This window comes from Streptomyces sp. NPDC046122 (genome assembly GCF_056429965.1).
Genome location: NZ_JBWKLQ010000005.1, coordinates 171470 through 229140, shown reverse-complemented (window position 1 = coordinate 229140; position 57671 = coordinate 171470). Strand labels below are relative to the sequence as shown.

Here is a 57671-nt window from a genome sequence, read left to right as displayed (position 1 = left end):
GCTCTTCCGGCTGGAGGAGCGGGCGGGCCCCTGAAATGCCGCAGCGGCGGACCGCTGAGGGTGCCGCCGCTGCGTAGACAGGACTGGCGTGGACGGGCGGGGGAGGCGCCGGCTACTTCGTCGGCTTCTTGCCCGTGATGCCGAGGTGCACCAACAGGGCGAGGTTGGGCCGCAGTTCGTTCTGCTTCACGCCCCAGGTCTGGAAGCCCTTCTGGTGCGAGGCGACCGCCGCGAGCATCGCGACGAGCGAGCCGGCCATCGCGGCGGGGCTGACGTCCTTGTCGACCTTGCCCTTGGCCTGGAGCTCCTTCACCGTGTCCGTGAGGGAGTTGGTGACCGAGTTCAGGATCTTCATGCGGATCTTGTAGAACCGTTTGTCGCCCTCCGCCGCGCCGAGGTCGACGACCCGGAGGATGGCGTCGTTTTTGCGCCAGAAGTCGAGGAAGCCCTCGACAAGTTCTTCGGAGGTCGCCCAGCCCGCCTTGCCGACCCAGGAGCGGCCGGAGACGAGTTCCGTCAACCCCGCGCCCTCCTTGGCCATTTCTTCCGCGATCTCGAGGACGGCGCCCTCCACATCAGGGAAGTACTGGTAGAACGTCGCGGGTGAAGTGCCCGCCTTCCGGGCCACATCGATGACTTTGACGTCGCGGTAGGGCGAGGAGCTGAGCATCTCGCTGAGGCAGTCGAGCAGCTTCTGCCGCGTCGCCTGACCGCGTCGTCCGGCCACGCGGCCGTCGACGGTGCGTACTTGTCCTGTCATGCCGTCAGCTTACCGAGGGGTGATCGGAGCGCGATTCGGCCGACTGCAAATGGGGAACCGGCCAGCCGCCGGGCCCGCCCGCGACCGCGCCGCCGTCCCGCCTTGTCCCGCTCCGTCCCCTGCGGACCGGGCCCTACCCGAATAGTCTTATCAACAGCCTGTGGACAACTTTGGTGGACAACCCGGTCCCGCCTTGGCGTAATGCCCCGACATGCGATCGCATGTTCGATTTCTGCCCCTGCGTGGTCCGCCCCGGCCCGTTAGCTTGAGGGTGACGGGCACCACACGTCGTCCCGCCCTGTGCGACGGAAGGATCCGGGCCATGGCCGTATACGCGGAAGGCATGCCCTGCTGGGTCGATGTGACGCTGGACGACGTCGAAGCGGGCAAGCGGTTCTACGGGGGTCTGTTCGGCTGGACCTTCGAGGACCCCGGCATCGAGGACCGGGCGCGGACGGGATGGCCGGGCCGATCGGGGCAGACGGCGTTCGTCAACGCCCTGAGCGGCGGCAGGAAGGCCGCCGCCCTCGCGCCCAAGCGCGACGGCCGCATGCCGACCGCCTGGGGCGTCTACTTCGCCGCCGACGACGTGGTGGCGCTCGCCCGCAGGATCAGGGAAGCGGGCGGCCAGATGGTGACGGAACCGCTGCCCGTGCCCCCGCTCGGCATCACGGCCGCGGCGGCCGACCCCGGCGGCGCGGTGTTCGGGCTGTGGCAGGCGGGCAGCCACGCGGGCTTCGAGGTGCGGGACCGGCCGGGCTCCTTCTGCTGGACCGAGGTCTACGCGCGCGACAAGACCCGTACCGACCCCTTCTACGAGACGGTCTTCGGCTTCCAGGGCTTCGACCTGGACGAAGCCGGGGAGGACTTCCGGACGTGGTCCCCGGCGGGCGCCGATGCGGGCCCCGGTACGGCCATCGGGGGCCGCAGCGTCATGGGCACCGCGTTCCCGGCCGAGATGCCCGACCACTTCCTCGTCTACTTCGTCGTCGACGACTGCGACGGCGCGGCGGCGAAGGCGGTCGACCTCGGCGGCCGAGTCCAGGCGGAGCCCTTCGACACGCCGTACGGCCGGATCGCGGTGCTCACCGACGACCAGGGCGCCACGTTCGCCGTACTGGCCGAACCGGCGGAGCCCCCGGCGGCGGCGGACGCGGCGCACGCCTCCCTCCCGGCCGACACGCCCGACGCGCCCGAGCCTGCCGGGGCTCCTGAGCCTCCCGAGCCGTCCGGGCCCGCCAAGGCGTCGCCGTCCGCCAAGGTGTCCGAGCCGCCCGAAGCGGCCGAGTCCGGCGACGGGTCCGAACCCGCCCCCCTGGCCGAAACCAGCGAGGACGGCACGCCCTCCACCCCCGACGACCCCCGAGAAAACGCAACGTAACCGCTCATCGCCGACATTTTGCTCCAGCGTGACCTGTCCGAATCCGGGTGAGACACCCCGGTCCGCCCCCGGGTTCGCCACCATCGCCTCAGACAGGAAGAATCAGGGTGCGCACCGCTGGGTGGTGCCCAGTGGTGAGACGCTTCACGGGGCTGTGTTTCGCGGCCTCGTACGGGGAGGTGGCAGGCAAGTTATGGAGCAGCTGACGCAGCACGACCCGCGGCGTATCGGCCCGTTCGAGGTGCTGGCACGGCTCGGAGCCGGCGGCATGGGGCTGGTCTACCTCGCGCGGTCGGCGTCGGGCCGGCGCGTGGCGATCAAGACGGTACGGACCGAACTCGCCGAGGACCAGCTGTTCCGCGTCCGCTTCACGCGCGAGGTGGAGGCCGCCCGGGCGGTCAGCGGGTTCTACACCGCCGCCGTGGTGGACGCCGATCCGCGGGCGGCGGTGCCGTGGCTGGCCACGGCGTACGTACCCGCGCCCTCCCTCGAGGAAATAGTGAATGAGTGCGGGCCGATGCCCGCCCAGGCGGTGCGCTGGCTGGCGGCGGGCATCGCCGAGGCGCTCCAGTCCATCCACGGGGCGGGCCTGGTCCACCGCGACCTCAAGCCGTCGAACGTCCTGGTGGTGGAGGACGGACCGCGCGTCATCGACTTCGGCATCGCCTCGGGCGTCTCCAACACCCGGCTGACCATGACCAACGTCGCCGTCGGCACGCCCGCCTACATGTCGCCCGAGCAGGCGCGCGACTCGCGCAGCGTGACGGGCGCCAGCGACATCTTCTCGCTGGGCTCCACGCTCGTCTTCGCGGCCACCGGGCACGCGCCCTTCCACGGCGCGAACCCGGTCGAGACGGTCTTCATGCTGCTGCGGGAGGGCCCCGACACCGAGGGGCTGCCCGACGAGCTGCGTCCGCTGATCGAGTCGTGCATGCAGATGGACGCGGTACGGCGGCCCAGCCCGGCCGACCTCCAGGCGCAGCTCTCGCCGCACCTCTTCGCCTCCGGCGAGGACGACAGCGGCACGGCGTCCGCGTGGCTGCCCGCCCGGGCCACCGCGATGATCGAAGAGCGCCGGGGCGGCCGCCCCGCGCTGCCCAGCGGCCCCAGCATGCCGCCGTCCCGGGTCCACGCCTCACCGCCGAGACCGCCGGGACCGCCGCCGTTCTCCCCGGTGGCGTCCCGGTCGGAGCCTGCGGCCCCGTCGCCCGCGGCGGCGTACGCGGACGGACAGGGCGGGCAGGCGGGCCGGGCCCCGCACCCCCCGCAGCAGGGCGCCCTGCGGCTGGCCGGCTCCAAGGTCCCGATCGGGCCGGGCCCCCGGGTGGCCGACGGCCGTACCGCCGCGGTCGCCGTACCGGGCGAGCAGGCCACGGGATGGATCAGGCCTCCGGCCGGCGTGACCGCCGCCGGGAACGGGCCGGAAGCCGCCGCGGCCCCGCCCGTGACCGCCCCGCCGCCCCCTGCCGTTCCGCCGCCCGCACAGTCGGCGGACTCCGCGGGGCCCTCCGGGGGATGGCGGCCGTGGCGGTTCCGCATGTCCAACGACGTGTGGGGCACGCCCGCCGTCGCCGGCGATCTCGTCTACGTCACGTCCTTCGAGGTGCACGCCCTGGACGTGGCCAGCGGCCGGCGCCAGTTCAAGACGCGGGACGTCGCCTGGGCCATGGCGGTCGCCGGCGGCCGTATCCACGCGTCCGACGGCCCCACGCTGTACGCCCTGGACGCCTCCGACGGCCAGGAGCGGTGGCGGCTCCAGACCGACGCGTGGGTGTACTCCCTCAAGGCCGACCGCGGCACGGTGGTGACCGGTACGCGCGGCGGCGGCGTCCAGGCGTGGGAGGCGTCCAACGGCCAGAAGCTGTGGGAACTCACCGGGGCGCAGAGCGACTTCGAGACCCCGGAGGCCGGTCCCGCCGTACACGAGGACACGGTGTACGTGTGGCAGGACGCCCGGCTGCGGGCCCTGGACGCCCGTACCGGCATGGAGCGCTGGTCGTACCCGATCGGTGACGCGGCGTCCTGCGGCGGCGTACCGCTGCGGCTGACCTCGGCGCCGGACGGCTGCGTGTACGTCGCCGCCGGCACGCGCGTCCTCGCCGTCGACGCCGCCGGCGGCCGGGTGCGGTGGCATTTCGAGGCCCCCGCGGTCTTCCTGAGCGCGCCCGCCTTCGCGCCGGGCCCGGCCGTCGCGGGCGGCGGCGTCTACCTGGCCGACTACCTCGGCACGGTGTACGCCCTGGACGCCGCCACCGGCAAGGACCGCTGGCGCATCGCCACCGAGTCCCGCCAGTCCATCGAACCGGTGCTCGTCGTCGCGGGCAACGTCCACGTCGGCAGCGGCAGCGCGCTCTACACGCTGGACGCGGTGACCGGTACCCCGAAGTGGCGCTTCGCGGCGGGCGGCGAGGTCGTGGGCGCGCCCGTGGTCTCGGACGGCCGGGTGCACTTCGGGTCGGCGGACCACTGCCTCTACACGCTGGACGCGAGCGGCGGCCAGCTGCGCTGGAAGCTGGCCACGGGTGGCGAGATCACCGGTTCACCGGTGGCCCAGGGCGGCGTGGTCTACGCGTGCAGCAAGGACCGCTGCGTCTACGCCCTGGACGCGGTCAAGGGCACGGCGACCGGCAGGGCATCGGGAACGCGGGCGTGACGGGGCCGGCGGCCGGACGGCGGTGACCCGCCGACCCGCCGGCCGTTCACGTGCGGTCCGGGGGTCCGGGGGTCCGGCGGACCGGCGGACCGGGGGCTCAGCGGTAGCGGGAGTCCGGCGGCGGTGGCGGCCGGTCGTCCGGCCCGTCCCGCCCACCGGGGCCCGAACTCGGGAAGTCCCGGGGTTCGTGCCCGTGCCCGTAACCGCGTCCGCGGTCGTCGTCGTAGCCGTAATCGGGCTCGGGTTCCGGCTCGGGTTCGTGCCGCCGGTGTTGGCCGTGTCTGCCGTGGTCGCCGTGTTCGCCGTCCACGCGCCGGCGGCGGTGCCCGCGGCCGGACATCACGGCGGCGGCCAGCAGCAGCAGTACGCCGCCGCCGAGCGCCAGCCCGACGCCCACGTCGAGTCCGGAACCTTCGGCATCTACCGTGAGGCCCTCCCGCGCCTGGCCCACGCGGACCATCCACAGCACGGTGAAGGCGAGCACGACGACACCCGCGACGGCGACCGTCACCCGTGACCGGAGCAGGAGTCCGATCAGGGTCAGCAGGGCGGCGAAAGCGAACGGCAGGAAAAGCGACACCGCGATGGGGGCCCCGCTGTCCGTGATGCCGCCGAACAGATCGCCGACGCGGTAGTCGCGCCCGAGACGACCGTCGTACCAGGTATGGAAGGGGCTCAGTACGGCGGCCGTCGCTCCGACGAGAGCGAGGATCCAGCCTAGGACGTTGCGGACCATCGCAAGCCTCCTTGAGGTGGCTCTCTGTAACGACGCTACGCCCGTGACGCGGCAGCTGCCAGTTGCGGAGGGGGCCGCTGTGATGGCGCCGGGTGCCCGGGAACACGCGTTTGCGGGCGTGTCGGGCGCCCCACTAGGGTGACGTGCGCTCGTCAATCGAGAGCGCACATTCAACGATTTCAACGGGGGTTGAAGCGTGAAGCTTCGCCATGTCCGCGCTATCGCCGTCTTCGGCATCGCGGTCCTCGCCCTGACCGGAGCACGTGGCCGCGGAGGCAGCTGCGACGACAGCAGCGGCAGCAGCGGTGGCAGCAGCTTCGGCAGTTCGAGCAGTAGTAGCAGCACCAGCGGCGGTTCGAGCTACGACGACGGCTACACGTCGAGCAGCGGCGGCTACACCAGCGGTGACACCACGACCAGCGGCAGCACCAGCGGCTACACCACCAGCGGCAGCTCGAGCAGCAGCAGTAGCAGTAGCAGCAGCACGAGCAGTGGGTACACCACCGGCTCGTCCACCACCACGGGCTCGACGTCCGGCACCCGCGGCGACACGAACATCACGGACGTACGGATCGACTCCTGCCGGTACGACCCCTCGCGGGGCATCGTCGCGGCCGTCAGCGCCACCAACACCAGCTCGACCGAGAACTACACGTACACCTTCACGATCGAGTTCAGCGACCCGAGCGGTGCGACCATCGCGACGCGTCATCCCAGCATGTACATGGTGCTCGCGGGCCGCACCGAGCGGCAGGACGTCGCCACCCCGTACATCGCAAAGCCGGGCGAGACGTCCGGCGGCAAGTGCACGCTCAGCAACGTGCGGCGCATGTCCGCCTGACCCGGCACGCCTATCGCGTACGGAAGCCGGGCCGGCGGGCGGTGAAGAGTTCCGCCTGCCGGTCCGGCGGCAGGTTGCCGAGCGCCACCAGGTGCGGCGCCTGCGCCATGGCCTGGCCGCGCGCCCCCTCCGTCGCCGCCCACACCGCCCGCACCGTGCCCTGCACGGCCTCCGTCGGATACGACGCGATCACCTCGGCCGCGCGCACGGCCGCCGCCACTTCCTCGCCGTTCGGAACGACCTCCGACACCAGCCCCGTCTCGTACGCGCGCCGCGCGGACATCCGTTCCGCCGTCCCCATCAGCGCCATCCGCGCGACCTCCCCGAACGGCATGCGCCGGGTCATGTGGATGGTCTCGTACGCACTGACCATCCCGTACGTCGTGTGCGGGTCGAAGAAGGTCGAGTCCTCGGCGGCGACCACGAACTCGGCCTCCCCCAGCAGGTAGAACGCCCCACCGCAGGCCATCCCCCGTACCGCCGCGATCACGGGCTTCCACAGGTCGTTGGCCTTCGGGCCGACGGTCAGCAGCGGATCGTCGAGCGAGTACGGCGACGGTGGCTGGGGCACGTCCACCCCCCGGTCGATCCCGCTGCAGAAGGCCCTGCCGCCCGCGCCGGTGAGCACGACGGCCCGCACGCCGTCGTCGAACCGGAACCCACGCCAGACGGCGGCGAGTTCGGCCGCAACCCCGAGGTCAATGGCGTTGTGCCGCTCCGGCCGGTCCAGCGTGACGACGGCGACACCGCTCCCCTCCCCCCGCTCCACCCGCAGCCCACCACTCCCACCCCTACCGGTCCCACCCGTACCGCTCCCACTCCCAGTTCCACCACTCCTCTCCCCGCCGGTCACGGGCGCTCCAGCAGCCACCGTGGCACCGGGCGCCCGGCCGAGTCCTCGGTGAACGCGACCTGCACCTTCGCGCCGATGCGCAGCCGCGTCGGATCGACGGAGTCGAGCGGGGCGCCGGGCCGGGCGACGACGTTCCCCACGAGCCGTATGTGCGGGGCGTCGGCCAGCTCCACGACGACCGCGTTGTACGGGGCCTGCGCGGCGTAGGCGGGCAGGAGTGGCGGGTGGGGCACGACGTACGACCAGATCCGCCCCTTGCCGCTCATCCGCCGCCACTCGCTGTCGAAGGACTGGCAGTGCGGGCAGCAGGGCCGGGGCGGGAAGCGCAGCTCGCCGCAGTCGGGTGCGGCGCACGCCTGGACGCGGAGTTCGCCTCGGACGGCGTACTCCCAGAAGGGCGCGCCGTCGTCGTCGACGACGGGAGTGAGCAGCCCCCCGGCACTACTCCCTTCCGTACCCGACCCGGAGGCGCTCGCACTCTCCGCACTCCTCCCGCTCTCTGTGCCCCGCTCCCTCGCCCGACTCGTGCCGCTCTCTCGCCGGCTTGCACTCTCCCTGTCGGTCATGTCCTTCTCAACTCCTCAGCAGCAGAGCAGATGTAGGCACGCCCTCGCCCGCCGTCACCAGGCAGGTCGAGGCCCCTGGCACCTGGGCGGTGCTGGTGCCGCGCAGTTGCTTGACGCCCTCGGTGATCAGGTTGAAGCCGTGGACGTACGCCTCGCTGAGCCCGCCGCCACCGGTGTTGATCGGCAGCCGTCCGCCGCTCTCCAGGGCGCCGCCCTCGGTGAACGCCGCGCCCTCGCCCCGGCCGCAGAAGCCGTAACCCTCCAGGGAGAGGGGGATGAGCGGCGTGAAGGCGTCGTAGATCTGCGCGACGTCGACGTCGTCCGGCCCGAAGTCCGCCTGCTTCCAGAGTTGTCGGGCGGCGGTCCAGGCGGGGCCGGTGAGGGGGTCGTCGTTCCAGTAGTTGACCATGCCGTGGTGCTGGGCGGGCAGGCCCTGGGCGACGGAGTGGACGTACACGGGCCTCTGTCGGCAGTCGCGGGCCCGCTCAGCCGAGACGACGACGCAGGCCAGCGCCCCGTCCGTCTCCAGGCAGTTGTCGAAGAGACACAGCGGGTCGCTGATCCAGCGCGAGTTCATGTACATGTCGCGGGTCAGGGGCCGCTCGTACATCATCGCGGCCGGGTTCTGGTTGGCCCGGTTGCGGCAGGCGAGGGCGACATTGAAGAGGTGGTCGCGGGTGGCGCCGTACTCGTGCATGTACCGGCGGGCCAGCATGCCGATCTCGTCGGCCGGGCGCAGGAGGCCGAAGGGACGGGTCCACTGCGCGGGGGTGGGGAGCTGCACGGCGGTGTTCTTCCAGGGTCTCGGCCCGGAACCGCGCTTGCGCGACCGCCATGCGACGCCGACGCTCGCCTGACCGGTGGCGACGGCGGCGGCGAGGTGGGCGACGGTGGCGCAGGATCCGCCGCCCCCGAAACCGACCTTGGAGAAGAAGGTGAGGTCTCCCGCGCCGATGGCCTTCGCCACCTCCACCTCGTCGGTCTCCTCCATGGTGTACGAGGCGAGCGCGTCGACCTCGGACGGGGCGATGCCCGCGTCGTCGAGGGCGGCGAGAACGGCCCGGCAGGCGAGGGTCTTCTCGGACTCGGGGAGCCGCTTGGCGAAGGGGGTCTGTCCCGTACCGACTATCGCTGTCGCATCCTTGAGCGTCGCCACGTCGGGGCACCTCCGCGATGGTCATGACTGCTGACAGCGCGCCAGGCTACAGCTAATCTGACGGTTAGTCAGCTAGCAGTGTGGGAGGGCTTTCCATGAGCGACGCAGCGGACGGCGGGGACGGGCGGGCCCCCGAGAGGCGCGCCGGGCCGGACGCCGAGTGGGGCACCGTCCCGGAGCTGGTGCGCGGTGCGGCCGAGCGGTACGGCGAGCGGGAGGCCGTGGTCGAGGGCCGCACCCGCGTCTCGTACGCCGAACTGGGCGAGCGCGTCGAGCGGGCGGCGGCGGCCTGCATGGCCTCCGGCATCGCGCCCGGCGACCGGGTGGCGATCTGGGCGCCCAACACGCTCGACTGGATCGTGTCCGCTCTCGGCGCGGTGACGGCGGGCGCGGTGCTGGTGCCCCTGAACACCCGCTTCAAGGGGACGGAGGCGGCGTACGTACTGTCCCGCAGCCGCGCCAAGATGCTCTTCATCACGGGCACGTTCCTCGGCACGTCGTACGTCGCCTCCCTGCGCCGGGCCGACGTGGAGCTGCCGCACCTGGAACACGTGGTCGTCCTGGCGGACGGGGCGCCCGAGGAATACCGCACCTGGAAGGACTTCCTGGCGTCCGGCGAGGGGGTGTCGGCGGCGGAGGTGCGCGCGCGGGCCGCGTCGGTCGCGGGGAGCGACCCGTCCGACATCATCTACACGTCGGGCACCACCGGCCGCCCGAAGGGCGCGGTGATCACCCACGAGCAGACGCTGCGCGGCTATGCCATCTGGTCCGAACTGGCCGGTCTGCGCGAGGGCGACCGCTATCTGATCGTGAACCCCTTCTTCCACACCTTCGGCTACAAGGCCGGCATCATCGCCTGTCTGATGCGCGGCGCCACGATGGTTCCCCAGCCGGTCTTCAGCGTGGACACGGTCCTGGCGAACATCGCCGCCGAACGCATCTCGGTCCTCCCCGGCCCGCCCACACTCCACCAGTCACTCCTGGACCACCCGTCGAGGGACACCCACGACCTGTCGGCTCTGCGCCTGGTGGTGACGGGCGCGGCGGTGGTGCCGCTGCGGCTGGTCGAGCGCCTGCGCTCGGAGCTGCACATCTCCACGGTCCTCACGGCGTACGGCCTCTCCGAGGCGTCCGGCATCGTCACGATGTGCCGGCGCGGGGACCCGCCGGAGGTGATCGCGTCGACCTCGGGCCGGGCGATCCCGGGGACGGAGGTCCGCGTACGGGCGGAACCTGGCACTCCGGGGGAAGTCCTGGTGCGGGGCTTCAACGTCATGCGCGGCTACTTCGAGGATCCGGCCGGGACGGCTGCCGCGATCACGGCGGACGGGTGGCTGCGTACGGGGGACGTGGGCGTACTCGACGAGGCCGGCAACCTGCGCATCACCGACCGGATCAAGGACATGTTCATCGTCGGCGGCTTCAACGCCTACCCGGCCGAGATCGAGCAACTGCTCGGCCTGCACCCGGACGTGGCGGACGTCGCGGTGGTCGGCATCCCGGACGCGCGGCTGGGCGAGGTGGGCAAGGCGTACGCCGTCCGCCGCCCGGCGTCCACGCTCACGGCCGACGACCTGATCGCGTGGGCGCGCCGGGAAATGGCGAACTACAAGGTCCCGCGCCAGGTCGAGTTCGTCCCGGACCTCCCCCGCAACGCCAGCGGCAAGGTTGTGAAGAGGGAGCTGCGGGGGCGGGAGTAGGCGGGCGGGGTCGGGGGAACCACTGGTTGCTTCTGGGGGGTTTGGGGCCGTCCCTGGCGCTTGAGTGTCGGTGGGCCGGCCCAAAGAGAAACGCCCTGCACGGGAGCGGGGATCGTGGTGCGAGTCGGCTTGGTGGCTTGCGGGTGTGTGGGTTGGGGTCCGGCAACGGTGAACGGCCACTTACCGGAGTTCCCCCGTGGGCTCCCCCCGCCCCCTCCCACGACGAAGGCCGCGGTGGCTTCCCCTCCGGGCCACCGCGGCCTTCGTTCCCCGTGGAATGCGGTATCAGGTGACCGGCTCGCTCGACATGTGGTCGTCCAGCGGCTTCAGGACGTCTCCCTCCGCACCGGACATGTGGTCGTCCAGCGGCTTCAGCGGTTTCGCGATGTCCCCTTCCGCGCCGGACATGTGGTCGTCCAGTGGCTTGGGGCTGCCCGTCGGCTGCTTGATGTCGCTCATCGTCGCTCCAAGGTGTGTCGGCGAAACGGTCAAGTAAGCCCGCCCGGCAACTCCCCCGAGGGTTGCCGGACGGGCTGGGACCGTACAACTTAGTTGGCCGGTCCTGCGCCGATCCGTCTGCCCCCCGACGCGACGGATCGATAGGTATGACAGTGGCGGAGAGGGATAAACGAACGATGAACGCCTTGGTGAGGGCGTCCTCACCCCCCACATTGATCACCGCCGACCGATCCCACAGTTCGATCCCACAGTGCTCACCGCCGGCCGACCCCGCACCGCTCACCGTCCGACGCCCAGCTCGCCCCAACCGGACACGGCCCACGTCCCCAACCGGTCACGGCCCGCACCCCCCACCCCCTACGCCGCCCTCACCGAAGACAGCAAGGCTCGGACCTCGGCTGTTTCCGGGGAGTTGAGATCTTCGAAGATCGTCAGGGCCTCTCCCCAGCAAGCCCTGCTGCGGTCCACCTGGCCCAGGTGGTCGAGCGCCTTGCCGAGTACGGTCAGGACCGTGCCCCGGCGCCATTCGCCGCCGATGCCGCGCAGCGCGATGGCCTGCTCGGCGTGCGCTGCCGCAAGGGTCGGGCGGTGTGCGGCGAGGTGCACCTCGGCGAGCCTGAAGTGGGTCACGCCTTCCCACAGGGGCTGCCGGTTCTCGTGGAAGATGCCGAGGGCGTGCGTGAGCTGGTCGAGCGCCTCGCCGAACTGGCCGGCCTGGGTGAGGGCCATCCCGAGGGCGTAACGGCCGTTCGCAAGACGCAGCGTGAGGCCCTGCCGGTCGTAGATGTCGACGCCCTGCTTGGCCAGTTCCACCGCGCTGGTGGTGCGGCCCATGGCCAGGTGCGCGCGGGAGAGGTTGCACAGCGCGCTGGCCTCGCTCGGGCGGTTCCCGTCGGCGCGGAAGTTGTCTATGGCGAGCGCGAGGTACTTCTCCGCCTCGCTGTAGCGCTTCTGGTAGATGGCGATGAAGCCCCTGATGTTGGGCGCGTAGCCGCCCGGGATGGGGTCTCCCTGCGCCAGGGCCATGGCCGCCTCGGCCTCGGCCTCCGCCTGGTCGAAGCGGCCCGCGATGTGGAACACGTGCGTGAGCGCGGTACGGGCCCGGCCCTCCGCCCGGAGGTTCCCCGTGCGCCGGGCCGCGTCGAGCAGTGTGTGCGTCGTGTTCTCGTACCGCCGGAAGTTCGCGCCGGACTCGGAGAGGTCCTTGGCGGCGAGGAGGAGGTCCACGGCGCGCTGGACGGACGCGGCGTCGGTGGACTGCTGCGCGCAGGCCAGGATGCATTCGGCCTCGGTGTGGAGCCAGTCGAGCGCCTTGGCGCGTTCGTCGAAGCGCAGGCCCGCGCGGCCGGTCGGCTCCAGGTGGTCCACCAGGCGGTCGCCCGGGCGTTCCAGGGCGTAGACCGCTGCCGCCGTGGCCAGGTAGAAGTCGAGGAGGCGGGACAGGGCGCGCTCCCGTTCCACCGGGGGCTGTTCGTCGCGCTCCGCGCACGCACGCGCGTAGAGGCGGACCAGGTCGTGGTACCGGTAGCGGCCGGGGGCGGCGGATTCGAGGAGGGACGTGTCGACGAGGGACTCCAGGAGGTCCTCCGTCTCGTGGAGGGGCTGGTCCAGTACGGCCGCTGCCGCCGCCAGGGAGATGTCGGGGCCGTCGGCCAGGCCCAGGAGGCGGAACGCGCGGGCCTGCTGGGGTTCCAGCTGGCCGTAGCCGAGCTCGAAGGTGGCCTTCACCGCCAGGTCGCCGGCCTGGAGTTCGTCGAGGCGGCGGCGTTCGTCCGCCAGCTTCGCGGCCAGGACGGAGACCGTCCACGTGCGGCGGGACGCCAGGCGGGAGGCCGCGATGCGGATGGCCAGGGGGAGGAAGCCGCACGCGCCGACGACGTCGAGCGCCGCCTCGCGCTCGGAGGCGACCCGCTCGGCGCCCACGATCCTGGTGAAGAGCCGCAGCGCCTCCTCGGGGGACATCACGTCGAGGTCGACGAGGTGCGCCCCGGCCAGGCCCAGCATCCGCGCCCGGCTCGTCACGAGGGCCGCGCAGCCCGTCGTGCCGGGGAGCAGCGGGCGGATCTGCGAGGCGTCGCGGGCGTTGTCGAGCAGGACCAGGACGCGGCGGCCGTCGAGGGTCGAGCGGTAGAGGGCCGCGCGCTCGTCCAGGGTGTCGGGGATGGAGGCGTCCGGGGTGCCGAGGGCCCGCAGGAACGAGCCGAGGACGGTCTCCGGCTCGGCGGCGCGCTGGCCGGCGCCCTGCAGGTCGACGTACAGCTGGCCGTCGGGGAAGTGGGAGCGCGCCGCGTGTGCCACGTGCACCGCGAGCGTCGTCTTGCCCACGCCGCCGATGCCGGCGAGGGCCGACACGGCCATCACGCTGGACTCGGCCCTGGCCAGCCGGTCCCCGAGGTCGCGTACGAACGACGCCCGGCCGGTGAAGTCCGGCACGGTGGCAGGGAGCTGCGCGGGGCGCACCAGCGCCGGGGCCGCCGAGGGTACGGGCTCCACCGGGCGGGCCAGGTCCGCGTCGGCCTCCAGGATGCGCTGCTGGAGGTGGGCGAGTTCGGGGCGCGGGTCCACGCCCAGTTCGTCGGCGAGGAGGCGGCGCGTATCGGCGTACACGGCGAGGGCCTCCGCCTGCCGCCCGCTGCGGTAGAGGGCGAGCATCAGCAGCTCCCGCAGCCGCTCGCGCAGCGGGTGCGCGGCCGTCAGCGCGGTGAGCTCCGAGATCGCCTCCGCGTGGCAGCCGACCTCCAGGTCCAGGTCGAGGCGGGTCTCGGTGAGCTGGAGCCGCCATTCCTCCAGGCGGGTCCGCTGGTTCTCGGCGTACGGCCCGGGCACCGACGCCAGCGGTTCGCCGTCCCACAGGCCGAGCGCCTTGTTGATCAGCGAGCGGGCCTGGCAGCGGTCGCCGGACGCGCGGGACTTCTCCGCGTCGGCGGCCAGTTCCTGGGCGACGGCCAGGTCGAGGGTGTCGGCGCCCGCCCGGATCGCGTACCCGCCGGACTCGCTGACGAGCGTCCCAGGGGCCAGCGCCTTGCGCAGCCGGGAGGCGTACGTCCGTACCGCCGCCAGTGCCTGCGACGGCGGGTCCGCTCCCCAGATCGCGTCGATCAACTCGGAGGCGGTGGCGGTGCGGCCGTCGCGGAGCAGGAGCGCGGCGAGCAGGGCGCGCTGCTGCGGCGAGCCCGTGTTGAGGGACTCGGCGCCGCGCCAGGCGCGGACGGGTCCGAGGACGCTGAAGCGCACCGCCTCGGGACGTTGTCGCTGGTCTTCGAGCCGAGTGTCGCCGCCGCCTTCGTGCCGGGCGCCTCCGTCGGGCCGCGGACCCGGAGCGGAAGCCGGAGCCCGCTGCTCCGGTACCCGAGGTACGCCGTCCATCGCACTCCCCCTACTGCCTCTGCTGCCGCCTGCGGTCTGCCCTACCGCCCAGTCGCAACAGTCAGTTTGCCTTGTCCATGCCGAATGCGGCAGCACCGGAAGGGGCCTACCCATTACCCACCCACCGCCTACTAGCTGACGGATCGTCAGATCGGCGCTACCGTGGAACGCATGGAGACCTTCCCGAAGATCATCTCGGTGGACGACCACACGGTGGAGCCCCCGCACGTCTGGCGGGACCGGCTCCCGTCCAAGTACCGGGCCTCCGGACCCCGCGTCGTCCGCGCCCCGCTGAAGGAAATGACCTTTCTGGGCGGAAAGTTCGCGCCCGTGATGGGCGCGAAGGGCGACGACGGGCCGATCGGTGACTGGTGGGTGTACGAGGACCTGCGCCGCCCCCTGACGAGGCTCGACACCGCCGTCGGGTGCGACAGGGACGAGATCAGGCTGGAAGTCATCACCTACGAGCAGATGCGGCCGGGGTCGTACTCCGTTCCTGACCGCCTCGCCGACATGGACGTCAACCACGTCCAGTCGGCGCTCTGCTTTCCCACCTTCCCGCGCTTCTGCGGCCAGACGTTCACCGAGGCCAAGGACCGCGAGCTGGGGCTGCTGGGCGTCCGGGCGTACAACGACTGGATGGTGGAGGAGTGGTGCGGCCCGGACGCCCGCGGCCGCCTCATCCCTCTTACCCTCGTCCCGCTGTGGGACGCCGAGCTCGCCGCTGCCGAGGTGCACAGGAACGCGGCGCGCGGCGTGCGCGCGGTCGCGTTCTCCGAGATACCGCCGCACCTGGGCCTGCCGTCCGTGCACACCGACGCGTGGGACCCCTTCCTGCGCGCGTGCGACGAGACCGGAACGGTCGTCGCGATGCACATCGGATCCTCCAGCAGGATGCCGTCGACCTCCGCCGACGCCCCGCCGGCGGTCGGCTCGACGATCACCTTCGCCAACTGTTGCTTCTCTATGGTCGACTGGCTGATGAGCGGCAAGTTCGAGCGCTTCCCCCATCTGAAGGTGATGTACGCCGAGGGGCAGATCGGCTGGATCCCGTACATCCTGGAGCGCGCGGACGTGGTGTGGGAGGAGAACCGGGGCTGGGGAGGCGTGGCGGACAAGGTGCTGCGCCGGCCGTCCGAGCTCTTCGCCGAGCACGTCTACGGCTGCTTCTTCGACGACGCGTTCGGTCTGCGGAACCTCGACGCGATCGGGGTGGGCAACGTCCTCTACGAGACCGACTACCCGCACTCCGACTCCACCTGGCCCAAGTCGCGTGAGGTCGGTGAGCAGCAGATGGGGCACCTCGACCCGGACGTGGTGGACCGGATCGTGCGCGGCAACGCCATCGACCTGCTCGGCCTCACCGACGAGGGGCTGTGGCCGGGTCCGTGACGGCGGTTGCCGGTGGATCGTGCGGCGCGCCGTGCGCCGAGTGCCGGTGCGGGTGGATCGTGCGGCGCGCCGCCCTCGGGCCGGCCTCTGGTGGCGGGCGCCGCCGGGCGGGATCATCTACGTATGACGCTGAGCCTCGCGGAAGCCGAGAAGATCCTCGCCGACAACTTCGCCCCCTGGGTGCTCGACCTCGGGCTCGCCGTCGTCGAGACCGGTGAGCTCCACGCCGTACTGCGGCTGCCCTGGTCGGGCCGGCTCGCCAGGGAGGGCGGCGGGCTGTCCGGGCAGGCGCTGATGGCCGCCGCCGACACCGCGACCGTCATCGCCGTGTCCGCGGCCCGGGGCGCGTTCGTGCCGATGACCACCGTCCAGCAGTCGACGTCCTTCCAGCGGGCGGTCGTCGGCGCGGACGTACTGCTGGACGCGCGCGTCACCAAGCTGGGCAGGCGCATGGCGTTCGCCGACATCACCATGACCGCGACCGGGTCGGGCGACCCGGCGGCCCGCGCCTCGGCGGTCTACGCGCTGCTGGGGTGAGCGCGCAGGCCCAGGCAGCCGTCAGTGGAGGTCCAGGGCGCGCCGCGCGCGTCTGATCACCGCGTGCGCGTCGGCGCCGTACACGGCCGACGCGCTCAGGGTGGACCACACCTTGGAGTAGACGGCGATGCTCGCGGCGTCGTCGATCCAGAGCTCGGCGTGCCAGTCCTCGACGATCGCCAGGCGTTCGTCGAAGATCCAGAACCCGTTGGCGGGCGGAATCCGCAAAGGTGCGGAGAAGGGGACAATACCGAGCTCGACGGTGTCCAGTCCGATGACGCCTGCCAGCCTGTCGAGCTGTGCTGCCAGTACGGCGGGCGGGCAGACCTGCGCGTGCAGCGCCCCTTCCCACATGACGATGCGGTACTTCGTCCCGGGGCGGTACAAGCTGTCCTGCCACCGCAGCCGCGCTCGTACGGCGTCCTCTGTGTCGCGGGGTGACTGCTGCAGTTCGGAGTACCGGCTGAAGATGTTCCGCGCGTAGTCGGCGGTCTGGAGGGCTCCGACGATCATGGAGCTCTCCCAGGCGCGGAACGCCGTCGACCGCGCGAACTCCGTGCTGATCGCGTCCTGCACGGCGCGGTGTCCGGAAGCAAGCTGCCGCCGCCACGACCGGATGTGGGATTCGAGGCCGGCCAGCCGGGCGAGCAGCTCTTCGGCCGCTTCCGGGTGGCCGGTTCCCTCGGCCCACGCGCGCAGATCCTCGACGGTGGCGGTCTGCCGACCGTTCTCCAGCTTGCTGACCTTGGAATGCGGCCACCCGAGGGCCTGCGCCAGGCGGGCCCCGGTGAGCCGACTTCCAGGGGAAGATTCGCGCAGTTCCCGAAGACGTACTCCGAGCGCGGCGCGAGCTTGTTGGAAGTCGGTGCTCACCAGGTCTCTCTCGCTACATCGAGGCGGTCACTGCGGCCGCGAACCTTTCGTACGGTACGGCGTAGTGCCAGGCCGCATCGCGTACTTGAGCGTACCGATTGACCGCCGCGGGTTCGGTGATCAGTTCGACGTCGATCAGGTTGTCGGCGTCGTCGAAGCGGAGCAAAGCGACGAGCCGTGAGTCGATGAGCCAGAAGTCCTCTTCGGGCAGGTTCAGCCGTTCCGCGTCGGCGCGCCGCAGATTGCGGATGTCCTCGCCCACGGAGGAATTCCGCTTCGCGTTGTCGAGCAGGTACAGCTGGCCGGGTGTCGGTGGGTCGTCGACCACGCGTACCCGCTCGAACCGCTTGCCCAGAGCCGTCTGCTCGCGGCGCTCGGCGCACCATTCGACGTTGGCTCCGTCCCACACCACGGGTTCGCCGCGCTCGAACTGGGCGTACGTGTCCGAGACTTCATCGGAGGCGTACCTGCGCCGTGTCTCAAGCCGCCATGCGGTGTGCTTGAACGAGGTGAAGAGCTTGTCGAACTCGTCAAGGCCGATGATGTCGGGCACTCGGTCCGCCTCCTTGGGGCCGAAATCGATCAGAAGCTCTCGTGGTACGACGATCGCCGTCTCCCCTTCGGATAAGTGCCGGAGCTGAGCCGTGTCGTCGGGATCCGTGAGCGGTGGGCCGTGGACGATGATGTCCCCCGTGTCGAGATCCTCGTGGATCGACGGACATCCGTTCACGCCGCTGCCTGTTCCGTTGAAGCGCAACCGCCTCATAGGGGTGTCCTTTCGCTCGGGAGTCGGCCCAGTGCTCAGCATCGCGGGGTCTCGGGCCTCGCGGTGCAGCTTGTCGCCGACCGTGTGGGAAAGGTCGAGAAAGCGTGCCTGCCTTTCGAGAAACACCGAGAAACTTTCGCGCCAGGTGTAAGGGGCTGTCCGTAACGTCCCGTCTCGACCGGCGTAAGCAGCGCACCCGCTCTCCGTGCGAGTTGAGACGGACGGGCCCGGTGCGCGTATGAGTCGTATCGGGGTTGCCGAGTGGAACGACCGAGTGAGGCCGTGATGACGGATCCGGGGCAGGGTGTCTACGCGCCCGTCGTGCGGGAGCGTTCCGCCGGCTACCCCCTGACGGCCGGCGCCGTGCGCCTCGCCCGCATACACGTCCGTCGCCGGCTCACCCTGTGGGGGTGGCCGGGTGATGTGCAGGACGCCGTGCTGGTCGTCTCGGAGCTGGTCACCAACGCCGTCCATCACGGCCACAAGCCGGGCCACGAGCTGTGGGTGCGGCTCGCGGTGCTGGAGGACGGGGCCCTGCTGATCGACGTGTCCGATCCGGTCGCGGCGTTCCCCGGGTTCGGCGCGTGCGGGGTGCCGGGGGACGGTGAGGAGCGCGGGCGGGGTCTGTGGGTCGTACGGGACCTCGGTGGGGAGATCACCTGGTTCCTCCGCCGGCACTGCGGCAAGACCGTCCGCGTGCGGCTGGCGTCCGGCTGACCGGTGTCGCCACCGCCGGGACGGGCGCCGTGCGTGCCGTCCTCTTGCCTGATGAGGCGTCAGGTATGACGATGGCCTGGCCGTCCGTCGGTGACGGGTCGTCAGCTCCGGAGGAGTTCTCATGGCGCGGGTTCTGCCCGAAGGGCGGCTGTCGTACGGGATGCAGCTCCCGGTCCAGTCGCAGAGCACCATCTACGCGGAGACGTGGGAGTCGGAGGCCGGACCCCGGGAACTGGCCGAGGTGGCCCGGGTCGCGGACCGGTCCGGTTTCGCCTACCTCGCGAGTTGCGACCACGTGGCGATCCCGCAGCGGCTGGCCGGGGCCATGAGCACCGTCTGGTACGACCCGGTCGCCACGCTCGCCTTCCTCGCCGCCGTCACCGAGCGCGTACGCCTGCTGAGCCACGTGGCCGTCGTCGGGCTCCGGCATCCGCTGGTCACGGCCAAGCAGTACGCGACGCTCGACCACCTGAGCGGCGGCCGGCTGGTCCTCGGCGTGGGGGCCGGGCACGTGCGGGAGGAGTTCGACGCGGTCGGGGCGGACTTCGCGGGCCGGGGCGGCGTACTGGACGAGACGATCGACGCGCTGCGGGCGGCGCTGGGGGAGGAGGAGTACCCCGAGTTCGCCGGCGAGCGGTTCTCGTTCAGCGGGCTCGGGCAGCGGCCCCGGCCCGCGCAGCGTCAGGTGCCGGTGTGGGTCGGCGGGTCGTCGCCGGCGGCCGTGCGCCGGGCGGCGGTGCGGGGGGACGGGTGGCTGCCGCAGGGCGATCCGCGCGACCGCCTGCCCGCGCAGATCGCGAAGCTGAGGCGGACGCGGGCGGAAGCGGGTGTCACCGCCCCGATCGAGATCGGCGCGATCACCGAGCCGCTGTACGTCGGCGAGCCGTCCTGGGACGTCGGGCGGCGCACGCTGTCCGGCAAGCCCGCCCGCCTGGCCGAGTCGCTGCGCGCCTACCGGGCGATGGGGGTCGACCAGATCCAGGTGCGCTTCCGCAACAGGAGCCTGGACGAACTGACCGATCAGATGGCGGCCTTCGCAGGCGAGGTCGCTCCGCACCTCGACGACTGAAGGAGTGGGGCACCGATGGGAAAGCTCGACGGGCGGGTCGTGGTCATCACCGGCGCGGCGCGCGGGCAGGGCGAGCAGGAGGCGCGGCTCTTCGTGGCGGAGGGCGCGAAGGTGGTGCTCACCGATGTCCTGGACGAACGGGGCGAGGCGCTCGCCGAGGAGCTGGGCGAGGGCGTCGCGGCGTACGTCCACCTGGATGTGCGCCGGGAGGCCGACTGGGTCGCGGCGGTGGCCGCCGCGAAGGAGACGTTCGGGAAGATCGACGGGCTGGTCAACAACGCGGGGATCCTGCGCTTCAACGAGCTGGTGAGCACTCCGCTGGAGGAGTTCCAGCAGGTCGTGCAGGTCAACCAGGTCGGCGCGTTCCTGGGGATCAAAACCGTGGCGCCCCAGATCGAGGCGGCGGGCGGCGGGACGATCGTCAACACGGCGTCGTACACGGCCCTGACGGGCATGGCCTTCGTCGGCGCGTACGCGGCGACCAAGCACGCCGTCCTCGGGCTGACCCGGGTCGCGGCCGTGGAGCTCGCGGCGAAGCGGATCCGGGTCAACGCCGTGTGCCCGGGAGCGGTGGACACCCCGATGACGAACCCGGCGGCGCTCGATCCGGCGGCCGATCCGGTGGCCTCCGGGGTCGCGGTCGACGAGCTCTACAAGAAGCTCGTGCCGATGGGGCGCATCGGGAGACCGGAGGAGGTGGCGGCGCTGGCGCTGTTCCTGACGAGCGACGACTCGTCGTACATCACCGGTCAGCCGTTCGTCATCGACGGCGGATGGCTGGCGGGCGTGAGCCTGTTCTGACGGTGCGTCAGCTATTGACGGCCCCTGGGGGCGGTGGAACAGTCGTGGGCATCCTCAACTGACGATCCGTCAGATTTTCTAAGGAGAAGCACCTTGGAATTCGGGCTCTTTGTACAGGGGTACGTGCCGGCCGCGCGCGCCAGGACCGACCCCGGGGCGGAGCACAAGGCGCTGATCGAGGAGACCGAGTACGTCATCCAGGCGGACAGGTCCGGCTTCAAGTACGCCTGGGCCTCCGAGCACCACTTCCTGGAGGAGTACTCGCACCTCTCCGCGAACGACGTCTTCCTCGGATACCTCGCGCACGCGACGGACCGGATCCACCTCGGCTCGGGCATCTTCAACCCGCTGGCGCCGGTGAACCACCCGGTCAAGGTCGCGGAGAAGGTCGCGATGCTCGACCACCTGTCGGAAGGGCGCTTCGAGTTCGGCTCGGGGCGCGGGGCGGGCAGCCACGAGATCCTCGGCTTCATGCCGGGCATCACCGACATGAACCACACCAAGGAGATCTGGGAGGAGACGATCTCCGAGTTCCCCAAGATGTGGCTCCAGGACGAGTACGTGGGCTTCCAGGGCAAGCACTGGTCACTGCCCCCGCGCAAGATCCTGCCCAAGCCGTACGGGGCGTCGCACCCGGCGATGTGGTACGCCGCCGGGTCGCCGTCGTCGTACGCCATGGCGGGGAAGAAGGGGCTCGGGGTGCTGGGCTTCAGCGTCCAGAAGGTCTCCGACATGGAGTGGGTCGTCGAGTCGTACAAGAACGCGGTGAAGGAGGCGGAGCCGATCGGGGGCTTCGTCAACGACAACGTCATGGTGACGTCGACGGCGATCTGCGCCGAGACGCACGACAAGGCGGTCGAGATCGCGGTCGGCGGCGGGCTGAACTACCTCCAGTCGCTGCTCTTCCGCTACCACGACACGTTCCCCCGCCCCGAGGGGATCCCGGAGTGGCCGGAGCTGCTGCCGGAGTACACGGCGGAGATCGTCGAGCTGCTCATCGCGGAGGAGCTGATGATCTGCGGGGACCCGGACGAGGTGCTGCGGCAGTGCAAGCGGTGGGAGCAGGCGGGGGCGGACCAGCTGTCGTTCGGACTGCCCATCGGGGTGTCGCCCGAGGACACGATGACGACGATCAAGCTGATCGGCGAGCACGTCATCCCGGAGATCGACACGGATCCGGTGCACCGGACGACCCGCTTCCGCCAGGCGGCGCAGGCGGGCTGAGCGACCAGCCGGCCGCGCGGGGCTTCCTCCCCCTCTCCTCACCCGAAGGGACCGCCATGCTCGACCACCTCATCCGCGGAGCCACCGTCGTGGACGGCACCGGGGCCCCCGCGTACGCCGCCGACGTCGGGATACGGGCCGGGCGCATCGCCGTGATCGCCCCGCCCGGCGCCGTCGACGAGCCCGCCCGTACGACCGAGAACGCCGAGGGGTTCGTCCTCGCCCCCGGCTTCGTCGACCCCCACACCCACTACGACGCGCAGCTCTTCTGGGACCCGTACGCCACCCCGTCCCTCAACCACGGCGTCACCACCGTCGCCGGCGGCAACTGCGGCTTCACCCTCGCGCCGCTGCACCCCGACCGCCCCGAGGACGCCGACTACACGCGCCGCATGATGTCGAAGGTGGAGGGCATGTCCCTGGTCGCGCTCGAAGAGGGCGCCCCCTGGAACTGGCACACCTTCGGTGAGTACCTCGACGCCCTCGAAGGCCGCATCGCCGTCAACGCCGGCTTCATGGTCGGCCACTGCGCGCTGCGCCGCCACGTCATGGGCGCCGACGCGGTCGGCGGCCGGCCGACCGAGGAGCAGACGGCGCGCATGGTCCAGCTCCTGCGCGACGCGATGGACGCCGGCGCGTGGGGGCTGTCCACCACCCAGTCGTCCACCCACACCGACGGCGACGGGCAGCCCGTCGCCTCCCGCCACGCCGCCCCCGCCGAGCTCGTCGCCCTGTCCCGCGCCGTCGGAGAGCACGAGGGCACGCAGCTGGAGGCGATCGTCGCCGGCTGCCTCGACCAGTTCACGGACGACGAGATCGACCTGTTCGTCGACATGACCGCCGCCGCGGGCCGCCCGCTCAACTGGAACGTCCTCACCATCGACGCGGCCGTGCCCGAACGCGTCCCCCGCCAGCTCGAGGCGAGCGAACGGGCCCGCCGGGCCGGCGGCCGGATCGTCGCCCTCACCATGCCGATCCTCACGCCCATGAACATGTCCCTCGGCACGTTCTGCGCCCTCAACCTCATCCCCGGCTGGGGCGACGTCCTCTCCCTGCCCGTCCCCGAGCGCATCGAGAAGCTGCGCGACGCGGACGTACGGGCCGAGATGCTGCGCCGCGCCGACAGCAAGGAGGCCGGCGTCTTCCGCCGCCTCGCCGACTTCGGGCGGTACGTCATCGGCGACACGTACTCCCCGGCCAACGAGGGTCTCAGCGGGCGCGTCGTGCGCGACATCGCCGCCGAACGCGGCCAGGACCCCTTCCACTGTCTCGTCGAGATCTGCGTCCACGACCGTCTGCGCACCGTCCTGTGGCCGATGCCCGCGGACAACGACCCCGCCAGCTGGGAGCTGCGCCGGCGCACCTGGGAGCACGAGGACGTCCTGCTCGGCGGCTCCGACGCCGGGGCCCATCTGGACCGGATGTGCGGGGCGCCGTACACCACGCGCTTCCTGGGCGACTGCCTGCGCGGCCGCAGGCTGGTGCCGCTGGAGAAGGCGGTGAAGATGCTGACCGACGACCCCGCCCAGCTCTTCGGGCTGCGCGAGCGCGGACGTATAGAGGAGGGCTTCCACGCGGACCTCGTCCTCTTCGACCCGGAGCGGATCGCGGCGGGCCCGGCCACGCTCGTGCACGACCTGCCCGGGGACAGTCCCCGGCTCGACTCCAAGGCGATCGGTGTCGTCTCCGTGCGCGTGAACGGCGTCGAGACGATACGGGACGACCAGGTCACGGGGGCGGTGCCGGGCACGGTGCTGCGCTCCGGGAGGGACACGAGGACGGTGACGACCAAGTGAGCCCCGAGGAGCCGCCCGGCAGGCTGTTCATCGGCGGTGAGTGGACCGAGCCCGACGGCGGCCACTACGAGGTCGTCGACCCGGCCACCGGGGACGTGGCCGGCCTCGCCCCCGAGGCGAGCCGCGCGCAGGTGTACGCCGCCGCCTCGGCCGCCGGGGCCGCCTTCCCGGCCTGGTCGCGCACCGCCCCCGAGGAGCGCGCCGCGATCCTCGACCGGGCCGCGGACCTGATCCAGCGCGATGCCGCCGCACACGCCGCCGTCGCCCGCACCGAGACCGGCGCCACGGCCGCGACCGCGCTCGGCATGCAGGTCGCCGTCGCCGCCGCCCGCTTCCGGCGCTACGCGCGCGGAGCGCTGGAGCCGGTGGAGACGGGGCTGCCCCCGCAGGTGAACCCGGCGGGACCGATGGGGAAGGCGGGCGTCGTCGGCGCGCTGGCCGTACGGCAGCCGGTCGGCGTCGTCACCTGCGTGACGTCGTACAACAACCCGTGGGCCAACGCGGCGGGCAAGGTCGCGCCCGCGCTCGCCATGGGCAACACCGTCGTGGTGAAGCCCGCACCGCAGGACCCGCTGTCCGTCTACCGCATGGCGGCGGCGCTGGCCGAGGCCGGAGTGCCGCCCGGCGTCGTGAACGTCGTGACCGGCTCGTCGCCGGCCGCCGGCGAGGCCGCCGTCGACGCGCCGGGCGTCGACATGGTCAGCTTCACCGGTTCGACGGCGGTGGGCCGGCGCATCGCGGAAGTCTGCGGACGCGGCATGAAACGCCAGCTCATGGAGCTGGGCGGAAAGGGCGCGGCGCTCGTCTTCGACGACGCCGACCTCGACTCCGCCGTCCGGGGCATCGGCACGACGTTCTCCTTCTACAGCGGTCAGATCTGCACGGCGCCGACGCGCGTGATCGCCCAGCGCGGCGTCTACGACCGCCTCGTCGAGAAGCTGGCGGCGTACGCCGGCCACCTGAAGGTGGGCGACCCCACCGCCCCGGACACGGTGGTCGGCCCGGTGATCTCCGCCGCCCACCGCGACCGCGTCGAGTCGTACGTCGAGCTGGGCAGGAGGGAGGGCGCCCGGCTGGTCGCGGGCGGCGACAGGCCGTCGTACGAGAAGGGCTTCTACGTGGCGCCCACCCTCCTCGCCGACTGCACGAACGACATGCGCGTCGTCCGCGAGGAGATCTTCGGCCCCGTCGTGGCCGTCGTCCCCTTCGACGGCGACGAGGAGGAGGGCATCGCGCTCGCCAACGACAGCGATTACGGGCTCATCGACTACGTGTGGTCGGCGGACGTGTCCCGGGCCTTCCGGGTCGCGCGGCGGCTGCGCGCGGGCGGGGTGGGGGTGAACACCGTGGGGCGCAACATGGAGGCGCCGTTCGGCGGCTTCAAACAGAGCGGAGTGGGGCGGGACGTGGGCTCGTACGCGCTGCACGCGTACAGCGAGACGCAGGCGATCGTCTGGACCGGGTGAGCCCTCCTGAAAGACGTACGGGAAACTTTTGAATGGGGCAAAATGGACAGTGTTGCGGTTTCCGCAGCACGGAAGTTCTCGTCACCGCCTGGCAATGACTGCCTGGTGGCCGCACATCACCTTCAATCCTCAATCAAAGACCGGTTCAGTGCCGGTGAATGCCAGGATCTCTGGAGTGGAGTGAAGCACTCCGGATGTGGAAAACGCAGCCGTTAACGTCCCGCTTATGACTCATGTGGATACACGGCCCCAGGCCGGAGACACGGTAAGCGGCGCCCCCTCGGTGGAGGGCGGCGTACGCGAGAAGGGCCTGGGCGGGAACTCCGTCGGGCTGATGGGCAACGCCGTCATCGGCATCTCCACCGTTGCGCCTGTTTACTGCCTCACGGCCACGCTGGGCCCCACGGTCGGCGAGGTCGGGCTCCAGATGCCCGCCGTCTTCCTCGCGGGCTTCCTGCCGATGCTGCTCGTGGCCTTCGCGTACCGCGAGCTGAACAAGGCCGTACCCGACTGCGGCACCTCCTTCACCTGGTCGGTGAAGGCGTTCGGGCCCCGTATCGGCTGGATGTGCGGCTGGGGCCTGCTGGTCGCCACCATCGTGGTGCTCTCGAACCTCGCCGGTGTCGCGACCTCCTTCTTCTATCTGCTTCTCGGTGAGCTGCCGGGCGGCTCCGGGCTCGCCGCGCTGGACGACAACAAGTTCGTCCACATCCTCACCACACTCGCGTTCATCGCCATCGCGACCGCGATCAGCTACCGGGGCATCACCGCCACCAAGTGGGTCCAGTACGCCCTCGTCGGCCTCCAGCTCGCGGTACTCGCCATGTTCGTCTTCATGGCGCTCACCAAGTCCGACGAGGTCGCCAACTCGATCGACTTCTCCTGGTCCTGGATGAACCCCTTCGCGGTCGAGTCCTTCGCCGCCTTCACCGCCGGCCTGTCCCTGTCGATCTTCATCTACTGGGGCTGGGACGCCTGCCTGTCGGTCAACGAGGAGAGCGTCGGCAGCGCCAAAACGCCCGGCCGCGCCGCGATGCTCGCCATGGTCGTCATCGTCGTCTCGTACCTGATGGTCGCCATCGCCGCGCAGATGTACGCCGGCGTGGGCGAGAAGGGCACCGGCCTCGGCAACCCGGACACCGCCGACAACGTCTTCGCGGTCCTCGCCGAACCGATCATGGGCTCCGGGATGGGCATCCTGCTCTTCGTCGCCGTCGTCGCCTCCGCCGCGGCGAGCCTGCAGACCACCTTCATCCCGGTCGCGCGCACCGCCCTGGCGATGAGCACCTACCAGGCCATGCCGGCCTCCTTCGCGAAGGTGCACCCGCGCTTCAAGACCCCCGGTCGCGCGACCGTCGTGGCGGGCATCGCCACCGGCGCCTTCTACTCCGTGATGACCCTGCTCAGCGAGAACGTCCTCATCGACACGATCTACGCGCTGGGTCTCATGATCTGCTTCTACTACGCGATCACCGCCTTCGCCTGCGTCTGGTTCTTCCGCGGCGAACTGCGCAACTCGGCGCGCAGCCTGATGGTCAAGGGCGTCTTCCCGGGCGTCGGCGCCCTCATGCTCACCGCCGTCTTCGGCCAGACCCTGTACGACATGTGGGACCCGGCGTACGGCAGCGGGAGCTCCCTCTTCGGCGTCGGTTCGGTCTTCGTGATCGGTGTCGGCCTGCTGCTGCTCGGTGCGGTGCTCATGTTCGGCATGCAGCGCGTCAGCCCGGCCTTCTTCCGCGGCGAGGTGCTGACGAAGGAGACCCCGGCGCTGGTCGTCGAGGACTGACCCGCCGGTCCGCCGGACTGACCACCGGTTCCATCTGAGTCTCAGGAGGGCCGGGAAACCATCGACACGGTTTCCCGGCCCTCCCGTCATGCCGTCCCCGGCGCGCCCCGGCGTTCCGACGCCACCGCCGCCCCTCCCAGGAACACGGGGTTGGTGAGCGCCGCGAAGGCTCCCGGCAGGCCGGCCACCGCCGGCGGGTGGCGGACTTCCGCGCGTACGTACGTGGCGTACGCCGGTGTCGTGCGCCACTCCACCACGCCCGGCCCCGACGCCGGCAGCGGCGCGGTGTGGAGCGTCCCCTGGTCGGTGACGAAGTGGGCGGTGCAGCCCGGCGCGCCGGTGACCTCCAGGCGCACCGTCACGGGCGTGTCGGCCCCCGCGTCCAGCCGGCCGCCGATGCCCGCATGGCGGGCGCGCCCGCCCGAGGCGCCGAACGACAACGACACGGCCGAGGACTCGGCGACGTACGAACGGCCCGCGCGGATGCCGTCCAGGATCGCGTCGCGGCTCAGGTCGTCGGCCAGTACCACTGTCTGCGGCGCGCCGACGAGCTGCGGCTCGCGGTGGGCGTCGCTGCTGCCGACGGCGGGAACCCAGCCGCGCGTACCGGTGGCGAGGCCGCTGTCCCAGGAGGCGAGCGCGATCTCGTCATCGGGGGTGTACGGCCCGTTCCAGACCTCCACCGCGTCGGCGTCCCCGAACCCGAATTTCCAGGCGCACCCGATGCAGGTGGCATGCGGATGCGCGGGTACGACGAGCCCGCCCGCGCGGCGGATGGCGCGGGCGAAGTGCCCGAAACGGTTGTCGCGGGCACGGTAGCGCCAGTCGACGAACGTGCCGGGCTCGGTGCCGACGGCGAGGACATGACCGTTGCGCGTGGTGACCTCCTCCCCGGTCAGGATCAGCAGCTCGCCGTCGGGGTGGGGACCCCACAGTCCCTCCCAGGCGCTGTGCGCGGCGTGGGTGTTGTGCTCGCTGGTGTTGATGAAGTCGAGCCCCGCGGCACGGGCGGCAGCCGCGATCTCGGCAGGCGTGCGCCTCCCGTCGGAGTACACGGAATGGAGGTGACAGTCACCCCGGTACCAGGCCCGGCCCCGCCCCTTGGCGCGCTCGGGCGGATGGGCGGGGACAGGGGTGGCGCCGGGGGCGCCGTACCGGAGCGTGACGGTCACGGAGTACGGCAGCCCTCCGGGAGCGGTGGTGTACGGGCCGAGCACGATGTTCCAGGTGCCCGCGCGGACGGGGCCCGGGATGTACCCGGGCGTCGCCGCGTCGGCGCGGACGAAGAACTCCGACCGCGCCCCGCCGGACCACCCCCGGAAGCCGCGCCCCCCGAGAGCGGTGCCGCGCTCGTCGAAGATCCCGATGTCGAGGGCGTTGCCCTGGGTGCCGGGCGGCGGCACGGGCGTCCTCTCATACGTGTACGACACGGCCAACTCACGCACCCCGCGCGGCACTTCGACCGGCAGGTATACGTAGTCGGGCGACCCGGGAGGAAGCACGCCCCGTACGGTCCTGCTCTCCTCCCCGCGGGCCGACGACGCGGCCCGCGCGAAACTCACACCGCCCAGGCCAAGGGCGGCCGCACCACCGCCCACAACGACCGCCCGCCGACCGATGGGCGGCTTGCGCGAACCGTCGGGCGGGCGGCCGGCGGGGTGCGCGTGCGGCCCGTCGGCCGGTCTGCTGCCGGTTGATCCAGTCATGTCGGCATCTCCCCGTCGGTGGGGCGTACTGGGGCCTGTGCTGAGACCCTGTCATTGAGCCCTGAACTCCTCCGCAACGGAAGGGAAGCGGCCCCGATCCGGCAGCCGACTTCTACGGCACGACGCGGTAATGACACGCACGACACAGCACGGCATGGCATGGCACGGCCTGACGGAGCGCAGCACGGTTGGACACTGCACGACACCACGATGATGAGGAGTCCTGTATGCGGATCGCCACCACGATCTTTCTCACCGACGAGACGATCACGCCGGTACGGCTCGCAAGGGAGCTGGAGCAGCGCGGCTTCGCCGCTCTGTATCTGCCCGAGCACACCCACATCCCGGTGTCGCGCGAGTCGCCGTACCCGGCGGGCGGCGACCTCCCGCGCGAGTACGGCCGTACGCTCGACCCCTTCGTCGCCCTCGGCCAGGCCGCAGCGGTCACCGAACGGCTGGGACTCGGCACGGGCATCACCCTCGTGGCGCAGCACGACCCGATCGACCTGGCGAAGCAGATCGCGACTCTGGACCACCTGTCCGGCGGTCGGTTCACGCTCGGCGTGGGCTACGGCTGGAACAAGGAGGAGGCCGCCGACCACGGTGTGGAGTGGACCACGCGTCGTGAACGGACGCGGGACCGGATGGCGCTGATGCGGGCACTGTGGGCAGAGGAACCAACGGCGTACGAGGGGCAGTTCGGCGCGGTACGGGCGTCGTACGCCCATCCGAAGCCCGTACAGAAGCCGCGCGGCCCGGTGGGCGGACCGCGCACGCTGGTGGGCGGGGCGGCAGGTCCGAAGCTGTTCGCGCACATCGCGGAGTACGCGGACGGTTGGCTTCCGATCGGTGGCCGAGGTCTGACCGAGTCGGTGCCGGTGCTGCGTACCTTCTGGGAGGAGGCGGGCCGCGATCCGGAGGCGCTGCAGGTGGTTCCGTACGCGGTGCGGCCGAGCGCGGGCAAGGTGGCGCACTACGCGGAGCTGGGAATCAAGGAGCTGGTGCTGCAGCTGCCGCCGGCGGGAGAGGCGGAGGTGCTTCGCGTACTGGATGAGTACGCGATGTTTATCTGACCACTCATGTCCGCCCCTCTGTGCCGGGCGGCCGGGCCCCGCTACCTTGGCCATTCGGCATGGTGGGCGCCCGGTCGTTCGGCCGGCACCTCGGGGGAGAGGAACGCACGTGCAGAGAAGCCCGTTCAGTATCGTCGCGATCGTTTTCGGCGTGGTAGCCCTGTTTTTCTGCCCGCCCCTGTTCGGCGTCCTCGGCCTGGTCTTCGGCGGGATCGCCAAGTCGAAGGACGAGCCGCTCGCGGTGACGTCCCTGATCGTCGCGGCAGTCGGCCTGGCCGTCGGCATGCTGCTGGGATTCGTGGTCTTCAGCTCGATGTCGACTCCCTGAGGGCGTCTATGACGCCTTGTGAGCGGGGGTGACACCGTCTCGGCGGGTGCGGCGACGGTTGCTGGTGCGACACCGCGTTCCAGACCGGCGTGAGCGCCCGGGTTGGTGGGTGGTTGGTGGGCCGGGTCGACCTGCGGGCCTTATCCGGTCCATGCGCGGGGCGTCCCGTGGGCTCCCCCGGGGACGGGCCTCCGACGCCACCCTCCAGAAAGGCGGCCCCCACACCAGAAGCAATCACCGCCCCAGGCCCAACAAAGCTCCCTCCCAGGGCTCCCACGGCACCGGCGTCATCAGCGCCGTGACCGACACTGAGGCCGCACGAGCGAACACCCTCACGCCCCGCCGCGTGCGCGTGGGCCGACAGGACCGGTGCGGTACGGGGTTGACCCCGCGGGGGTGCGGGCGCGGTCAGGTACCGCGCGAACGGGGCGGGTCACGGTGCGCTCGTATGCTCGGACGCATGACGACGAGCGCGAGCGCACCGCAAGGAGACGCGAACCCACGCGGGACCGCCCCCGCTACACCCCCGACGTCCACCCCCGCCACACCCTCATCACCCCCCATGCCCGTCCCCCCGACCCCCACCAGCATCCGCCGCGCCCTCAGGCGCGCCCGGGACGGGGTTGCGCTCGATGTGGGGGAAGCGGCTGTGCTGCTTCAGGTGCGGGGTGACGATCTGCGGGACCTCGCCGCCTCCGCCGCGCGGGTGCGTGACGCGGGGCTGGAGGCCGTGGGGCGGGCCGGCGTCATCACGTACTCGCGCAAGGTGTTCATCCCGCTGACGCGCCTGTGTCGCGACAAGTGCCACTACTGCACCTTCGTCACCGTTCCCGGGAAGCTCCGCCGCGCCGGCCACGGCATGTTCCTCTCCCCGGACGAGGTGCTGGACATCGCGCGGCGCGGTGCCGAGATGGGCTGCAAGGAGGCACTCTTCACGCTCGGCGACCGGCCCGAGGACCGCTGGCCCGAGGCGCGGGAGTGGCTGGAGGCCGAGGGGTACGACGACACCCTCGCGTACGTACGGGCCATGGCCGTGCGGGTACTGGAGGAGACGGGACTGCTGCCCCACCTCAACCCCGGTGTCATGTCCTGGACCGACCTTCAGCGGCTCAAGCCCGTCGCCCCCTCCATGGGCATGATGCTGGAGACGACGGCCACCCGCCTGTGGTCCGAGCCCGGCGGCCCGCACCACGGTTCGCCCGACAAGGAGCCCTCCGTACGCCTGCGGGTCCTGGAGGACGCCGGCCGCTCCAACGTCCCCTTCACCACCGGCCTGCTCATCGGCATCGGCGAGACGTACGAAGAGCGGGCCCACTCCCTGTTCGAGCTCCGCAGGACGGCCCGCGCCTACCACGGCATCCAGGAAGTGATCGTCCAGAACTTCCGCGCCAAGCCGGACACCGCCATGCGCGCCATGCCGGACGCCGAGCTGGAGGAACTGGCCGCCGCGATCGCCGTGGCCCGCCACATCCTCGGTCCGAGCGCCCGCATCCAGGCGCCGCCCAACCTCGTCGACGAGGAGTACGCACTGATCGTCGGGGCCGGCATCGACGACTGGGGCGGTGTCTCGCCGCTCACGCCGGACCACGTCAACCCCGAGCGTCCCTGGCCGCACATCGACGAACTCGCCGCCAGGACCGCCGCCGCCGGCTTCGAGTTGCGGGAACGGCTCACCATCTACCCGGAGTTCATCCGGCGCGGCGAGCCCTGGCTCGACCCCCGGCTCGTGCCGCACGTACACGCGCTCGCCGACCCGGAGACCGGGCTGGCGCGCGAGGGCGTACGGCCCACTGGCATCCCGTGGCAGGAACCCGGCGAGGGCTTCAACGCGGCGGGGCCGGCGTCCGGCTCCGGTCGCACCGACCTTCATCGCACCATCGACACCACCGGCCGCACCACCGACCGCCGTGACGACTTCGACGAGGTGTACGGGGACTGGGACGCCCTGCGCGAGGCCGCCGTGCCCGGCATGGCGCCCCAGCGCATCGACACCGACGTGCGCCAGGCGCTGAACCGGGCGGCCGACGATCCCACCGGGCTCACCGACGACGAGGCGCTCGCCCTTCTCCACGCCGACGGTCCGGCCCTGGACGCGCTCACCCGTATCGCGGACGAGCTGCGCCGTGACGTGGTCGGCGACGAGGTGACGTACATCGTCACGCGCAACATCAACTTCACCAACGTCTGTTACACCGGCTGCCGTTTCTGCGCCTTCGCCCAGCGCCGTACCGACGCCGACGCCTACACCCTCTCCCTCTCGCAGGTCGCCGACCGGGCCGAGCAGGCGTGGGACGTGGGGGCGGTCGAGGTGTGCATGCAGGGCGGCATCCACCCGGACCTGCCCGGCACGGCGTACTTCGACATCGCACGGGCCGTGAAGGAACGCGTCCCCGGCATGCACGTCCACGCCTTCTCCCCCATGGAGATCGTCAACGGGGCCACGCGCACGGGTCTGTCGGTCCGCGAGTGGCTGCAGGCGGCCAAGGAGGCCGGGCTCGACTCGATTCCCGGCACCGCAGCGGAAATCCTCGACGACGAGGTGCGCTGGGTCCTCACCAAGGGCAAGCTGCCGGCCGCGACCTGGATCGAGGTGGTGAAGACCGCGCACGAACTCGGCATCCGGTCCTCGTCGACGATGATGTACGGCCACGTCGACCAGCCCCGCCACTGGCTCGGCCACCTGCGCACCCTGGCCCGCATGCAGCAGGACGCACGGGAGGCGGGGCAGCAGGGCTTCACGGAGTTCGTCACCCTCCCCTTCATCCACACCAACGCCCCCGTCTACCTCGCCGGCATCGCCCGCCCCGGCCCGACGGACCGCGACAACCGCGCCGTCACCGCCATGGCCCGGCTGCTCCTCCACCCGCACATCACCAACATCCAGACCAGCTGGGTGAAGCTGGGCGCGGAGGGCGCGGCCGAGATGCTGCGCTCCGGCGCGAACGACCTCGGCGGAACGCTGATGGAGGAGACGATCTCCCGTATGGCGGGCTCCGGTTACGGCTCGTACCGCTCGATCCAGGACCTGGTGGCGATCGCGGACGCGGCCGGCCGCCCGTCGAAACCGCGGACGACGCTCTACGACGACGTCCCCCTCGAACGGCAGCGGACCGCCACCGCCTCGGACGGCCACCTCCCGGAGCTGCTGCCGGTATTGGAGTGATGCGGCATCAAGGCCGCGTAAAGATTGCCTGGGCCCGGCAATGTTTTCTGTCAGTCCTGCATGAGACGATCCCTTCGGTTCAAGAGTTCGGCGCATACGGGGGAGGGCGAGCGGGATGAGTGTGTTCCTCGGTCTCGGCATTGCGGGGATCGTGTTGCTGGCCCTCTCATTGATTTTCGACGGGATTCTGGAAGGGCTTTTCGGGGGAGTCCTCGACGGCCTTTTCGACGGGCTGCTTTCACTGCCCGTCATTGCCGGGTTCATGTCGATGTTCGGGTTCGGTGGCGCCATCGTGCTCGGCACCTCGGGACTCGGAGCCGGCGCCGCGACGGGAGTCGGGGTGGCGGCGGGGGTCGCGGCGGGCTGGTTCGCGTGGCGGTTCAGCCGTGCGCTGATGCGTGACCAGACCGACGCGACCCCGCGCGGCACCGATCTCGTCGGCACCGCCGGCTCCGTCGTCACGGCCATACCCGCCGACGGTTACGGCGAAGTGCTGCTGCGGCTCGGGGGCCAGCCGGTCAAGCTCGCCGCCAAGAGCCCGGTGCCCGTCGCGCGGGGCGCGGAGATCTGGGTGGAGGCGTCACTGTCGAGCACCTCGGTCGCGGTGCGTCCCGTCGAACACTGAGGCGCGCCGAACGCCGTATCCCGCACGCCTGCACCTCGGACCCCGGCACGTCGGACAGCCGGTGCCACGAATGCCGGCTCCGGCAAGCCGGAAGCCCGGCGCCGGCCGTACGCCGGTCACGTACTCCTTCGCTTCATCACCCGTACCACTCCAACTGCTGCCGTCCCCTGGGAAGGCAGGGGGGAACGCATCATGAGTCCAGTCGTCATCGCTGTCGTGGGAGTCGTCGTACTCCTCGTCCTGTTGGCCCTCGTGGTCATCACGCGCTACAAGGTCGCCGGCCCCAGCGAGGCATTCATCATCACCGGCCGCCGAGGGAAGACGTCCGTCGACCCGGTGACCGGCCAGACCTCCACCGACAACAGCGGCCAGAAGGTCGTGGTCGGCGGTGGCGTCTTCGTCGTGCCGTTCGTGCAGCAGAAGTTCACTCTCGACCTCTCCAGCCGGCACATCCCGATCTCCGTCCGGGGCGCCGTCACCCTGCGCGGTGTGAAGGCCAATCTCGAAGGCGTGGCGATCGTCAAGGTCGGCGGCAGCGAGGACGCCATCAGGGCCGCCGCCCAGCGTTTCCTCCAGCAGCAGGACGGCATCGTCGGCTTCACGCAGGAAGTGCTGTCCGGCGCGCTGCGCGCCATCGTCGGCCGGATGTCGGTCGAGGACATCATCCGTGACCGCGCCGCCTTCGCAGGTCAGGTCGCCGAGGAGGCCGAGGCGAGCCTGTCCGGCCAGGGCCTGATCCTCGACGCCTTCCAGATCCAGGACATCACCACCGAGGGCTCCTACCTGGAGGACCTCGGCCGCCCCGAGGCCGCCCGCGCCCGCCAGGAGGCGGACATCGCGGAGGCGATCGCCAAGCGCGCCTCCGAGCAGGCCCGGCTGAAGGCGGCCGAGGAGATCGCCATCGCCGAGCGGACCTTCTACCTCAAGCAGGCCGAGATCCGCGTCGAGACCGAAGCCGCGGCGGCCAAGGCCAACGCCGCCGGCCCGCTCGCCGACGCCGCGCGCCAGCAGGAAGTGCTCGCCGAGCAGGAGAAGGTCGCCGAGCGCCAGGCCGCGCTGACCGACCGTGAGCTCGACACGAAGGTCCGCAAGCCCGCCGACGCCGCCCGCTACCAGGCCGAGCAGGAGGCCGAGGCCCGCCGTGTGGCGCAGGTCAAGGAGGCCGAGGCGGACGCCGAGCGCGCCCGCCTGACCGGTGAGGGCGAGAAGCTGCACCGCGCGGCGCTCGCCGAGGCCGTGCGGATCGAGGGCGAGTCGGAGGCGGCCGCCATCGCGGCGAAGGGCTCGGCCGAGGCCGAGGCCATGCGCAAGAAGGCCGACGCGTTCGCGCAGTACGGCGACGCGGCCGTCCTGCAGATGCTCGTCGAGGTGCTGCCGCAGGTCGTCGCCAAGGCGGCCGAGCCGATGAGCGCCATCGACAAGTTGACCGTGATCTCCACGGACGGCGCGAGCCAGCTCTCCCGTACGGTCACGGACAACGTCGCCCAGGGCATGGAGATGCTCAGCTCCACCACCGGAGTCGACCTCGCCGAGCTGCTCAAGGGGATCACCCAGCGCGGCGGAAAGCCGGCCCAGGAGCCGGCCGACGCCAACGGACAGATCAAGATCACGGACTGAGCCGCACCGCTTCGGCACCAGCCGGTCCGCCCCGTCGCCACTGCGGCGGCGGGGCGGACGCCTGTGCGAAGGTGCGTACGATCCGGGCATCCGCTCGCACACCCGTCCCCTGAACACCCCGTTCCCCTTCGATTACAGTGCTGCGCCAGACGTCGTACCCCGGCACTCGCGAAGGGCAGAAGCGGTGAGCGCACCAGTCACATCCGTATGGGGTCGTGCCGAGCAGCAGGACTTCCGCAGCCGGGTGCGCGGCTGCCTGCTCGGCGGCGCGGTCGGCGACGCGCTCGGCGCCGGCGTGGCCGCCCTGAGCCTCGACGAGATACTCGCCGCCCACGGCGTGGACGCCGTCACCGACCTCGTGCCCGCGTACGGCAGACGCGGCGCCGTCACCGCCGGCACCCAGCTGACCCTGTTCACGGTCGACGGCCTCATACGGGCCCAGGTACGCCGTGACACCGGCGCCTGGCACCCGCCCACCGACGTGCACCGCGCCCACCTGCGGTGGGCCGTCACCCAGCGCGACTGGGGACCCGACGAGCGCCGCAAGGACGACGGCTGGCTCGCCCGCGAGGAGTGGCTGTACGCGCGCCGCGCCCCCTCCCGCGAATGCCTGACCGGGTTCGCCGACGAGAACATGGGCACCCTCGACCGGCCCAGGAACCCCACCGCCCGCGACTCCGGCGCCGTCACCCGCTCCGCGCCCTTCGGGCTCCTGGTCGGCTGGGAGCCGCAGCTCGTCTTCCAGCTCGCCGTCGAATGCGCCGCCCAGACCCACGGCCACCCCACCGCGTACCTCTCGGCCGGGGCGTTCGCCGTGATCGTGCACGGCCTGGCGCGCGGCGAGACGGTGGACGCCGCCGTGCAGCGTGCCCTCGCCCAGCTCGCCGCCCGTCCCGGCCACCAGCCCGTGACCGACGCCCTCAAGCAGGCGCTCGGCGCCGTACGGCAGGGGATGCCGTCGCCGGCCCGTGTCGAGTCGCTCGGCGACGGGCGTACCGCCGAGGCCGTACTCGCCGTGGCCGTGTACTGCGCACTCGTCGGCGAGGACATCCGCCACGGCCTGCGCCTCGCCGTCAACCACGGCGGGGCCTCCGAGGCCACCGGAGCGCTCTGCGGGAGTCTGCTCGGCGCCCTGCACGGTGAGACCGCGCTGCCGCCGGGCTGGGTGGCGGAGCTCGAAGGGCGCGCGACGCTCCTCGAACTCGCCGACGACTTCGCGATGGAGATGACCCAGGGGCCCGCCCTGCACGGCCCCGCGATCAACGCCCCCGGCTGGCTGGCCCGCTACCCACGAGCCTGACGGGACGACCGGCGACGAGGCGGCCGGGAGACCGGGCGAACCGGACGACCGGCGACCGGGCGAACCGGCGACCGGGCGAACCGGCGACCGGGCGAACCGGGCGAGCCCCGACGGTCTGCCGAGCGCCCGACGGTCCCGAGCGCCCGACGGTCCCGAGCACCCGACGGTCCCGAACGCGCGACGGTCCCGAACGCGCGACGGTCCCGATTGCCCCCGCCCCCGCCCGGCCCCCACCCCCGCGTTCAGTCCGCCGCCCGTTCGCGCACCGCCGTGTCCCCGGCGGCGGCGGGCGCTCCGATCGCCGTCGCGGACGACGAGTCGTCGTCGCCGTCCGTGTTGATGCGCGCCAGGACCGCGTCGCGCTCCGGAGTGTCCTCCGGCTTGACGTAACCGATCACGACGAACAGCACCAGCGAGACGGCCAGCGGCACCGAGACCTGGTACTGCGTCGCCACGCCGTCCATCCCGTAGTTCACCACCCAGAACGCGAGCAGCCCGCACGCCCACGAGACGAGCGCGGCCGTCGGCCCGGACTTACGGAACCGGGGCAGCAGCCCGAGCATGAACGGGATCGCGATCGGACCCATCAGGCCCGCCACCCACTTGATGACGATCGTGATGATGTCCTTGAACGCCGGGGAGTTGACCTGCGTCGCGATCGCCATCGACAGCGCCAGGAACGCCACGGTCGACAGCCGCGCCGCCACCAGGCCCGCCCGCTGCGACCAGCCACGCGCCTTCGCCGAGAGCGCGGGCGCGATGTCGCGGGTGAAGACGGCGGCGATGGCGTTGGCGTCCGAGGAGCACATGGCCATGGTGTGCGAGAAGAAACCCACGATGACCAGCCCCAGCAGCCCGTGCGGCAGCAGCTGTTCGGTCATGAGGGCATACGAGTCGGACGCGTCCGGCTTCTGCGCGTCGACCAGCAGCGGCGCGCACCACATCGGGAAGAAGAGCACCAGCGGCCACACCAGCCACAGCACCGCCGACAGCCGCGCCGAACGCGTGGCCTCGCGGGCGCTCGCCGTGGCCATGTAGCGCTGGGCCTGGTTCCACATGCCGCCGGAGTACTCGAACGTCTTGATGAACAGGTAGGCCAGCAGGAACATCATGGTGAAGTCACCGGCCAGCGGGTCGTTGTGGGTCTCCGGGAGCTTGTCCCAGACCGTCCACAGCGAGCTGAACCCGCCGAGTTCGCCCATCACCGCGATCAGCATCGCCAGCCCGGCGAAGAGCTGGATGACGAACTGCCCGAGCTCCGTGAGCGCGTCCGCCCACAGGCCGCCGACCGTGCAGTAGATGCCGGTGATGACGCCGGTGATGAGGATGCCCTGGTTCAGCGAGATGCCGGTGAACACGGTCAGCAGCGTGGCGATCGCCGCCCACTTCGCCGCCACGTCCACGATCTTCAGCAGGACACCGGACCACGCGAGGGCCTGCTGCGTCGGCAGGTTGTAGCGGTTCTTGAGGTACTCCAGCGGCGAGGCGACATGCAGCCGCGAGCGGAGCCGGTTCAACCGCGGGGCGAACAGGCTCGATCCGATGGCGATGCCGATCGCGATGGGGAAGGACCACGTCACGAAGGACGTGACGCCGTACGTGTACGCGATGCCCGCGTATCCCGTGAACATGACGGCGCTGTAACCGGACATGTGGTGGGAGATGCCGGAGAGCCACCACGGCATCTTCCCGCCGGCCGTGAAGAAGTCGCTGACGTTGTCCACGCGCTTGTGGGACCAGACGCCGATCGCGACCATGATTCCGAAGTAGCCGATGAGCACGGCCCAGTCGAGACTGTTCATGCCCCCTCCAGGGGTCCGCCTTGTGCTGCGTTCATCTGAATGAACCCGATCGCGCTTCGTCAGTACGTCCGGTTGGCGGCGCCCCCGTGCGGGAGCGGGGACTTCGGGGATTGAACCGCCTGCGCGGTAGGCCGGTCAAGGCCCATATGGGTCATGGATATGAACACAGGTCATGAAGCAGAACGTCTTTGCCTTTTCTTGACCCGTCCGGTCGTTGTCGTGAACGTGACGACAGCCACACCATGAGCGGGCGCTTCGTCAGCGCTGTCCGAGGCAGTGACCGTGCGCCGGCGGCGGGCCGTACGCCAGGCGTCGGCTCACCACGGCGGTACACAAGGAAACGACCGCACGGGATGCGGGTCCCGTGCGGTCGGAAGAGGGGGGAAGCAGGGCGGCGGCTACCGCATCAGCTCGCCCGCGTTGACCAGCAGCGACTGGCCGGTGATCGCGCGGGCCCGGTCGGAGGCGAGGAACGCCACGGCCTCCGCCACATCGCCGTCCGTCGCCAGCTCGGGCAGCGCCATGCGCTCGGTGAGCCGGCCCAGCACCTCGGGCTCCGGCGCGCCCTCGGTGTGTGCGGTGAACCGCACGTACGCCTGGACCGGCGGACCCCACATCCACCCGGGCAGCACGGTGTTGACCCTGATCCGGTGCGGACCGAGTTCGCGCGCCATCGAGTACATCGCCGAGGTGAGCGCGCCCTTGGAGGCCGCGTACGCCGCCTGCTCCACCTGGGAGGGCGCGGCGACGGCCGACTGCGTGCCGATGATCACGACCGAGCCGCCGTGCTCCTTCAGCGACGGCAGGCAGGCCCGGGTCATGCGCAGCGTGCCGAGCAGGTTCACGTCGAGCACGCTCTGCCAGGTGGCGAAGTCGGCGTCCTCGACGCCGCCGAAGCAGTTGTCCCGGGCGGCAACGTGGACGACGGCGTCGATTCGCCCGAACCGCTCCACGGCGAGCGAGGCCAGCGCCTCGCACTGGTCCTCCCGTGTGATGTCGGTGGCCAGCCGGGCCGTGCGGCGGCCCTGCGGGTCGATTTCGGCGGCGTACTTGGCGAGGTTCGCCTCGGTGCGGGCGCCGAGCACCGCGTTGCCGCCGTCCCGCACGACGGCCGCCGCGATCCGGTACCCGAGCCCGGCGCCCACGCCCGACACGACGACGGTCTTCCCCTGCAGCAGCATCCGGTCGCCCTCCGGTTCCAGGTCTGGCCATTTATCTGACGATGCGTCAGAGTAGGTGCGACCGGCGGCGGAGGGAAGGGATCGGCGGCCATGGGTGAGGACACGCGCAGCGAGGCTTACGCGGAACTGGCGGCCGTGGGGCCCTACGGCGTCCGGCCGGGCCACGCCCTGATCACCATGGTCGAGCCGCATCCGGGCCACGAGTACGCGTACAACCGCTGGTACGAGGACGACCACTTCATCGCGGGCGCGATGGCCATGCCCTGGATGTACGCCGGGCGCCGCTGGGTCGCCCCGCGCGACCTCCAGCTCCTGCGCTACCCGGAGAAGTCCGCCGTCGCGCAGCCGGTCACCGCCGGCTGCTACCTCTCGACGTACTGGGTCACGGAGGGGCGCTACGACGAGCACATGAAGTGGACGGTCGGGATCAACAAGCGCCTCAACCGCGACGGGCGCGTCCACCAGGCCCGTACGCACGTCTTCACGGCCTTCCAGGACCACGAGGCGACGGTCTACCGCGACGGGGACGCCGGACCGCGCGACTTCCACGCGCTCGACCACCCGTACCGGGGCCTGGTGCTGGAGGTGGTCGACGCCGAGGGACCCGAGCAGCGGGCGGAACTGCTGGAGTGGCTGCGGGTGACCCACCTGCCGCAGTGGCTCGCCGGTGGGGCGGCGGGACCGGACTCACCGGCCGCCATGGTCACGGTCTTCCGGCCGACGCCGCTGCCGGGCGACCGGATGAGCTACGTGAAGCAGGTCGAGGGCGTCGACACCCGACTGACGTTGCTCTGGTTCCTGGAGGCCGACCCGCGCGAGGCGTGGGAGGAGCGCTTCGGCGGGCTGGGCGAGGAGGTGGCGGCGTCCGAGCTGGGCCGGGTGGAACTGGTGGCGCCTTTCGTCCCGACGGTCCCGGGGACGGACCGGTACGTCGACGAACTGCGCTGAGGCACGGAACGGCGGGGGGGAACGCCAGAGCCCCCTCGGCCAGGACGGCGGACCGGTCGAGAGGGCTCCTGCGGTGGCGCACCGCTGTCGTGCGTGCGCCCGTGCCCGGCGTGACAGTCAGCCGAGGTCGAACGTCCCCTGGCCGACCCCGCCCACGAACGCGCTCCAGGAGCCGGGGGCGAAGATGATCGAAGGGCCCTCGGGCGCCTTCGAGTCCCGCACGGCGACAGCGTGCACGACCGGGGACTTGACCTCTACACATGCGCCGTTACCCCCGGAGTACGAGGACTTCGTCCAGGTGTCCGTAGCGCCCTGATGGATTGCCATGTTCACTCCGAATTTGCTGGTCGGGAGAGTGAGACGCCAACGTTCTCGCTGGCCTGAGCGACGCTACTCGCGAACTGATGCGCGTGAGGCGGCCGTTCACCCGACCGGATGGCATATTCCATGAGGGGCTTCCGCTGCGGCGCGACCACGGTGTACCGTTCCGGTTCCTGCGGCGGAGGCACTGGTTCAGCGGGCGTATTCCTTCGCGATATTGGCGATGAAATGCCGCGAGGCCTCGACGTTCAGCGCCTGGGCGCGCAGGTGTTCGTACATCACGCTGTACTTCTGTACGTCGTTCGCCTTCTCCAGGTAGAGGTCGCTCGTGACGCCCTCGATGTAGACCACGCTGGAGTCGGCAGCGTCCGGAAACTCCAGGATCGCGTAGTGGCCGCTGATGCCGGGGTGCGCGCCCATGTCGAACGGCAGTATCTGGACCGTCACGTGGGGCAGCTGGGACTGTTCCACCAGATGCTCCAGCTGCTCCCGCATGAGCTGTCTGTCGCCGACCACGCGGCGCAGCGCCGCCTCGTCGATGACGGCCCACAGGCGCAGCGGCTGGTCGGCCGTGAGGATGCGTTCCTGCCGCCGCAGTCTGACGTTGACCCGTTTCTCCACGTCGCCCGCGGCCGTCTCGGGCAGCGCCCCGGTGATGAGCGCCTCGGCGTACCGCGGGGTCTGGAGCAGCCCGGGAACGATCTGCGGGTCGTACACACGCAGGGAGGCGGCGTCCGTCTCCAGGCCGATGTAGACGCTGTACGGGATGTCGCCGAAGGCGTGCCACCAGCCCTGCTGGCGGGAGTCCTTGGCCATCTGCATCAGCGAGTCGACGATGCGGTGATCATCGACGTCGTACACGCCGCACAGGTCGCGTACGTCGCGCTGGCTGATGGAGCGGCGGCCGTTCTCCAGGCGGCTGATCTTCGACTGGGAGACCAGGAGGCGCTCCGCCACCTCCTCGGCCGTCATGCCCTTGAGCTCGCGCAGCCGGCGGAGCTCCTGGCCCAATCGGCGTCGCCTGACGGTGGGGTTGACGTTCGACGCCACGGGAACTGCACCTCCGGCTGAGTGCGTTGTGCGTATGTGCTGCTAGCACGCTCTACTTCTCAGCAGACTGCCACCAATGGTCATGTCCGCGCTGGGAAATGCCCACACAGGGTGCCGACGCGAGCGCGCGGGGTGGCGGTCCGGTCCGGTCCAGGCTGGTCTGGCCGGCCGTCCACCACCCCGCGCGTCGCGGTGCGGCTCCCGAACCGGGTCGTGGGGACGTCGGTGCGGCGGCGGTCGTACGGGTGCTGCTCTCGGTGCTGCGGCCCGGCTCAGTGCGCCGCGAGGCGCGCCATGCCGTCCCGGCGGGACTGCGTTTGCTGCGGTTGCGACTGCATCGGCACGGCCGACTGCGGTCGGCCGCCTCCTGCGGGCGCGCGGCGCGGCTGTGCGGCCACACCGTTCTGGACGTCCATCACGGCGTGTGCCACGAGGCCGCCCATCGGGTCGTGCCTGATGAGGTCCCTTAGGCGGGAGCGTGATGAGCGCCCCTCGTTGCCGGGGTACAGGTGCTTGCCGAGCCCCACTGCGTGAGCGAGCGCGGCGAGCGCCGCGGTCCGCGGGTCCGGCGGTACGCCGGTGCGGATCGCACTGTCGAGCCGGGACCTGATCTCCCGGCAGATCACCGATTCCGTCGCCTGGTAGCGAGTCGTCGGCAGCACCCCGCACATCTGGCCCGCCACGGCATGCACCATGCCGCACCGCTCCAGATGCGAGAGATACGTCTGGCGGAGCCCCAGCCGGGGCCCGCCGATCCAGTGGACCGCCCGGACCGGGCTGCCGCGCCTGCGCAGCAGTTCCAGTGCGGAGTCCAAAGTCGGATCTCCTGTCGGCCGTGCCATCACCACGGCGATACGATCCCCGTCTGGGGCTATCCGTCCTGCCAGAGCCAGCTCTACTAGCTGTGCCCCGGCCAGGCCGAGGTCGAGCGACTGCGGCTGCGCTGTGGTACCCGTTGTCGGGTCCAGAGCGAGCAGCAGAAGCTCCTCCGGAAGTGTTCTGCGGCTCCTGCCCATCCATGCCTCCCCGCGTGGATGAATGACAGGGTGACCCCTCTCACATTCATCTGTCGAGAGCGCCTGGGTGCTTCGTGCGGGAACCGGCAGGTATGTCGTTCTCGTCTAGCGAGGAGGCCGGGGTCTCAGACAGGACACTGGTACATGGTTCGGACATCGGACCGCGGACAGCGGGCGTATGCGCGAGCGCGTATGAAGGAGGCATCGGTGGCGGGCGAGTCCCCCGACAAGTCGGAGCAGCGGAAGTCGTCGGGGGAGACGGCCCCGGGCGAACGCGATCCGCGACTGGCCGTTTACCGTGAGTCGGCCGGCCGGGCCGAACCGGAACGCGGCGGCGGCCGCGTGGATCAGCCGACGGCGGTCTTCAAGCTGCCGCGCGAGGAGTCCGGGTCGGACCCGCACAGCGCGGAGCCGGCCTCGGCCGCGGAGGCCGACCGGGCGACGGCGGCACCCCGTGACCGGGCGACGGCGGTCTTCAAGCTGCCGCGCGAGGAGTCCGCGCCGGTCCCGGAGGCCCGGGAGGCCGCGGAGAGCGCGTCCCCGGAGGCGCCCGAGGGCGACGCGCGCCTGCGGAAGGCGGTGGCGGCGTGGGTGGCCACCGCGGACGCGCCGGAGGCTCCGGAGGACCCCGAGGCCGCCGAGGGTCCCGAGAGGGCCGCTGAGGCTCCTGGCGACCGCCCTCGCGACGCGCGGACGGCCGCCGGGGCGGGGGAGAGGGCCGAGGCCGACACGCCCGCCCCTCGGGAGACTCCCGGCGACGCGCCCACGATCACGACGGACGGCGCGCCCGAGCCGGCGGATGCGGCTGCGGCTGGTGCTGCGGGTGCGGGTGCGAGTGCGAAGCCTTCCGCGCCTGCTGCTTCCGCGTCCGCTGACGCCGCCGAGCCGCCGGTGGACCAGGCCGGTGCGGCGGGCTGGAGCGAGCACGCGGTGGATCTGTCCGGTACGGGTGTGAAGTCCGGCGGTTCTTCGACGCGCGACGACGACGCCGAACCGGAGACCGGTACCGACGCCGATGCGTCGGCCACGGTCCGGGACGGCGGCCGTACGGCCGCCGACAAGGCCGCCGCGTCCGGTACGGACAAGGCGGCCGGCGGTGCTGCTGCCGCCTCGGCCGCGGGCCCGGGTGGTGGCCGTACGGCGGCCGAAGGGCATGACGCTTCCGCTGCGGGCGAGGCGGCCGGCGGCGACGCGGCGGGTGAGGGCGCGGACGAATCCGGCGCCACCGACGCCGACGCTTCCGGTGCGGATGCGAACGCGACGGAGCCGCCGCGCGCCGGGGCCGTGGAGGACCGTTCCGGCAAGGACGAGGCCCCCGACGAGGCCCTCGACGAGGACGGCGGCGGGGCCGTCGCCGAGGACGGTGACCGGGGCGAAGGCCGGGGCCCGGACGCGCCCCGTGCCGGTGGCGCGAAGGACGGCGACGACCAGCCGTCCGGCGGTGCCGAACCGCGTGACGGTTCGGACGCCGCGCGCGGCGGGGTCGACCAGGCCACCGCCGTGTTCAAGGCCGTGCGTCCGCGCCAGGCCGTTGACCAGCCGACCACCGCCCTCAAGGCGGTCGGCAAGCCCAAGCCCGAGCCCGAGTCCGCCGCCGAGCGCACCAGCCAGTTCGTCCCGCTGAAGCGGGACGAGATCAGGCCGTCGGCCGGGCGCCCGCGCAGCACCCCTGCCGCGCCGGCCGCCGCCGCGTCCGCCGCCGCACCCCCTGCGGCGGAGACCCCCGCGCCCGTGCCGGAGGCGGAGCGCACACGGCAGCAGCCGCTGCCGCCCAAGCCGCCGCTCGACCTGCTGGCCGAGCTGACGAACACCCCGCCGCCGCCGGAGACCCCGGTCAGGACCGCCGTGCGGCGCGTCAAGATCTGGGCTCCGCTGGTCGTGCTCGTGGTGATCGTCTTTGCGGTCGTGCAGTACATGCGGCCGCTTCCCGCGCCGACGCTCGCGCTGACGGCGAAGCCGGCGTACACCTTCGACGGTGACGCGCTCAGCATGCCGTGGCCCGAGGACGGCCAGTCGGCCGTCGAGGTGCCGGGCGTCGGCACCATCGGCACGCACGGGGAGCAGAAGCCCGCGCCGATCGCCAGCGTCGCCAAGGTCATGACCGCTTACGTGATCCTCAAGGAGCACCCGCTCAAGGGCGCCGAGACCGGTCCGAAGATCGAGGTCGACGCGCAGGCCGAGAAGGAGTCCAAGCTCACGGACGAGTCGACCGCCCGGATCACCGAGGGGCAGCGGTTCACCGAGCGGCAGATGCTCCAGTTGCTGATGGTCCCGTCGGGCAACAACGCGGCGCGGCTGCTGGCCCGCTGGGATTCCAAGTCCGAGGAGGAGTTCACGCGGAAGATGAATGACGCCGCCGAGGACCTCGGAATGAAGAACACGACGTACACCGACCCCAGTGGCCTGGAGGCCACCACGGTGAGCACCGCGACCGACCAGCTCAAGCTGGCCAAGGCGGTCATGACGAACGACGTGTTCCGCGAGATCGTGAACCTGCCCGAGGTCGAGGTGCCCGGCATCGAGGGCAAGATCTACAACAACAACAACATCCTGCTGCAGCCGGGAGTCAGCGGCATCAAGACCGGTTCCTCCACCCCCGCCGGCGGCAACCTGCTGTGGTCGGCGAACACCGTCATCGACGGCAAGGAGCGCCGGATCGTCGGTGCGGTGATGGGCCAGGAGGACGCCACCACGCTCGACGGCAAGCTGCAGCAGGCGATCAGCAGGAGCCTCAAGCTGATCCAGGCCGCCCAGCGGGACGTCACGTCCGCGACCGTCGTGAAGAAGGGCGACGTCGTCGGTTACGTCGACGACGGCCTCGGCGGGCAGACGCCGGTCGTCGCGACGAAGGACCTGAAGGCCGTCGGCTGGCCCGGCCTCAAGGTGGAGCTGGCCATCTCCGACGCCGGGAAGCCGCTGCCGCACGCCGCGAAGGCGGGTGACGTGGTCGGTCAGGTGACGGTCGGTTCGGGCCCCGGTCAGGTCAAGGCGCCGGTGGCGCTGCAGAAGGACCTGGTCGAGCCGGACTTCGGCGACAAGCTCAGCCGCCTCGGCTGAGCCCGCGCCGGGCCGGTGAGGAAAGGCTGCCGCCGGGCACGGAACCGGCGGCAGCGCGCGAACACCGCGTGTCGGCGTCCGGGCAACTACGGGACGCGGGACGGCGTCCTTGTGCGTGTCGGGGGGTGCCGGTACCCGGGGGAGACGGGGAGAGCCGTAATGACCACCGCTGAGCCCAGGTGCGCCGAGGGCGGGGACGGGGACGACGCCGGCCGCAAGGGCGGCACCGGGATACGGGACGGCGGCATACGGCCGGGCACCGGGCGGAGCCCCGAGCCGGGTCCCGCCGAACCGAGCGCCGACCCGCATCCGCGGCGGGCCGGGCAGGGTCCGCCCGTGTCCGCCCGTCGCGCGGCCGACGGCAGCGGTCCGGCCGGTTCGGACGGCGACCGGCCGGGCCGGGTCCTGCGGCACCCCGTCACCGTCGCGACCGCCGTCGCCGCGGTGCTCCACGTCGTGTGGTTCTTCTGTTTCGCGAACAGCGGCGGCGACCTCGCCGCGCAGGACGCCTGGGCCGAGTTCGTCGGCCGCCACCCCGACTCCGCGTACAACCTCGCCTGGTACGGCGGCATGCACCCGGTGTCGTACAGCGTGGTCTCGCCGTACCTGATGTCCGTCCTCGGCGTCCGTACGACGATGATGATCGTGGGCACGGTGTCGGCAGCCCTGACCGCCCTGATCCTGGTCCGCGTCAGAGCGGTCCGCACCCCCCTGTGGTGCGCGCTCGCGGGTGTCTTCGCCTTCTTCTGCAACGCGCTGTCGGGTCGCGTCACCTTCGGCCTGGGCATGATGTTCGCGCTCGGCGCGGTCGCGGCCGTGTTCTGCTGGCCGCGCCGCTGGGCCGCCAATCGGTGGGCCAAGGCGGCCGTCGCCGCGCCGCTGGCGGGACTCGCCACCGCGAGCAGCCCGGTCGCGGGCCTGTTCCTCGGCGTCGTGGCCGCCGCGCTTTTCCTCAACAAGCGCCGCCCGGGGGCCTACGCGCTCGGCCTCGCCCCGGTCCTCGTCGTCGCGCTGTCGTCGTGGCTGTTCCCGTTCTCCGGTACGCAGCCCATGTCGGTCGGGACGGCCTCACTGCCGTTCCTGTTCGGCGTCCTGGTGGCCGTGCTCGTACCGGAGGACTGGAAGACGGTCCGGACGGGAGCCGCCGTCTACGCCGTCGGGGTGCTGCTGACCTGGCTGATCGACTCCCAGATCGGCAGCAACGTGTCGCGTCTCGCGATGGTGTTCGCCGGTGTCGTGCTGCTGGCCGCGCTGCCGTACGCGGCGCCGCGCACGGTCAAGTGGTACGCCCTCGTGGTCGCCCTCGCCGGTTTCCACGTCTGGATCGGCTACAAGAGCGTCGACGACATCATCCGCACCGCGCCGACCGCGTCCTGGGCACGTGAGCTGGCCCCGCTGGTCAACCAGTTGCAGGAGGTCGGCGCCGAGAAGGGCCGGGTCGAGGTGGTGCCGGCCAGCAGCCACCGGGAGGCGTCGGCGCTCGCTCCGTACGTCAATCTCGCGCGCGGCTGGAACCGGCAGGCCGACATGGAGCGCAACCCGCTCTTCTACGACGACACGCTCCACCCCGACACGTACCGCGAGTGGCTGGACCGCTGGGCCGTGCACTACGTCGTGCTGCCCAAGGGCGACCCGGACCGTTCGGGCGCCACGCAGGAGTACGAGCTCGTGCGCGCCGGCCAGCCATACCTCGAACCGGTGTGGGGCGACGACAACTGGCAGCTCTTCCGGGTCGACGACCCGACGCCGCTGGCCGACCCGCCCGCGACGGTGGACCGCGCGGGAGCGGGTGAGATGACGATCCGGGTGAAGAGCGCGGGCCGGGTCCTGATCCGGATCCCGTACTCGCCGTGGCTGGGCCTGGTGGACGCCGAGGGCGAGCGGGTCGAACCGCCCGAGGAGACGCCGGAGTCGAAGCTGCGGGGACAGGAGCCCCGCGAGTTCACCAACCCGAACGGCTGCCTGATGAAGGCGGACGAGGACGCGGCCGGCGACGAGTGGACGCAACTGCTCGCGCCGCGGGCCGGCGTGTACCGGCTGGCCGCGCCCTACGGCCTGACCCGGGGGACGGCCTGCCCCGAGGAGCTGCGCTGAGGACCACGGGGCCTCTCCGGGCCCCGTGGCGCGGTGCCGCGACTAGGGGGTGAGCGCCCCGGCCGCCGGGGCCGCGCAGACCGACGGCACGCGGGGCGTGCCGAGTTCGACGTGCCGCTGCCGCTCGTCCTCCAGCTGCCTGAGCAGGCCCGTGAGCAGCTTCTCGTCCGCCGGGTCTGCCAGGAACTCCAGTACCGCACGGTAGAAGGCGCCCCGGACCCCCGGCGGCATGACGTCGGACGCGTCCGCGCACAGCCGCCTCGCGCCCGTGAGGGTCTCGTTCACCGCCCGGTTCGACCAGCCCTCGCCGTACGAGCCGACGGAGACCGGGAAGAACGGGCGGCTGCCCTCCGGCACCGCCCGTGCCCAGGTGGCGCGCGCCTGGTCGCCGGTGAGGAAGGTGATCAGCGCCCGCGCGCCCGCCGTGTCGTCGAACAGCGCCGCCATGTCGCCCGCCACCTCGTACGCGCCCCGCTCGTTGCGCAGCGCGGCGACGGCCCGGGCGGTCGGGACGTACGCGATGTCCTCGTCGTACATCCGCCGGACGAAGCTGCCCTGGTGCTCGCGGTGGCACCCGTCACCGGACCGCCGCAGCAGCCCGTCGCCGTCCTCGCCGTTGAAGTCGTTGGCGAGGGCGGCGTCCGCCTGCCTCCTGTCGCCGCCGGGGGCCATCAGCAGGCCCCACGTCTCCCAGGCGTCGCGGACCTCGCGGCTGGTCCAGGACAGGTCGCCGGTCGCCCACCGTTCGTACACGTCCGGCCCCCGCTTCTGGAGCAGGATGTCCTCGATCCAGTCGCTGCCGGGCCACCCCGTCGTCGCCCCGGACCCCATGCCGACGCACCAGTCGCCCTTCTGCGCCGAGCGGCCCGGGTAGTGCCAGACCACGCTCTTGAGGTCGACCTTGACGGGGGTCCAGTAGGCGTTCTTGCGGCCGTCCACGGTGAGTTCGGGGGCCCACGGTTCCGGGGAACGCTGGCGGACGGTCTCGGGAAGCGGCACGAGCACACCCTGGTGCGCGTACTCGGTGAGCTCGCCGAGGCTGTTCAGTACGGCGATGTCCGGCGGCGATCCGGCCTGCACCTGGGCGAGCAGCGTCTCGCGCAGCGACGTCGTGCCCTGGTAGTCGTACGCGATCCCGTACTGCTTCGTGAACCGGTCGAGTACCTTCTCGAAGCCCGCCTCCTCGTCACCGGTCCAGGGTCCGAGCACGCTCACGACCGGCGGCGGTTCCTGCGCGCACGCGGCCGACGACAGGGCGAGCCCGGCGAGGAGGCACAGGGACAGCACAAGGCGCGGCGTACGGCGGGGGCGTGTCACGTGCGGCCTCCTGCGGGGCTCCGGGGAACGGCGTACTCGGTGAGGAGCGACTGGAGCGTCCACAGGACGACCCCCGCCATCAGCGCGGTGCCGAGCGGGATGAACACCGTCAGCCGGGCCCAGCCTTCCGTGTTCGCCTCCCGTACGGCCTTCTCGATGTCCGCGTCGGCGTCCGCGACGGCCCCCGCCTGAGCGCCGGGGGTGCCGACCGCCGTCAGCGGGGCGACCGCCCGCTGCATCCCCGACTGGCCCGTGTGCGCCTGCCACGTGCCGAACGCGAGGACGGGGACGGCCGCGAGCAGGAGGGTCACCGCCGCCAACGGCACGCTCAGCCGCAGCCGGAAGCGCCGCCGCAGGAACACCTGGGCGCCCACCAGGCGCACGCCGAGCAGTGCGCAGGCCGTGAGCGCCACCGGCCAGGCCAGCAGCGGCGCGACGCCCCAGTCCTCCTGGTGGCCGAGGGCGGTGGTCTGCCGGTACTGGAGCGCGCTGATCCGGGCGAGGATGCCGGTCCCGCTCTCCTGCATCATCCGCCGCGCGTACGCGAGGTTGGCGCCGCTCAGCTTCGGCTCGTGCGACTGGGTCCACGCGCCGTCGATGCGCAGGGCGTAGCTGTCGACCAGCCCGGACACGATGCGCAGGGTCTGGCGGTCCTCGCGGCCCAGGGAGCCGGCGGCGGCGGCCCGGGCGAGGCTGCTCTTCGCCTCGGCCACCTGGGTCCGGTACTCCTCGCCGCGCGGCAGGATGTCCGGCCACTCGTGGTGGTCCGCGCGGTAGTCCAGGTGCTCGTCGGCGGTCGTGTGGGCCTGCCGCAGCAAGGCGTGCGCCCTGGCCAGCTCGACGACGGCGGGACCGGTGCGCTCGCGGATCGTCACGGAGTCGCGGTGGACCGTGTCGTACGCGCCGAACAGCGCCGCACCACCGACGGCGGTCAGCGCGAGGAGCCAGGTGAGCTGGCGGCGCACGTAGCCGACGGTGGACACGCCGTCGGCCCCGGTGGCCGAGCGCCAGAAGCGGCGGGGCCGGTACGCCTTCACGCGTCGCCGTCCCGGGGCTCCCGGGGCGCTCGGGGCTGGCGGGGCAGCATGGTGCTGTGGGCGCGCAGCACCATCGCCGAGTTGATGTCGAGCGGCCGGATGTCGGGGCGTATCTCCACCTCGCCGGTGGCCGCGTCGATGATGCGTACGACGTCGCCGAGCCGTTGCAGCATGGGCTGGTTGCCCATGGCGTGGGCCCGGCGCACGGCCTCGCCCCAGGCGGCGCGGGCCCCTTCCGCGTCGCCCGCGCGCTGGGCGGCGCGGCCCGCTTCGAGGCCGCGGACGAGGGCGTCGTGGTGGGCGTAGTGCGCCACCTTGGGGTCGTAGGCGCTGTAGAGGTCGCGACGGCGCGTCCAGTGGACCAGCACGGGGTGCGCCGGGGGGAGCAGCGGCACGCCCGGCCCGGGCACGGCCTCCTCCGGTGCGCCCTCGTCGGGTACGGCTGCTTCGGGTACGGCCCCGTCCGGTGCGCCCCCGTCCCATGCGCCCTCGTCCGGGATGCCCTCTTCCGGCACCCGCACGATCTTCACGTCGGCCAGCCACAGGGCCCGGTCGACCGGCTCCTGGGGCGTACGGGAAGCGGCCACGCACACCAGGTACTCGCGGGTCTCGTCCCCCCACGGAGGCGTGCGGAACTCCACGCACCGGTCGTCGACGGCCAGGCGCTCCGGGAGCAGGTCGCGGCGGGTCGGGTGGACCTGCCGCACGGTGAGCGGGGCGCTGCCCGCGCGGTGCGTGAGGCGCAGCCGCAGGCCGGTGAGGGACCGGCCGGTGGACTCGGCCGTGACGGTGCGGAACTCGCCGGGCAGCGCGTCGAGGTCGCGTACGGCGTCGGCCCTGCCGTCGAGTCTCTCGGCCACCAGGTGCAGCTCGTCGGGGTCCCAGTCGTCCCCGATGCCGATGGCGTCGCAGGTGAACAGACCGGAGCAGGCGGCGAGTTCGGCGGCCAGCGCGTCCGGCCGCTCGTGTTCGTTGCGGCCGTCGCTGAGCAGCAGCGCGTGCCGGACGGCGGGCCCCGGGCGGCGCCCGAACAGTTCGCGGGCCAGGGCGAGCCAGCTGCCGATGGCCGTGCCGCCGCTCGGAGCGAGGCGTTCCACGGCGTCCTGGGCCTCCTTGCGGGTGGTGGCGTCGGCCTGTACGGGAGCGGTGGACGCGACGGGACCCGCGGGGTAGACCAGGTCCGCGGTGTGGCGTCCGGCGACGACGGCGAAGTAGGTGCCGTCGGGCAGCGCGCGGATCGCCTCGGCCGCCGCCTCCTGGGCGGCCCACAGCTTCTCGCGCGGGTGGCCCATGGAGGCGGAGCAGTCGAGGAGCAGGACCTCGGCCCGTGCGGGGGGCGCGGGGGCCGGCGCCCCCGCACCGGCCGTGGGCAGGGACGCCGTCACGGTCACCACGGCGCACATGCGCGTCCCGCCCTCCGCCCCGCGTTCCGCGGAGACGTAGGGCTGCTGGCTCACTTCGAGGGAGACGACTCCCGCGGAAGGGGCGCCTGGGCCGTCCTCCACACCTCCCGCGTCCTCGCCGCCTTCTGTGCCGTGCTGAGCCATGGGTGCTCCTTGTGTGTCCAGCGCAGGGGCCGTACCCCGTTGGCCAGGTCCAGCAGCGCGTGCGCGCGTACGTCGCCGGCCTGCTGGGCCAGGCCCCGGTACGCCGCCTCGAGGCGTCTGCGCAGCCTGTTCTCGGTGATGTCGCCGTCCTGGACGCGCTCGCGCAGTGCGCCCAGCCGCTGCTGTACGCCCCGCGGGTCGTCCGGCGGCGGCCCCAGGACCCAGTCGAGTACGACCTCCGTGATGTGCGTCTCCAGCCGCAGTGTCGCGTGCCGGTCCGTCAGCCCCTCCTCCCGCAGGCGGGTGACTCGGGCGAGCGCGGCGGCGAACGACGCCAGGGGCGGCGGCGCTCCGTCCGGTGTGCGCCGGCCCGCCAGGATCCGTACGATCGCCGTCCGCGCGGCCGTGCGGTGCCGCGAGTCCTTGGGCACGCGCTCCAGGATGTCCAGGGCCTTCTCCCGCTCCTGCCGGGCGAGATGGATGCGCGCGAGCCCGAAGGCGGCGCTGCCCAGGGAGTGGTTGCGGAGCCAGACCGCCTCGTAGTAGTCCCTGGCGCGGTCGGGCCGGCCGAGCCGTTCGTGGCAGTACCCCAGGGCCAGCTTCGGGGCGTACTCGCCGGGCAGCGAGTCGTAGACGAGGTCGAACCGTTTGCGGGCCTCGGCCATCCGGTCGTCGCACAGGTGCCGCAGCCCGGCGTGCCAGTGCAGCCGCCAGTCGTGCGGGGCCATCCGGCCGACGAGAGCGGCGGCACGGCAGAGCTCGCGGCGCGCCTGCGCCCGGTGACGGGGCCGGTCGGCGGACGTGCGACGGGCCAGGCCGAGGTGGAGGCGGCAGCGCAGCAGGTGCAGCTCCGGCGACGGCGTCCAGTCCGCCAGCAGTTCCAGGAGGCCCGGCGCGTCGTGCGAGATGCGGGCGAGGGACGCCGCCTGCGGGTCGTCGGGGTCGGTCCTGGGCACGGGCAGGCCCGCAGCGACCTCGTCCGGTGAGGGCCGTGCGGCGTTGAGGGGGAGGCGGTGCGTGCCGTACGCCCAGAGGTCGAGGGCGGGGGCCTCGCCGAGCCCGCCGTCGAGCGCGGCCGAGGCCGGGTCGAAGAGGCGGGAGGGCTCGAAGGTCTCCGTGCCCAGGCGCAGCGAGCGCAACTCCCGTATGACTCCGCGCAGCTGGAGCGACATCTCGGCGGCCGTGGCGAACCGTTTGCGCGGCTTCTCCTCGGTGGCGCGGGCCAGCGCGCGGCGCAGCGACTCGGCGCCGAGGCCGGGGGCGGGGTGGTGCGCCGCTTCGGTGAGCTCGCGCAGGGTCACGCCGACGCTGTAGAGGTCGGACTGCGGGTGCGCCCGGCTGCCGTCCTCCTCGACCTCGGGGGCCCGGTAGGGGTCGGTGTACGGGCCGGGTGCGCCGAAGTCCCGTACCCCGCCCACGTCGATGATCTTGATTCCGTCGTCGCAGTGCATGACGTTGTCCGGCTTCATGTCGCCGTACACCTTGCGCTTGTGCGTGTGCAGGTAGTCGAGGGCGTCGAGGATCCGGATCCCGTAGCTCACGACGAACTCGTGCACCCGGTCGCCGTCGAACGGTGCCTCGTCGCGCGCGATCCGCTCCGCGATCTGGTGCAGCGGCATCCCGCCCGCGAACTCCATCACGATGTAGTCGGTGCCGGTGGGGCGGTGCGTGGCGTAGTTGATGACGCGGATGACGTCCTTGTGGTTGAGGTCGGTCAGGTGCCGCCGCTCGCGCAGCGCGACTTCGCGGGCCAGCGAACTGTGCGGGTTGCGCAGGCCCTTGAGCGCGACGGGCCGGCGGTAGAGCTGGGTGTCCTCGGCGAGGTAGACCCACCCGAGGCCGCCGTGCGCGATGGGGCCGACGACCTGGTACTGGTCGGCGAGTACGTCGTCGGCCGTCAGCTGGGGCTTGAGCGAGTACGGCGTACCGCAGGTGCAGCGGCCCTCGCTCGTCACGAAGCCGATCAGTTCCGTGCAGTTCGGGTTGCCGCACCGCATGACGTGGGAGGCGGGCCGGGCCTCGACGGGATCGACCAGGAGGGCGGGATCGGGGACCTGGACGAGCGGCAGATCCATCAGGTGCTCGCCGCCGCGGGACAGGACGAACCGGGCGGCGGAACGGGCCGTGCGCCGCGCCGCCCGGGCCTGCGCCTCCGCCGTCGACGCACCCTGCTGTGCGGCGGCTTCCGCCTCGCCGTCCACGGGCAGACCGGTGAGGTCGCAGAAGCCGGTCTCGGTGACACGGCCGGTGCACCCGGGGTGCGGACATGCTCTCATCGGTCGCCCTTCGGTGTGGCTTCCGCTGCTGTCGCCGGGTCTGTCGCGTCGGCCGGCTCGGGCGCCCGCGTGGTCTCTCCTGCCCCGGGCGCCGGTTGTCCGGTCGCATGTCCCGGCGCCGGGTGCGGCGCGGGTGCGGCGCGGGCGGCGAGTGCGGCGCGGGCCTCTCGTACGAACCGGTCGACCGCCGCCTCCGCCACCTCCAGCTCGCACGGGCCGCCGGTCAGGAGCCGCTGCGCCTCCTGGTGGGCGGAGGCCGCCGTCTCGGCCAGACCGTGGGCGGCGAGGCGCGCCTGGTGGCCGTCGAGGAGGCCGCGCAGGTCCTGGTGGCGGGCGAGCTGACCGGCCAGCCCGCGGTGCGCGGTCTCCGCCTCCAGCAGGGCGCCCTCCGCGTTCCGTTCGACGTACGACAGCTTGGCGAGGAAGCCTGTCGTGCCCTGCCGGGGGTCGGCTTCGAGGCGGGCCGCCTTGAGCTCCAGCTCGGGCGCGTACCGGAGGACGGTCGGGAGGGGCGTGACGCAGGTCGCGGCGCGGCGGCGTAACTCCCGGGCGGCCTCTTCCGTGTCGGCGAGGGCGCGGACGCGGCCGCCGATGCGCTCCAGCCAGCGCTGGGGGCGGTCCGCTTCGAGGAGGAGTTCGTACGTACGGTGCAGGGCGGGGGACTCCAACCGCCCGAAGACGAGCAGGAGCCGCCCGCCGCGCCGCACCAGCTTGTGCAGCAACTCGACGGTTTCCACCGGCTGGAGGGCGTCGTCCACGCCGAGGGCCACGGTGGTCAGCGGCAGGGCGTCGGCCGCGATGCGTTCGGGCAGCGGCAGGACACCGGGGCCGTCGAGGGCCATGACCTCGGCTATCTCCTCGGCGATCCGGGCCGGGGACTTGCCGCGCGCGTCGACGGCCAGATCCAGGCTGCCGGCGCGCGGCGCGGTGGCGCTGCGGCCGGGTCCGGCGACGGCGACGGAGGTGCGGGGGGACTGCTCGCGGTCGGCGAGGGTGAGGGTGGTGCGCAGGGCGAGGGCGGCGTCCCGGTCCTCGTCCTGTACGAAGGTGATCTCCACGTGGGCCATGCCGGTCTCGTCCGTCAGCCAGCGGGTGAGCCAGCGGGCGAAGCCGCGGCGGGCGAGAGAGGCGCCGGAACCGCCGCTGCCGGGTGGGCGGGTCGCGGGGGTTGTGGTGACCGCGGGGCCCGGCAGGTCGGTGGGCGTGCCGGCTGGAACGGTGGACGTCGCCGGGGAGACGGTGAGGACGCCCGGGCCGCCCGTCAGGAGGTCCGGGACGGCGGCCAGCGTGGCGGGGTCGACGGAAAGGGTGTCCGGGACCGGGCGGCGGCCGCTCACGAAGCGCTCCCGTACGAGATCGAGATGCTTGACGATCGTGCCGGTCGGAATCATGTAGCCGTGCCGGTGGCGCGCGCCCTCGCGCTCGGAGTCGAGCTTGCTGACGACGATGCCGATGACGTGGCCGGTCCTGTTGTCGACGACCCCGGCGCCGCTGAACCGCCGCATGAGGGTGTCGGTCTCCGTCACCGGATCGATCTGCACCCACTCGTCGCCGGGCCCGCCCGGCCCCTTGATGAGCGCCTCGGCCCATTTGCCGCCGCTGATGCGGGACGGGTAACCGGCGAAGTGGACGCGACGATTCCAGATGGTCGGCAGGCGGCGGAGGGTGGCATGCGTGGCCACGGGCGGCGGCCCGGAGAGCTGGAGGAGGGCGAGGTCGCCGCTGTGGTCGTCGGCGCGGGGGACCCAGTGGTCCGGCACGACGGTGGCGCGCAGACCGGTGGGAGCGCCGCCGCCGGAGCCCGGGAACTCGACGGTCACGGCGGGCTGGTGCTCGTTCGTACCGGCGATCCGGATGACGTGGGCGCAGGTCAGGACCAGTCCGTCACCGAGCAGCACACCGGCGCCGAGCACCGCCCCCTGCGGGCCGGGCAGGCGCAACCGGACTCGCCAAGTCTCTTCGTCGGTACGGAAGTTGTTGTCCTCCAGTGACGCCCCCATGCTGTACCAGCATAGTCGCGGGGGGTGACAATGGGGCCTTCGCGGCAGTGGGGGGATGTGAGCAGATTGAGCGCCGACGGCGAGATGCCGAGTGCGGAACTGGCGGATGTGATCAGCCAGGTACGAGCCGATCTGGAGGAGGCCCAGCGGCGGGGGGCGGCGAGCGGGCTGCGCTTCCGGGTGGAGAAGGTGAGCCTGGAGTTCGCCGTCCAGGTCCGCCGGGAGACCGGCGGCAAGGGCGGGCTGCGCATCGGGGTGGTCACGGCGGACGTGGGCAGGACGACGTCGAGCGACACCACCCACCGCATCCAGGTGGAGCTGCAGCCCCGGGGCCGGGACGGCGACGGCCCGGTCGACGTGGGCGGCCCGGAAGAGTAGGCGGACCGGACCGGACGGGACGGGCCGCAACAGGACGGAACCGGACCGGAGACCGCACCCGAGCGGACCGGACCGGACCGGACCCGGGACAGCACCCGACCGGAACCGACCGAACCGGACCGAACCGCTCCGGGGAGTCGAATCCCTGCGCGCCCGGGGGCGTTGAATCCTGCGCACCCCCTGTCTCACGGCGGCGGCCTCATGCATAGTGGTCCCCCACAACTGCGGGGGCTGCCGGCCGACCGGTCGGGCTCGGTTCGGGCTCTGGCCCGGCTGATCCGCTCAGGCCGGTCCACGAGCTCGGGTGCGAGAAGGTCTTCATGGTGTGCGTACGGTGCGGTGGCGGCGGAAGAGGCGCACTGCCGGGCATGGCCTGTCCGGTGTGCGGGACGGTCGCGGGCGACGCCCGGGTGGCCGGCGGCTCGTGGGTCGCCCGCGAGACTGTGGCGGGCCGCCTGTCCACCCTCTCCCGGCCGCGAAAGGCGCTGCTGGCCACGGCGGTCGTGCTCGCCGTGGCCGTACTCGTCACGTCGGCCACCCTGCTGGCCGACCCGGACGGCGACAGCGGCGGTACGGGCGGCCCCGCCGGCAACGCGGACGACCTGGCCCGCGGCGTACCGACCCGGATCGGCCCGACCGGCCCGCTCGACCCCACGGCCGCCTCGACGGCCAGGCCGTCGTCGAGCGCGAGCCGCAGCTCCGGGCCGACCCGGACCGCCCCGCGGCCGCCGTCGAAGAAGCCGAAGGTCCCCCGCCGGCCGCCGCCGGCCCGGCACCCGGCCTACACGGCGTGGGCGGGGCCGGGCTGTTCCTCCGGCCACTACGAGGAGTCCGGCCGGTTCGAGGCCGGCGACGCGGGCTGGTACACGGTCGAGTCCGGCGGCTACGGCGGCGCTTCCTGCGACGGGAGCTTCACCGCCGTCCCCATGTCGGGCGC

At 72.1% G+C, this 57671-nt stretch carries 44 protein-coding genes and 1 pseudogene (2 of these 45 running past the window's edge); 25 read left to right on the top strand and 20 right to left on the bottom strand.

What is annotated here, in order from left to right; translation table 11 throughout:
- On the top strand, nucleotides 1-34 hold the end of the coding sequence (locus AC07FK_RS16845; RefSeq protein WP_479105638.1) for a nitroreductase/quinone reductase family protein. 449 nt of this gene lie to the left of the window's left edge; the window shows 34 of its 483 coding nt (coding positions 450-483); the start codon falls outside the window, past its left edge; the stop codon is at nucleotides 32-34.
- Between the two features lie 78 nt (nucleotides 35-112).
- On the opposite strand, the gene AC07FK_RS16840 is transcribed toward AC07FK_RS16845, so the two are convergent.
- Complete coding sequence (locus AC07FK_RS16840; protein WP_138904243.1) at nucleotides 113-760, bottom strand: TetR family transcriptional regulator; 648 nt, start codon at nucleotides 758-760, stop codon at nucleotides 113-115.
- A 322-nt stretch (nucleotides 761-1082) separates the two neighbouring features.
- Here AC07FK_RS16840 and kbpA point away from each other — a divergent pair.
- Together kbpA and afsK are read left to right on the top strand one after the other, a co-directional pair.
- Nucleotides 1083-1895: pseudogene (kbpA, locus tag AC07FK_RS16835) on the top strand (AfsK-binding protein KbpA); the annotation flags it as partial.
- A gap of 439 nt (nucleotides 1896-2334) precedes the next feature.
- A complete protein-coding gene (gene afsK / locus AC07FK_RS16830) occupies nucleotides 2335-4794 on the top strand; it encodes a protein serine/threonine kinase AfsK (protein ID WP_479105637.1) in 2460 nt (819 codons plus the stop codon).
- A gap of 97 nt (nucleotides 4795-4891) precedes the next feature.
- Here afsK and AC07FK_RS16825 read toward each other — a convergent pair whose 3' ends face one another.
- Complete coding sequence (locus tag AC07FK_RS16825; protein ID WP_479105636.1) at nucleotides 4892-5530, bottom strand: hypothetical protein; 639 nt, start codon at nucleotides 5528-5530, stop codon at nucleotides 4892-4894.
- Between the two features lie 196 nt (nucleotides 5531-5726).
- Here AC07FK_RS16825 and AC07FK_RS16820 point away from each other — a divergent pair, with 196 nt between their 5' ends.
- Entirely contained in the window at nucleotides 5727-6371 is a 645-nt protein-coding gene (locus AC07FK_RS16820; RefSeq protein ID WP_479105635.1) for a hypothetical protein, read from the top strand.
- Between the two features lie 10 nt (nucleotides 6372-6381).
- On the opposite strand, the gene AC07FK_RS16815 is transcribed toward AC07FK_RS16820, so the two are convergent.
- The 3 genes from AC07FK_RS16815 to AC07FK_RS16805 all read right to left on the bottom strand — a co-directional run bounded on the left by AC07FK_RS16815 (nucleotide 6382) and on the right by AC07FK_RS16805 (nucleotide 8946).
- Nucleotides 6382-7146 (bottom strand): enoyl-CoA hydratase/isomerase family protein, encoded by a 765-nt coding sequence (locus AC07FK_RS16815; protein ID WP_479105857.1) that lies wholly within the window; start codon nucleotides 7144-7146, stop codon nucleotides 6382-6384.
- A 74-nt stretch (nucleotides 7147-7220) separates the two neighbouring features.
- Nucleotides 7221-7655, bottom strand: coding sequence for a Zn-ribbon domain-containing OB-fold protein (locus tag AC07FK_RS16810; protein WP_479105856.1), 435 nt, complete (start codon nucleotides 7653-7655; stop codon nucleotides 7221-7223).
- 142 nt (nucleotides 7656-7797) lie between these two features.
- Nucleotides 7798-8946 carry a lipid-transfer protein gene (locus AC07FK_RS16805; RefSeq protein ID WP_479105634.1) on the bottom strand — a complete coding sequence of 383 codons (1149 nt, stop codon included), beginning with the start codon at nucleotides 8944-8946 and terminating at the stop codon, nucleotides 7798-7800.
- Nucleotides 8947-9041: 95 nt separating this feature from the next.
- On the opposite strand from AC07FK_RS16805, the gene AC07FK_RS16800 reads away from it, so the two are divergent.
- Complete coding sequence (locus AC07FK_RS16800; protein ID WP_479105633.1) at nucleotides 9042-10646, top strand: FadD3 family acyl-CoA ligase; 1605 nt, start codon at nucleotides 9042-9044, stop codon at nucleotides 10644-10646.
- A gap of 285 nt (nucleotides 10647-10931) precedes the next feature.
- Here the strand turns inward: AC07FK_RS16800 and AC07FK_RS16795 are convergent, their stop codons facing one another.
- Nucleotides 10932-11105, bottom strand: a complete 174-nt coding sequence (locus tag AC07FK_RS16795; RefSeq protein WP_479105632.1) for a hypothetical protein — start codon at nucleotides 11103-11105, stop codon at nucleotides 10932-10934.
- A 357-nt stretch (nucleotides 11106-11462) separates the two neighbouring features.
- Nucleotides 11463-14471: an SARP-family global regulator AfsR gene (gene afsR, locus AC07FK_RS16790; protein WP_479105631.1), complete on the bottom strand. Its 3009-nt coding sequence runs from the start codon at nucleotides 14469-14471 to the stop codon at nucleotides 11463-11465.
- A 171-nt stretch (nucleotides 14472-14642) separates the two neighbouring features.
- Between afsR and AC07FK_RS16785 the strand changes: the two genes are divergently transcribed.
- A complete protein-coding gene (locus tag AC07FK_RS16785; RefSeq protein ID WP_479105630.1) occupies nucleotides 14643-15863 on the top strand; it encodes an amidohydrolase family protein in 1221 nt (406 codons plus the stop codon).
- A 123-nt stretch (nucleotides 15864-15986) separates the two neighbouring features.
- Nucleotides 15987-16400: a PaaI family thioesterase gene (locus tag AC07FK_RS16780; RefSeq protein ID WP_479105629.1), complete on the top strand. Its 414-nt coding sequence runs from the start codon at nucleotides 15987-15989 to the stop codon at nucleotides 16398-16400.
- 21 nt (nucleotides 16401-16421) lie between these two features.
- Here AC07FK_RS16780 and AC07FK_RS16775 read toward each other — a convergent pair whose 3' ends face one another.
- Together AC07FK_RS16775 and AC07FK_RS16770 are read right to left on the bottom strand one after the other, a co-directional pair.
- The gene (locus tag AC07FK_RS16775; protein WP_479105628.1) at nucleotides 16422-17273 is read right to left on the bottom strand and encodes a helix-turn-helix domain-containing protein; all 852 of its coding nucleotides are present in this window, start codon (nucleotides 17271-17273) and stop codon (nucleotides 16422-16424) included.
- 13 nt (nucleotides 17274-17286) lie between these two features.
- On the bottom strand, nucleotides 17287-18039 hold the full coding sequence (locus AC07FK_RS16770) for a DUF6879 family protein (RefSeq protein ID WP_479105627.1): 753 nt from the start codon (nucleotides 18037-18039) through the stop codon (nucleotides 17287-17289).
- Between the two features lie 285 nt (nucleotides 18040-18324).
- Here AC07FK_RS16770 and AC07FK_RS16765 point away from each other — a divergent pair, with 285 nt between their 5' ends.
- From AC07FK_RS16765 to AC07FK_RS16735, 7 genes are all read left to right on the top strand, one after another.
- Nucleotides 18325-18756, top strand: coding sequence for an ATP-binding protein (locus tag AC07FK_RS16765; RefSeq protein ID WP_479105626.1), 432 nt, complete (start codon nucleotides 18325-18327; stop codon nucleotides 18754-18756).
- 121 nt (nucleotides 18757-18877) lie between these two features.
- A complete protein-coding gene (locus tag AC07FK_RS16760) occupies nucleotides 18878-19825 on the top strand; it encodes an LLM class F420-dependent oxidoreductase (protein WP_479105625.1) in 948 nt (315 codons plus the stop codon).
- A 15-nt stretch (nucleotides 19826-19840) separates the two neighbouring features.
- On the top strand, nucleotides 19841-20626 hold the full coding sequence (locus AC07FK_RS16755; RefSeq protein WP_479105624.1) for an SDR family NAD(P)-dependent oxidoreductase: 786 nt from the start codon (nucleotides 19841-19843) through the stop codon (nucleotides 20624-20626).
- A 93-nt stretch (nucleotides 20627-20719) separates the two neighbouring features.
- Nucleotides 20720-21850, top strand: coding sequence for an LLM class flavin-dependent oxidoreductase (locus tag AC07FK_RS16750; protein ID WP_479105623.1), 1131 nt, complete (start codon nucleotides 20720-20722; stop codon nucleotides 21848-21850).
- A 56-nt stretch (nucleotides 21851-21906) separates the two neighbouring features.
- The gene (locus AC07FK_RS16745) at nucleotides 21907-23646 is read left to right on the top strand and encodes an N-acyl-D-amino-acid deacylase family protein (protein ID WP_479105622.1); all 1740 of its coding nucleotides are present in this window, start codon (nucleotides 21907-21909) and stop codon (nucleotides 23644-23646) included.
- The gene (locus tag AC07FK_RS16740; RefSeq protein ID WP_479105621.1) at nucleotides 23643-25112 is read left to right on the top strand and encodes an aldehyde dehydrogenase family protein; all 1470 of its coding nucleotides are present in this window, start codon (nucleotides 23643-23645) and stop codon (nucleotides 25110-25112) included. The genes AC07FK_RS16745 and AC07FK_RS16740 overlap by 4 nt, the downstream gene beginning before the upstream one ends.
- Nucleotides 25113-25338: 226 nt before the next feature.
- Nucleotides 25339-26898 (top strand): APC family permease, encoded by a 1560-nt coding sequence (locus tag AC07FK_RS16735; RefSeq protein WP_479105620.1) that lies wholly within the window; start codon nucleotides 25339-25341, stop codon nucleotides 26896-26898.
- 86 nt (nucleotides 26899-26984) lie between these two features.
- Here the strand turns inward: AC07FK_RS16735 and AC07FK_RS16730 are convergent, their stop codons facing one another.
- Nucleotides 26985-28604 carry a CehA/McbA family metallohydrolase gene (locus tag AC07FK_RS16730; protein ID WP_479105619.1) on the bottom strand — a complete coding sequence of 540 codons (1620 nt, stop codon included), beginning with the start codon at nucleotides 28602-28604 and terminating at the stop codon, nucleotides 26985-26987.
- Between the two features lie 227 nt (nucleotides 28605-28831).
- Here AC07FK_RS16730 and AC07FK_RS16725 point away from each other — a divergent pair, with 227 nt between their 5' ends.
- The 6 genes from AC07FK_RS16725 to AC07FK_RS16700 all read left to right on the top strand — a co-directional run bounded on the left by AC07FK_RS16725 (nucleotide 28832) and on the right by AC07FK_RS16700 (nucleotide 36710).
- A complete protein-coding gene (locus tag AC07FK_RS16725) occupies nucleotides 28832-29677 on the top strand; it encodes an LLM class F420-dependent oxidoreductase (protein ID WP_479105618.1) in 846 nt (281 codons plus the stop codon).
- Between the two features lie 151 nt (nucleotides 29678-29828).
- Nucleotides 29829-30005: a hypothetical protein gene (locus AC07FK_RS16720; protein ID WP_479105617.1), complete on the top strand. Its 177-nt coding sequence runs from the start codon at nucleotides 29829-29831 to the stop codon at nucleotides 30003-30005.
- Nucleotides 30006-30567: 562 nt separating this feature from the next.
- Nucleotides 30568-33168, top strand: a complete 2601-nt coding sequence (locus AC07FK_RS16715) for a bifunctional FO biosynthesis protein CofGH (RefSeq protein WP_479105616.1) — start codon at nucleotides 30568-30570, stop codon at nucleotides 33166-33168.
- 115 nt (nucleotides 33169-33283) lie between these two features.
- Entirely contained in the window at nucleotides 33284-33793 is a 510-nt protein-coding gene (locus AC07FK_RS16710; protein ID WP_479105615.1) for a hypothetical protein, read from the top strand.
- A 192-nt stretch (nucleotides 33794-33985) separates the two neighbouring features.
- Nucleotides 33986-35410, top strand: a complete 1425-nt coding sequence (locus AC07FK_RS16705; protein ID WP_479105614.1) for a flotillin family protein — start codon at nucleotides 33986-33988, stop codon at nucleotides 35408-35410.
- A 184-nt stretch (nucleotides 35411-35594) separates the two neighbouring features.
- Nucleotides 35595-36710 carry an ADP-ribosylglycohydrolase family protein gene (locus AC07FK_RS16700; protein WP_479105613.1) on the top strand — a complete coding sequence of 372 codons (1116 nt, stop codon included), beginning with the start codon at nucleotides 35595-35597 and terminating at the stop codon, nucleotides 36708-36710.
- Between the two features lie 242 nt (nucleotides 36711-36952).
- Here AC07FK_RS16700 and AC07FK_RS16695 read toward each other — a convergent pair whose 3' ends face one another.
- Complete coding sequence (locus AC07FK_RS16695; protein ID WP_479105612.1) at nucleotides 36953-38512, bottom strand: sodium:solute symporter family protein; 1560 nt, start codon at nucleotides 38510-38512, stop codon at nucleotides 36953-36955.
- Between the two features lie 398 nt (nucleotides 38513-38910).
- Complete coding sequence (locus tag AC07FK_RS16690) at nucleotides 38911-39693, bottom strand: SDR family oxidoreductase (protein ID WP_479105611.1); 783 nt, start codon at nucleotides 39691-39693, stop codon at nucleotides 38911-38913.
- A gap of 90 nt (nucleotides 39694-39783) precedes the next feature.
- On the opposite strand from AC07FK_RS16690, the gene AC07FK_RS16685 reads away from it, so the two are divergent.
- Nucleotides 39784-40641: a hypothetical protein gene (locus AC07FK_RS16685; protein WP_479105610.1), complete on the top strand. Its 858-nt coding sequence runs from the start codon at nucleotides 39784-39786 to the stop codon at nucleotides 40639-40641.
- Nucleotides 40642-40758: 117 nt separating this feature from the next.
- Here the strand turns inward: AC07FK_RS16685 and AC07FK_RS16680 are convergent, their stop codons facing one another.
- The 3 genes from AC07FK_RS16680 to AC07FK_RS16670 all read right to left on the bottom strand — a co-directional run bounded on the left by AC07FK_RS16680 (nucleotide 40759) and on the right by AC07FK_RS16670 (nucleotide 43028).
- Nucleotides 40759-40968 carry a DUF397 domain-containing protein gene (locus AC07FK_RS16680; protein ID WP_479105609.1) on the bottom strand — a complete coding sequence of 70 codons (210 nt, stop codon included), beginning with the start codon at nucleotides 40966-40968 and terminating at the stop codon, nucleotides 40759-40761.
- A 186-nt stretch (nucleotides 40969-41154) separates the two neighbouring features.
- Complete coding sequence (locus AC07FK_RS16675; RefSeq protein ID WP_453405083.1) at nucleotides 41155-42012, bottom strand: helix-turn-helix domain-containing protein; 858 nt, start codon at nucleotides 42010-42012, stop codon at nucleotides 41155-41157.
- A gap of 272 nt (nucleotides 42013-42284) precedes the next feature.
- Nucleotides 42285-43028 (bottom strand): GOLPH3/VPS74 family protein, encoded by a 744-nt coding sequence (locus AC07FK_RS16670; protein WP_138902902.1) that lies wholly within the window; start codon nucleotides 43026-43028, stop codon nucleotides 42285-42287.
- Between the two features lie 207 nt (nucleotides 43029-43235).
- On the opposite strand from AC07FK_RS16670, the gene AC07FK_RS16665 reads away from it, so the two are divergent.
- Complete coding sequence (locus AC07FK_RS16665) at nucleotides 43236-46085, top strand: serine hydrolase (RefSeq protein WP_479105608.1); 2850 nt, start codon at nucleotides 43236-43238, stop codon at nucleotides 46083-46085.
- A gap of 159 nt (nucleotides 46086-46244) precedes the next feature.
- A complete protein-coding gene (locus tag AC07FK_RS16660; RefSeq protein ID WP_479105607.1) occupies nucleotides 46245-48179 on the top strand; it encodes an MFS transporter in 1935 nt (644 codons plus the stop codon).
- A 42-nt stretch (nucleotides 48180-48221) separates the two neighbouring features.
- Here the strand turns inward: AC07FK_RS16660 and AC07FK_RS16655 are convergent, their stop codons facing one another.
- Genes AC07FK_RS16655 through AC07FK_RS16635 form a run of 5 tightly spaced genes read right to left on the bottom strand, consistent with a single transcriptional unit; the run spans nucleotide 48222 to nucleotide 56356 of the window.
- Nucleotides 48222-49496 carry an extracellular solute-binding protein gene (locus tag AC07FK_RS16655; RefSeq protein ID WP_479105606.1) on the bottom strand — a complete coding sequence of 425 codons (1275 nt, stop codon included), beginning with the start codon at nucleotides 49494-49496 and terminating at the stop codon, nucleotides 48222-48224.
- Nucleotides 49493-50533 (bottom strand): hypothetical protein, encoded by a 1041-nt coding sequence (locus tag AC07FK_RS16650; RefSeq protein WP_479105605.1) that lies wholly within the window; start codon nucleotides 50531-50533, stop codon nucleotides 49493-49495. Before AC07FK_RS16650 ends, AC07FK_RS16655 begins: the two co-directional genes overlap by 4 nt.
- Complete coding sequence (locus AC07FK_RS16645; RefSeq protein WP_479105604.1) at nucleotides 50530-52080, bottom strand: VWA domain-containing protein; 1551 nt, start codon at nucleotides 52078-52080, stop codon at nucleotides 50530-50532. Before AC07FK_RS16645 ends, AC07FK_RS16650 begins: the two co-directional genes overlap by 4 nt.
- The gene (locus AC07FK_RS16640) at nucleotides 51987-54356 is read right to left on the bottom strand and encodes a serine/threonine-protein kinase (RefSeq protein ID WP_479105603.1); all 2370 of its coding nucleotides are present in this window, start codon (nucleotides 54354-54356) and stop codon (nucleotides 51987-51989) included. Before AC07FK_RS16640 ends, AC07FK_RS16645 begins: the two co-directional genes overlap by 94 nt.
- On the bottom strand, nucleotides 54353-56356 hold the full coding sequence (locus tag AC07FK_RS16635; protein ID WP_479105602.1) for a S1 family peptidase: 2004 nt from the start codon (nucleotides 56354-56356) through the stop codon (nucleotides 54353-54355). Before AC07FK_RS16635 ends, AC07FK_RS16640 begins: the two co-directional genes overlap by 4 nt.
- Nucleotides 56357-56413: 57 nt before the next feature.
- On the opposite strand from AC07FK_RS16635, the gene AC07FK_RS16630 reads away from it, so the two are divergent.
- Both AC07FK_RS16630 and AC07FK_RS16625 read left to right on the top strand, forming a co-directional pair.
- A complete protein-coding gene (locus tag AC07FK_RS16630) occupies nucleotides 56414-56734 on the top strand; it encodes a trypco2 family protein (RefSeq protein ID WP_479105601.1) in 321 nt (106 codons plus the stop codon).
- Between the two features lie 368 nt (nucleotides 56735-57102).
- Nucleotides 57103-57671: the 5' portion of an adhesin gene (locus AC07FK_RS16625; protein WP_479105600.1), read on the top strand. The gene runs 352 nt beyond the window's last position; 569 of the gene's 921 nt are visible here — the first part of the coding sequence; the start codon lies at nucleotides 57103-57105; its stop codon lies off the right edge, out of view.

What these genes read in the sequence shown, in the direction of transcription:
- AC07FK_RS16840 (WP_138904243.1), bottom strand. Translation starts at nt 760, where the DNA reads ATGACAGGACAAGTACGCACCGTCGACGGCCGCGTGGCCGGACGACGC.
- afsK (WP_479105637.1), top strand. Translation starts at nt 2,335, where the DNA reads ATGGAGCAGCTGACGCAGCACGACCCGCGGCGTATCGGCCCGTTCGAG.
- AC07FK_RS16825 (WP_479105636.1), bottom strand. Translation starts at nt 5,530, where the DNA reads ATGGTCCGCAACGTCCTAGGCTGGATCCTCGCTCTCGTCGGAGCGACG.
- AC07FK_RS16800 (WP_479105633.1), top strand. Translation starts at nt 9,042, where the DNA reads ATGAGCGACGCAGCGGACGGCGGGGACGGGCGGGCCCCCGAGAGGCGC.
- AC07FK_RS16795 (WP_479105632.1), bottom strand. Translation starts at nt 11,105, where the DNA reads ATGAGCGACATCAAGCAGCCGACGGGCAGCCCCAAGCCACTGGACGAC.
- afsR (WP_479105631.1), bottom strand. Translation starts at nt 14,471, where the DNA reads ATGGACGGCGTACCTCGGGTACCGGAGCAGCGGGCTCCGGCTTCCGCT.
- AC07FK_RS16785 (WP_479105630.1), top strand. Translation starts at nt 14,643, where the DNA reads ATGGAGACCTTCCCGAAGATCATCTCGGTGGACGACCACACGGTGGAG.
- AC07FK_RS16780 (WP_479105629.1), top strand. Translation starts at nt 15,987, where the DNA reads ATGACGCTGAGCCTCGCGGAAGCCGAGAAGATCCTCGCCGACAACTTC.
- AC07FK_RS16770 (WP_479105627.1), bottom strand. Translation starts at nt 18,039, where the DNA reads ATGAGGCGGTTGCGCTTCAACGGAACAGGCAGCGGCGTGAACGGATGT.
- AC07FK_RS16765 (WP_479105626.1), top strand. Translation starts at nt 18,325, where the DNA reads ATGACGGATCCGGGGCAGGGTGTCTACGCGCCCGTCGTGCGGGAGCGT.
- AC07FK_RS16760 (WP_479105625.1), top strand. Translation starts at nt 18,878, where the DNA reads ATGGCGCGGGTTCTGCCCGAAGGGCGGCTGTCGTACGGGATGCAGCTC.
- AC07FK_RS16755 (WP_479105624.1), top strand. Translation starts at nt 19,841, where the DNA reads ATGGGAAAGCTCGACGGGCGGGTCGTGGTCATCACCGGCGCGGCGCGC.
- AC07FK_RS16745 (WP_479105622.1), top strand. Translation starts at nt 21,907, where the DNA reads ATGCTCGACCACCTCATCCGCGGAGCCACCGTCGTGGACGGCACCGGG.
- AC07FK_RS16735 (WP_479105620.1), top strand. Translation starts at nt 25,339, where the DNA reads ATGACTCATGTGGATACACGGCCCCAGGCCGGAGACACGGTAAGCGGC.
- AC07FK_RS16730 (WP_479105619.1), bottom strand. Translation starts at nt 28,604, where the DNA reads ATGACTGGATCAACCGGCAGCAGACCGGCCGACGGGCCGCACGCGCAC.
- AC07FK_RS16725 (WP_479105618.1), top strand. Translation starts at nt 28,832, where the DNA reads ATGCGGATCGCCACCACGATCTTTCTCACCGACGAGACGATCACGCCG.
- AC07FK_RS16715 (WP_479105616.1), top strand. Translation starts at nt 30,568, where the DNA reads ATGCCCGTCCCCCCGACCCCCACCAGCATCCGCCGCGCCCTCAGGCGC.
- AC07FK_RS16710 (WP_479105615.1), top strand. Translation starts at nt 33,284, where the DNA reads ATGAGTGTGTTCCTCGGTCTCGGCATTGCGGGGATCGTGTTGCTGGCC.
- AC07FK_RS16705 (WP_479105614.1), top strand. Translation starts at nt 33,986, where the DNA reads ATGAGTCCAGTCGTCATCGCTGTCGTGGGAGTCGTCGTACTCCTCGTC.
- AC07FK_RS16695 (WP_479105612.1), bottom strand. Translation starts at nt 38,512, where the DNA reads ATGAACAGTCTCGACTGGGCCGTGCTCATCGGCTACTTCGGAATCATG.
- AC07FK_RS16690 (WP_479105611.1), bottom strand. Translation starts at nt 39,693, where the DNA reads ATGCTGCTGCAGGGGAAGACCGTCGTCGTGTCGGGCGTGGGCGCCGGG.
- AC07FK_RS16685 (WP_479105610.1), top strand. Translation starts at nt 39,784, where the DNA reads ATGGGTGAGGACACGCGCAGCGAGGCTTACGCGGAACTGGCGGCCGTG.
- AC07FK_RS16680 (WP_479105609.1), bottom strand. Translation starts at nt 40,968, where the DNA reads ATGGCAATCCATCAGGGCGCTACGGACACCTGGACGAAGTCCTCGTAC.
- AC07FK_RS16670 (WP_138902902.1), bottom strand. Translation starts at nt 43,028, where the DNA reads ATGGGCAGGAGCCGCAGAACACTTCCGGAGGAGCTTCTGCTGCTCGCT.
- AC07FK_RS16660 (WP_479105607.1), top strand. Translation starts at nt 46,245, where the DNA reads ATGACCACCGCTGAGCCCAGGTGCGCCGAGGGCGGGGACGGGGACGAC.
- AC07FK_RS16645 (WP_479105604.1), bottom strand. Translation starts at nt 52,080, where the DNA reads ATGGCTCAGCACGGCACAGAAGGCGGCGAGGACGCGGGAGGTGTGGAG.
- AC07FK_RS16640 (WP_479105603.1), bottom strand. Translation starts at nt 54,356, where the DNA reads ATGAGAGCATGTCCGCACCCCGGGTGCACCGGCCGTGTCACCGAGACC.
- AC07FK_RS16635 (WP_479105602.1), bottom strand. Translation starts at nt 56,356, where the DNA reads ATGGGGGCGTCACTGGAGGACAACAACTTCCGTACCGACGAAGAGACT.